The 56239-nt window shown below is 64.8% G+C and carries 51 protein-coding genes (1 of these 51 only partly in view); 22 read left to right on the plus strand and 29 right to left on the minus strand.

Annotation, left to right across the window (positions count from 1 at the left end; genetic code table 11):
* Window positions 1-547 precede the first annotated feature (547 nt).
* The 4 genes from JKL45_RS00740 to ugpB form a co-directional block, all read right to left on the minus strand.
* On the minus strand, window positions 548-1624 hold the full coding sequence (locus JKL45_RS00740; RefSeq protein ID WP_201859200.1) for a sn-glycerol-3-phosphate import ATP-binding protein UgpC: 1077 nt from the start codon (window positions 1622-1624) through the stop codon (window positions 548-550).
* Between the two features lie 119 nt (window positions 1625-1743).
* Window positions 1744-2589, minus strand: coding sequence for a sn-glycerol-3-phosphate ABC transporter permease UgpE (ugpE, locus tag JKL45_RS00745; RefSeq protein ID WP_201859201.1), 846 nt, complete (start codon window positions 2587-2589; stop codon window positions 1744-1746).
* Window positions 2589-3470 carry a sn-glycerol-3-phosphate ABC transporter permease UgpA gene (gene ugpA, locus JKL45_RS00750; protein ID WP_190846289.1) on the minus strand — a complete coding sequence of 294 codons (882 nt, stop codon included), beginning with the start codon at window positions 3468-3470 and terminating at the stop codon, window positions 2589-2591. Before ugpA ends, ugpE begins: the two co-directional genes overlap by 1 nt.
* Window positions 3471-3599: 129 nt before the next feature.
* Complete coding sequence (ugpB, locus tag JKL45_RS00755; RefSeq protein ID WP_376770993.1) at window positions 3600-4907, minus strand: sn-glycerol-3-phosphate ABC transporter substrate-binding protein UgpB; 1308 nt, start codon at window positions 4905-4907, stop codon at window positions 3600-3602.
* Window positions 4908-5114: 207 nt separating this feature from the next.
* Between ugpB and JKL45_RS00760 the strand changes: the two genes are divergently transcribed.
* Entirely contained in the window at window positions 5115-5837 is a 723-nt protein-coding gene (locus JKL45_RS00760) for a hypothetical protein (RefSeq protein ID WP_201859202.1), read from the plus strand.
* Here the strand turns inward: JKL45_RS00760 and JKL45_RS00765 are convergent.
* Both JKL45_RS00765 and JKL45_RS00770 read right to left on the minus strand, forming a co-directional pair.
* The gene (locus JKL45_RS00765) at window positions 5834-7042 is read right to left on the minus strand and encodes an NAD(P)/FAD-dependent oxidoreductase (RefSeq protein WP_201859203.1); all 1209 of its coding nucleotides are present in this window, start codon (window positions 7040-7042) and stop codon (window positions 5834-5836) included. The genes JKL45_RS00760 and JKL45_RS00765 overlap by 4 nt on opposite strands.
* The gene (locus JKL45_RS00770; RefSeq protein WP_201859204.1) at window positions 7039-7467 is read right to left on the minus strand and encodes an Lrp/AsnC family transcriptional regulator; all 429 of its coding nucleotides are present in this window, start codon (window positions 7465-7467) and stop codon (window positions 7039-7041) included. Before JKL45_RS00770 ends, JKL45_RS00765 begins: the two co-directional genes overlap by 4 nt.
* 114 nt (window positions 7468-7581) lie before the next feature.
* On the opposite strand from JKL45_RS00770, the gene JKL45_RS00775 reads away from it, so the two are divergent.
* The 4 genes from JKL45_RS00775 (at window position 7582) to JKL45_RS00790 (ending at window position 12799) form a co-directional block, all read left to right on the plus strand.
* Window positions 7582-8715 (plus strand): saccharopine dehydrogenase family protein, encoded by a 1134-nt coding sequence (locus JKL45_RS00775; protein ID WP_201859205.1) that lies wholly within the window; start codon window positions 7582-7584, stop codon window positions 8713-8715.
* 207 nt (window positions 8716-8922) lie between these two features.
* Entirely contained in the window at window positions 8923-10473 is a 1551-nt protein-coding gene (gene amaB / locus JKL45_RS00780; protein WP_201859206.1) for an L-piperidine-6-carboxylate dehydrogenase, read from the plus strand.
* A 79-nt stretch (window positions 10474-10552) separates the two neighbouring features.
* On the plus strand, window positions 10553-12232 hold the full coding sequence (locus JKL45_RS00785; RefSeq protein ID WP_201859207.1) for a thiamine pyrophosphate-binding protein: 1680 nt from the start codon (window positions 10553-10555) through the stop codon (window positions 12230-12232).
* Window positions 12233-12541: 309 nt separating this feature from the next.
* Entirely contained in the window at window positions 12542-12799 is a 258-nt protein-coding gene (locus JKL45_RS00790; RefSeq protein WP_201859208.1) for a YjhX family toxin, read from the plus strand.
* 33 nt (window positions 12800-12832) lie between these two features.
* On the opposite strand, the gene tal is transcribed toward JKL45_RS00790, so the two are convergent.
* Both tal and JKL45_RS00800 read right to left on the minus strand, forming a co-directional pair.
* Window positions 12833-13804, minus strand: a complete 972-nt coding sequence (gene tal, locus JKL45_RS00795) for a transaldolase (RefSeq protein WP_201859209.1) — start codon at window positions 13802-13804, stop codon at window positions 12833-12835.
* Window positions 13805-13872: 68 nt separating this feature from the next.
* Window positions 13873-14763, minus strand: coding sequence for a LysR family transcriptional regulator (locus JKL45_RS00800; protein WP_201859210.1), 891 nt, complete (start codon window positions 14761-14763; stop codon window positions 13873-13875).
* Window positions 14764-14879: 116 nt separating this feature from the next.
* Between JKL45_RS00800 and JKL45_RS00805 the strand changes: the two genes are divergently transcribed.
* A complete protein-coding gene (locus tag JKL45_RS00805; protein WP_201859211.1) occupies window positions 14880-16376 on the plus strand; it encodes a CoA-acylating methylmalonate-semialdehyde dehydrogenase in 1497 nt (498 codons plus the stop codon).
* A gap of 96 nt (window positions 16377-16472) precedes the next feature.
* Here the strand turns inward: JKL45_RS00805 and JKL45_RS00810 are convergent, their stop codons facing one another.
* Window positions 16473-17276, minus strand: coding sequence for a nucleotidyltransferase domain-containing protein (locus tag JKL45_RS00810; RefSeq protein ID WP_201859212.1), 804 nt, complete (start codon window positions 17274-17276; stop codon window positions 16473-16475).
* Window positions 17277-17451: 175 nt separating this feature from the next.
* On the opposite strand from JKL45_RS00810, the gene JKL45_RS00815 reads away from it, so the two are divergent.
* The 4 genes from JKL45_RS00815 to mmsB are packed head-to-tail and all read left to right on the plus strand — an operon-like array spanning window position 17452 to window position 20283.
* A complete protein-coding gene (locus JKL45_RS00815) occupies window positions 17452-18603 on the plus strand; it encodes an isobutyryl-CoA dehydrogenase (RefSeq protein WP_201859213.1) in 1152 nt (383 codons plus the stop codon).
* On the plus strand, window positions 18600-18971 hold the full coding sequence (locus JKL45_RS00820) for a DUF5367 family protein (RefSeq protein ID WP_201859214.1): 372 nt from the start codon (window positions 18600-18602) through the stop codon (window positions 18969-18971). Before JKL45_RS00815 ends, JKL45_RS00820 begins: the two co-directional genes overlap by 4 nt.
* The gene (locus JKL45_RS00825; RefSeq protein WP_201859215.1) at window positions 18968-19402 is read left to right on the plus strand and encodes a DUF4267 domain-containing protein; all 435 of its coding nucleotides are present in this window, start codon (window positions 18968-18970) and stop codon (window positions 19400-19402) included. The genes JKL45_RS00820 and JKL45_RS00825 overlap by 4 nt, the downstream gene beginning before the upstream one ends.
* Window positions 19399-20283 (plus strand): 3-hydroxyisobutyrate dehydrogenase, encoded by an 885-nt coding sequence (mmsB, locus tag JKL45_RS00830; RefSeq protein WP_201859216.1) that lies wholly within the window; start codon window positions 19399-19401, stop codon window positions 20281-20283. Before JKL45_RS00825 ends, mmsB begins: the two co-directional genes overlap by 4 nt.
* 123 nt (window positions 20284-20406) lie before the next feature.
* Here mmsB and JKL45_RS00835 read toward each other — a convergent pair whose 3' ends face one another.
* Window positions 20407-21537, minus strand: a complete 1131-nt coding sequence (locus JKL45_RS00835; protein ID WP_201859217.1) for a slr1591 family oxidoreductase — start codon at window positions 21535-21537, stop codon at window positions 20407-20409.
* Between the two features lie 125 nt (window positions 21538-21662).
* Between JKL45_RS00835 and JKL45_RS00840 the strand changes: the two genes are divergently transcribed.
* Both JKL45_RS00840 and JKL45_RS00845 read left to right on the plus strand, forming a co-directional pair.
* Entirely contained in the window at window positions 21663-22874 is a 1212-nt protein-coding gene (locus JKL45_RS00840; RefSeq protein WP_201859218.1) for a peptide ABC transporter permease, read from the plus strand.
* Between the two features lie 90 nt (window positions 22875-22964).
* Window positions 22965-24134 carry a M20 aminoacylase family protein gene (locus JKL45_RS00845; RefSeq protein WP_201859219.1) on the plus strand — a complete coding sequence of 390 codons (1170 nt, stop codon included), beginning with the start codon at window positions 22965-22967 and terminating at the stop codon, window positions 24132-24134.
* 74 nt (window positions 24135-24208) lie between these two features.
* Here the strand turns inward: JKL45_RS00845 and JKL45_RS00850 are convergent, their stop codons facing one another.
* From JKL45_RS00850 to ribA, 3 genes are all read right to left on the minus strand, one after another.
* A complete protein-coding gene (locus JKL45_RS00850; protein WP_201859220.1) occupies window positions 24209-25891 on the minus strand; it encodes an L-lactate permease in 1683 nt (560 codons plus the stop codon).
* Between the two features lie 189 nt (window positions 25892-26080).
* Entirely contained in the window at window positions 26081-26800 is a 720-nt protein-coding gene (locus JKL45_RS00855) for a DUF4198 domain-containing protein (RefSeq protein WP_201859221.1), read from the minus strand.
* Between the two features lie 204 nt (window positions 26801-27004).
* Window positions 27005-28117 (minus strand): GTP cyclohydrolase II RibA, encoded by a 1113-nt coding sequence (gene ribA, locus JKL45_RS00860; protein WP_201859394.1) that lies wholly within the window; start codon window positions 28115-28117, stop codon window positions 27005-27007.
* Window positions 28118-28366: 249 nt separating this feature from the next.
* Here ribA and JKL45_RS00865 point away from each other — a divergent pair, with 249 nt between their 5' ends.
* Window positions 28367-29320, plus strand: coding sequence for a hypothetical protein (locus JKL45_RS00865; protein WP_201859222.1), 954 nt, complete (start codon window positions 28367-28369; stop codon window positions 29318-29320).
* On the opposite strand, the gene JKL45_RS00870 is transcribed toward JKL45_RS00865, so the two are convergent.
* Window positions 29283-30242: a DMT family transporter gene (locus JKL45_RS00870; RefSeq protein WP_246498203.1), complete on the minus strand. Its 960-nt coding sequence runs from the start codon at window positions 30240-30242 to the stop codon at window positions 29283-29285. The two genes, JKL45_RS00865 and JKL45_RS00870, sit on opposite strands and share 38 nt — an antisense overlap.
* A gap of 70 nt (window positions 30243-30312) precedes the next feature.
* Entirely contained in the window at window positions 30313-31056 is a 744-nt protein-coding gene (locus JKL45_RS00875) for a hypothetical protein (RefSeq protein ID WP_201859223.1), read from the minus strand.
* Window positions 31057-31271: 215 nt separating this feature from the next.
* On the opposite strand from JKL45_RS00875, the gene JKL45_RS00880 reads away from it, so the two are divergent.
* Complete coding sequence (locus JKL45_RS00880) at window positions 31272-31541, plus strand: hypothetical protein (RefSeq protein WP_201859224.1); 270 nt, start codon at window positions 31272-31274, stop codon at window positions 31539-31541.
* Between the two features lie 94 nt (window positions 31542-31635).
* On the opposite strand, the gene JKL45_RS00885 is transcribed toward JKL45_RS00880, so the two are convergent.
* Together JKL45_RS00885 and JKL45_RS00890 are read right to left on the minus strand one after the other, a co-directional pair.
* Window positions 31636-33414, minus strand: a complete 1779-nt coding sequence (locus JKL45_RS00885) for an SLC13 family permease (RefSeq protein WP_201859225.1) — start codon at window positions 33412-33414, stop codon at window positions 31636-31638.
* 75 nt (window positions 33415-33489) lie between these two features.
* Window positions 33490-33954 carry a CAP domain-containing protein gene (locus JKL45_RS00890; RefSeq protein WP_201859226.1) on the minus strand — a complete coding sequence of 155 codons (465 nt, stop codon included), beginning with the start codon at window positions 33952-33954 and terminating at the stop codon, window positions 33490-33492.
* Window positions 33955-34105: 151 nt separating this feature from the next.
* Here JKL45_RS00890 and JKL45_RS00895 point away from each other — a divergent pair, with 151 nt between their 5' ends.
* Both JKL45_RS00895 and recQ read left to right on the plus strand, forming a co-directional pair.
* Window positions 34106-35377: a BaiN/RdsA family NAD(P)/FAD-dependent oxidoreductase gene (locus JKL45_RS00895; RefSeq protein ID WP_201859227.1), complete on the plus strand. Its 1272-nt coding sequence runs from the start codon at window positions 34106-34108 to the stop codon at window positions 35375-35377.
* On the plus strand, window positions 35374-37176 hold the full coding sequence (gene recQ, locus JKL45_RS00900) for a DNA helicase RecQ (RefSeq protein WP_201859228.1): 1803 nt from the start codon (window positions 35374-35376) through the stop codon (window positions 37174-37176). Before JKL45_RS00895 ends, recQ begins: the two co-directional genes overlap by 4 nt.
* A 258-nt stretch (window positions 37177-37434) precedes the next feature.
* Here the strand turns inward: recQ and JKL45_RS00905 are convergent, their stop codons facing one another.
* The 4 genes from JKL45_RS00905 to JKL45_RS00920 form a co-directional block, all read right to left on the minus strand.
* Complete coding sequence (locus JKL45_RS00905) at window positions 37435-38547, minus strand: Gfo/Idh/MocA family protein (RefSeq protein ID WP_201859229.1); 1113 nt, start codon at window positions 38545-38547, stop codon at window positions 37435-37437.
* A gap of 173 nt (window positions 38548-38720) precedes the next feature.
* Window positions 38721-39506, minus strand: coding sequence for an ATP-binding cassette domain-containing protein (locus JKL45_RS00910; protein WP_201859230.1), 786 nt, complete (start codon window positions 39504-39506; stop codon window positions 38721-38723).
* Window positions 39506-40648: an ABC transporter permease gene (locus JKL45_RS00915; protein WP_246498204.1), complete on the minus strand. Its 1143-nt coding sequence runs from the start codon at window positions 40646-40648 to the stop codon at window positions 39506-39508. The genes JKL45_RS00910 and JKL45_RS00915 overlap by 1 nt, the downstream gene beginning before the upstream one ends.
* A 72-nt stretch (window positions 40649-40720) precedes the next feature.
* The gene (locus JKL45_RS00920) at window positions 40721-41662 is read right to left on the minus strand and encodes a sugar ABC transporter substrate-binding protein (RefSeq protein ID WP_201859231.1); all 942 of its coding nucleotides are present in this window, start codon (window positions 41660-41662) and stop codon (window positions 40721-40723) included.
* 284 nt (window positions 41663-41946) lie between these two features.
* Here JKL45_RS00920 and JKL45_RS00925 point away from each other — a divergent pair, with 284 nt between their 5' ends.
* Window positions 41947-42789 carry a MurR/RpiR family transcriptional regulator gene (locus tag JKL45_RS00925; protein WP_201859232.1) on the plus strand — a complete coding sequence of 281 codons (843 nt, stop codon included), beginning with the start codon at window positions 41947-41949 and terminating at the stop codon, window positions 42787-42789.
* A gap of 206 nt (window positions 42790-42995) precedes the next feature.
* Here JKL45_RS00925 and iolG read toward each other — a convergent pair whose 3' ends face one another.
* Window positions 42996-43985: an inositol 2-dehydrogenase gene (gene iolG / locus JKL45_RS00930; RefSeq protein WP_201859233.1), complete on the minus strand. Its 990-nt coding sequence runs from the start codon at window positions 43983-43985 to the stop codon at window positions 42996-42998.
* Between the two features lie 148 nt (window positions 43986-44133).
* Between iolG and JKL45_RS00935 the strand changes: the two genes are divergently transcribed.
* The 5 genes from JKL45_RS00935 (at window position 44134) to JKL45_RS00955 (ending at window position 49966) form a co-directional block, all read left to right on the plus strand.
* Window positions 44134-46047, plus strand: coding sequence for a bifunctional 5-dehydro-2-deoxygluconokinase/5-dehydro-2-deoxyphosphogluconate aldolase (locus tag JKL45_RS00935; protein ID WP_201859234.1), 1914 nt, complete (start codon window positions 44134-44136; stop codon window positions 46045-46047).
* Between the two features lie 83 nt (window positions 46048-46130).
* A complete protein-coding gene (iolD, locus tag JKL45_RS00940) occupies window positions 46131-47978 on the plus strand; it encodes a 3D-(3,5/4)-trihydroxycyclohexane-1,2-dione acylhydrolase (decyclizing) (protein ID WP_201859235.1) in 1848 nt (615 codons plus the stop codon).
* 20 nt (window positions 47979-47998) lie between these two features.
* Complete coding sequence (gene iolE / locus JKL45_RS00945) at window positions 47999-48883, plus strand: myo-inosose-2 dehydratase (RefSeq protein WP_201859236.1); 885 nt, start codon at window positions 47999-48001, stop codon at window positions 48881-48883.
* A gap of 12 nt (window positions 48884-48895) precedes the next feature.
* Window positions 48896-49699, plus strand: coding sequence for a 5-deoxy-glucuronate isomerase (iolB, locus tag JKL45_RS00950; RefSeq protein WP_201859237.1), 804 nt, complete (start codon window positions 48896-48898; stop codon window positions 49697-49699).
* Between the two features lie 69 nt (window positions 49700-49768).
* Window positions 49769-49966: a hypothetical protein gene (locus JKL45_RS00955; protein WP_201859238.1), complete on the plus strand. Its 198-nt coding sequence runs from the start codon at window positions 49769-49771 to the stop codon at window positions 49964-49966.
* A gap of 4 nt (window positions 49967-49970) precedes the next feature.
* Here JKL45_RS00955 and JKL45_RS00960 read toward each other — a convergent pair whose 3' ends face one another.
* The 7 genes from JKL45_RS00960 to JKL45_RS00990 all read right to left on the minus strand — a co-directional run.
* Window positions 49971-51002: a phosphotransferase gene (locus JKL45_RS00960; protein ID WP_201859239.1), complete on the minus strand. Its 1032-nt coding sequence runs from the start codon at window positions 51000-51002 to the stop codon at window positions 49971-49973.
* Between the two features lie 6 nt (window positions 51003-51008).
* A complete protein-coding gene (locus tag JKL45_RS00965) occupies window positions 51009-51485 on the minus strand; it encodes a MaoC family dehydratase (RefSeq protein ID WP_201859240.1) in 477 nt (158 codons plus the stop codon).
* On the minus strand, window positions 51482-52312 hold the full coding sequence (locus tag JKL45_RS00970) for an SDR family oxidoreductase (RefSeq protein ID WP_201859241.1): 831 nt from the start codon (window positions 52310-52312) through the stop codon (window positions 51482-51484). The genes JKL45_RS00965 and JKL45_RS00970 overlap by 4 nt, the downstream gene beginning before the upstream one ends.
* Before the next feature lie 7 nt (window positions 52313-52319).
* Window positions 52320-53963, minus strand: a complete 1644-nt coding sequence (locus JKL45_RS00975) for a long-chain-fatty-acid--CoA ligase (RefSeq protein WP_246498205.1) — start codon at window positions 53961-53963, stop codon at window positions 52320-52322.
* A gap of 37 nt (window positions 53964-54000) precedes the next feature.
* On the minus strand, window positions 54001-54480 hold the full coding sequence (locus JKL45_RS00980; protein WP_201859242.1) for a PaaI family thioesterase: 480 nt from the start codon (window positions 54478-54480) through the stop codon (window positions 54001-54003).
* 68 nt (window positions 54481-54548) lie between these two features.
* Window positions 54549-55715, minus strand: a complete 1167-nt coding sequence (locus JKL45_RS00985; protein WP_201859243.1) for an ABC transporter substrate-binding protein — start codon at window positions 55713-55715, stop codon at window positions 54549-54551.
* 116 nt (window positions 55716-55831) lie between these two features.
* Window positions 55832-56239, minus strand: partial view of an ABC transporter ATP-binding protein gene (locus JKL45_RS00990; RefSeq protein ID WP_201859244.1) — the 3' portion only. It continues 300 nt past the right edge of the window; 408 of the gene's 708 nt are visible here — the last part of the coding sequence; its start codon lies beyond the right edge, outside the window — the gene reads right to left on this strand; it ends in the stop codon at window positions 55832-55834.

A 56239-nucleotide genomic window follows, 5' to 3' on the forward strand; every position in this document is an offset into this window, starting at 1 on the left:
CAGCTTTGTGCTGCGAGCCTGTGCGGTGATCGAGGGTGGCGCGACAGGCAGCCCGGCTCGATGATGGGTGGTGAAAGGAAGAGCCGAGGTGCCTCTTCGCGCACGGCTTCTTTAGGCGGTCAGGCGAGGCCGGCCCGGTGACCGTTCCAGGCGGGGTCCGTCTGCTCGACGGGGGCCTTGAACCGATTCCGACCACCGGCATGAAGCCTGGGCCTCCTGTCGCACAGGTCTGCGAAACCTCTGCACAGGACCGTGCCTGCCTCCACACTGCGACGCCTCGCGAGCGCGCCCCTCGATAGAGGCAGGTCTACATCACGATATAGCCGAGGTTAGGAGAATTGTCAAGAACAAAGTGAGAACATACGCCTCTCTCGCCGTCATGGCCAGGATCGTCCCGGCCATCCACGTCTTCAACCGTCGCAAAGACGTGGATCCCCGGAACGAGTCCGGGGATGACGTGGAGGGTGGCAGACCTGAGGGAGCACAACAAAAAAGGCCTCGGGCATGCCCGAGGCCTTGGTCGATGTTTCGAACCGGGCAATCGCGATCAGGCGCGACCCAGACGCTTCGTGGTCTGCGGGTCGAAGAGGTGGACGTTTCCGGGATCGACGGCCAGCGTGAGCTTGCGCGTGTCCGCGGCAAGCTGGCCGGTGGAGGCCTGGACGATGAACTCCGCGCCGGCAACCTTGCCGTGGAAGAGCTGGGTGGCGCCGAGCTCCTCGACGAAGTCCACATCCATGGACAGCGAGCTCGTTCCCGTGCTGCCCGCCTGCACGTCCTCGGGGCGCAGACCCACCTCGATGGCGGAGCCCGGAGTAAGTCCGTCGCGCATGTCGGTGACGGCGATCGACTGACCGCCCACGGAGACGCGGCCGGGGCCTTCCACGGTGCCGGGCAGGATGTTCATGGGCGGGGAGCCGATGAAGGTGGCGACGAACCGCGTCTCGGGACGGCGGTACACCTCGGCCGGCGTGCCGACCTGCTCGATCTGGCCGCCCGACATCACCACCAGCTTGTCGGAGAGCGTCATCGCCTCGACCTGATCGTGCGTCACGTAGATCGACGTGACGCCGAGCGCGCGCTGCAGGCGCTTGATCTCCACGCGCATCTGCACGCGCAGCTTGGCGTCGAGGTTGGAGAGCGGCTCGTCGAAGAGGAACACCTGGGGCTTGCGCACGATGGCGCGGCCCATGGCGACGCGCTGACGCTGGCCGCCGGAGAGCTGGCGCGGCTTGCGGGCGAGGAACGGCTCGATGGCGAGGATGCGGGCCGCTTCCTTCACGCGCTTGTCGATCTCGTCCTTGGGCGTCTTCCGGTTCTTCAGACCATAGGCCATGTTGTCGTAGACGCTCATGTGCGGGTAGAGCGCGTAGTTCTGGAACACCATGGCGATGTCGCGGTCGGCGGGCTCGACCTGGTTCACCACCCGGTCGCCGATCTTCACCTCGCCGCCGGAGATCGTCTCAAGGCCGGCGATCATGCGCAGCAGCGTGGACTTGCCGCAGCCCGACGGGCCGACGAGCACGCAGAAGGAGCCGTCCTCGATGCCGAGCGACACACCCTTCACGGCTTCCACATTGCCCGCGTAGATCTTCCTGACCGTATCCAGCGTCACCCCTGCCATCGTACTCTTCCTTTTAACCGTGGCCCGCTCCGCTCAAGGCGTCGGGCGAAATTCGTTCAAGCTTTTTGAGAAGGAGCCCTCACGGTCGTTGAACCGCGAGGGCCGGGCGCATCCGCGCGTCACTTCTCCGTTTCGACGAGACCCTTCACGAAGAGCCTCTGCATGAAGATCACCACCAGCACCGGCGGCAGCATGGCCAGCACGGCGGTGGTCATCGCGACATTCCACTCGGTCAAGGCATCCGTGGTGGTGATCATCATCTTGATGCCGATGACGATGGTCTGCATCGAGCTCTTGGTGGTGATCAGCAACGGCCAGAGATACTGGTTCCAGCCGTAGATGAACTGGATCACGAACAGCGCCGCGATCGTCGTCATGGAGAGCGGAAGCAGCGTGTCCTTGAAGAAGCGGAACGCGCCCGCGCCGTCGATCTTCGACGCCTCAAGCAGCTCGTCCGGGATCGTCATGAAGAACTGCCGGAACAGCAGCGTACCTGTGGCAGACGCGATGAGCGGCATGACGAGACCCGTATAGGTATCGAGCAGCCCCAGATCCGCGACGATCTTGTAGGTCGGGTAGATGCGCACCTCGACCGGGAGCATCAGCGTGATGAAGATGATCCAGAACGCGGTCTTGCGGAACGGGAACTTGAAATACACCACCGCGAAGGCCGAGAGGATCGAGATCAGGATCTTTCCGATCGCGATCCCGAGCGCCATGATCATCGAGTTGAGCATCATGCCGCCGACGGGCTGGCGAGCATGCATGCCACCGTAGAGCAGCGTTCGGGTGTAGTTCTCACCCGCCTGGTCACCGGGCACCAGCGGCATGTTGCCGTTGATGATGGTGGCCGTGTCGAAGGTGGACGCCATGACGGCCAGATAGACGGGAAAGGCCACGATGACGACGCCAAGCGCGAGCGTCAGGTAGGCCATGAATTGGGCGAAGGGACGATTCTCGACCATCAGTACTGCACCTTGCGCTCGACATAACGGAACTGGATGGCCGTGAGCGCGATCACGATGATCATCAGGATCACCGACTGAGCGGCCGAGCCGCCGAGATCGCCGCCGAGACGGCCGTCCGCATAAACCTTGTAGACAAGGGTCGTGGTCTGCCCGGCAGGGCCGCCGCCCGTCACGGCATCGATGATGCCGAAGGTGTCGAAGAACACATAGACGATGTTGACCACGAGCAGGAAGAACGTGGTGGGCGACAGAAGCGGGAAGATCACGGTCCAGAAGCGGCGCAGGGGGCCGGCGCCATCGATGGCGGCCGCCTCGATCACGCTCTTCGGGATCGCCTGCAGGCCCGCCAGGAAGAACAGGAAGTTGTAGCTGATCTGCTTCCAGGTGGCCGAGAGAACCAGGAGCGTCATGGCATGATTGGCATTCAGCATCGGGTTCCAGTCGATGCCGATCGCCTTGATCGGCTTCGAGAGTGTGCCGAGCGTCGGATGGAACATGAAGAGCCACAGCACGCCCGCGATGGCGGGAGCCACCGCATAGGGCCAAATCAGAAAAGTCTTGAAGGCTTGCCCGCCGCGAATGTTCTTGTCGGCCTGGGTGGCCAGCAGCAGCGCGCAGGCAAGCGAGAAGAAGGCGACGAGCGACGAGAAGATCGCGGTCGTGACCATCGCCCGGTAATACTCGGGCTGTTCGAACAACGAGACGTAATTCTCGAAGCCGACGAATTCGGATGCGAGGCCGAAGGCGTCTTCCCGCAGGAATGACTGCCAGATGGCCTGGGAGGCCGGCCAGTAGAAGAAGATGACGGTGATCGCCATCTGCGGAAGAATCAGCAGGAGCGGTAGCGTCCAACCTGAAATGTGAGCTCGTTTTTCCATCGCGTTTGCGGCTGTCCGAGGATGGGGCAGATGACGGCGGCAACCGGTCTGCGAGGGTGATCTATAAGATCATCCCGGGAAGCGTCTTCAAGCTTCCCGGGATGAGTTCGTGGCGAGTATCAGGTCAGCTTAGCGAACGGTACGCTCGAACTGACGCAGGATCTGGTTGGAGCGGGTCACGGCCGTGTCGAGAGCGTCCTTGGCGGGCTTCTGACCGGCAAGAGCAGCCTCGATCTCCTCGGAGATCACGTCGCGGATCTGAACCATGTTGCCGAAGCGCAGACCGCGGGAGTTCTCGGTCGGCTCCTTGTTGGTCAGCTCGATCAGCGCCATCTGGAGAGCGGGGTTCTTCTCGTAGAAGCCCGAAGCCTTGGTCTTCTCGTAGGCCGCCTTGGTGATCGGGAGATAGCCCGATTCCTGGTGCAGCTTCGCCTGACGGTCCGTGTCGGACAGGAAGGTGAAGAACTTGGCCACGCCCTTGTACTCGTCGGCCTTCTTGCCGCCCATGACCCACAGGGAAGCGCCACCGATGATGGAGTTCTGCGGAGCGCCCTGGATGTCCGGGTAGTACGGCATCGGGGCATTGGCCCAATCGAACTTCGCGTTGGCCTTCACGTTGCCGTAGAAGCCCGAGGAGGTCAGGAAGATCGCGCATTCGCCGGAGGTGAAGCGGCCCTCAGACTTCGAGTCGCGGCCCGAATAGTCGTAGGTCTTGTCCTTCTGCAGGTCCACGAGGTTCTGCAGGTGCTTCACGTGCGCCGGGGAGTTGAACTTCATCTCCGTGTCGAAGCCGTCGAGGCCGTTGGCCTTGGTGGCCATCGGGATGTTGTGCCAGGCCGAGAACTGCTCGACATTGGCCCAGGACGCCCAGGCGTTCGAGAAGCCGCAGGTGTCGTGACCGGCAGCCTTCAGCTTCTTGCCGGCTTCGAATACCTGAGGCCAGGTCTTCGGGATCTCGGCGACGCCAGCCTTCTTCAGCTCATCCTTGTTGATCCACATGACCATCGAGGAGGAGTTGAACGGCATGGAGAGCATCTCACCCTTGGCCGTGGAATAGTAGCCGGTGATGGCCGGGAGGTAGGCATTCGGGTCGAACTTCTCGCCCGCTTCCTTCATCATCTCCTGGACCGGCTTGATCGCGCCGCGGGCGCCCATCATGGTCGCCGTTCCGACTTCGAAAACCTGCAGGATGTGGGGAGCGTTGCCCGCGCGGAACGCGGCAATGCCGGCGTTCAGGGTGTCGGCGTACTGGCCCTTGTAGCTGACGACGACCTTGTAGTCCTTCTGGGAAGCGTTGAACTCTTCAGCCAGCTTGTTCACGACGTCGTTGTTGGCGCCCGTCATGGCGTGCCACCACTGGATCTCCGTCTGGGCGAAGGCGGAGGTGCTCGTCGCAAGGCCGAGGGCCAGGGCGCCGAGGAGCGACTTCTTCATCATTCTAATCTCTCCCGTATCATCCCGTCTGGGACGTTCTTGTCGTTCACCATCCTGGCGTTAAGCCCGGATGACGGTTCTGTGACGAAACCATGACAATCATAGCCGGCTTCAAAATGGAAGCCCTTTCATACAAAAGGCTTAATGGCCGATCTTGGGAACAGGCCGAAGCACCTCTTCGTTGAGGGAGTAACTCAACGGAAGAACCCCATGTCCCAGATGATCACAGCTCTGTTCAGGGATCCTGCCCAGGCCCGCCAGGCTCTCCAGTCCCTGCTCGAGATGGGAATCGCCCAGCACAGAATCGTCGCCGTCGGCAACGAGGATGCCCGCGAGATCTCCTCGATCTCGGGCTTCCGGACGCTCTCCGCCCGGGACGATTCCGTGGAGGCTCTGCACGACCTGAACCTGCCGGACGCCGACAAGCGGCTCTTCGAGCAGGGCCTGCACCGGGGCCATACCCTGATCGCCGCCCGGGTCGACCGGGATAATGCCGAGGAGGCGGTGCGGGTGCTGGAGATGTTCGACCCTGTCGATCTCGACGGCAGCAGCCGGGAATGGCTCTCCTCGCATGGCTCCGATCAGGCCGGGGCCGATGTGGGTGCGCCGCTCGGCGCCGGGATCACCGGGGGTGCCAGCGGCGGCATGACCACCACAAGCACCCTGCCCGGCATGGGCCTGATGGCGGAAGGCGCGGACGATCTCGGCACCACGGATCTGAGGACGGACGAGTTCACTCAAAACAACCAGGGTTCCAGCTCGACAATCGGCACCGGGGCCCGCCGCAGCGACGAACGGGCCGACCGGGAAGGTGTGAACGAGCTTGCCGTCGACACCCATCCCTCCGCCGACCAGCCCGGCCTGATGCAGCGCCACATGAACCGCGGCGGCCGGATCTGGGCTTACAGCACCTCTGACGAGACAGGGCTCTAGATCACATTCCGCTCCAGCAGAGGCCGGTTGGCTAGCACGCGCTCATAGCCGAGCTCCGACAGGTCGAGGGTGCGGAAGCCGCGATGGACGATCAACTCGGCAAGCCCGCGGCCGACGGCCGGGGCCTGCTGCAGGCCATGGCCCGAGAAGCCGTTGCAGAGATAGAAGTTCTTGAGCTCGCCCGCCTGGCCGATGATGGCGTTGTGGTCGAGCAGGCACATGTCGTAAGGGCCTGACCAGGCGCGGCCCGGCCTGATCGCCTCGAAGGCCGGCACGCGGTGGGCGAGCGACGGCCAGATGAACTCCTCGAAGAAGGAATGGTCGATCTCTTGGGATCCCGGATCCTCGTCGGACCAATCCTGATCCATGTCGGCCTCCGGCGAGGCGCCGCAGATGAAGTGCCCCTCGCCTTCCGGGCGCACATAGGCACCGGACGTGTCGATGAGCAACGGGCAGTTCTCCACCGGCTCCTTGCAGGCGAAGGTGAACACGAAGCGGCGCTTGGCCTGCACTGGAATGTCGAGGCCCACCATGGCGGCAATCGCCCGCCCGCCGGATCCGGCGCAGTTCACCAGCGTGCCGCAGGCGATCCGCGTTCCGTCCTTCAGACGCACCGCCGTGACGGCGCCACCGTCCCGTTCGATCTCGGCCACCTCACCCTTCACGTATTCCGCGCCGAGCGAGCGCGCCTTCTTGCGGAAGGCCTGGAGCAGGCCCCAGCCGTCGAACCAGCCCTCGCCCGTGCGCCCCCAGGTGCCGGCCGCGAGATCCTCGACATTGAGCCAGGGGAAGCGGCTTTTCAGCTCATCGGGCTGCAGGAAAAGGATGTCGGCGCCTTCTGCTGCCTGCAGCGCCTGGTTCTCGCGCAGAACCTGCTCGCCCGCGTCCGACGCGCAATAGAGATAGCCGCCCTCCCGCAGGCCGATCTCCGGCCGGTCGCCATCGACCGCCAGGTGATCGCCGATGCTGCGCAGGAACTGGATGCCGTGAAGCGAAATGCGGATGTTCACCGCGCTGGAATATTGCTGCCGGATTGAGGCCGCTGAGAGCGCCGAGGCCGAGAGCTGATAGGTCGGGTCCTTCTCGACGACGATGACGCGCCCCTTGAAGCCGGAATCCGCGAGCAGGTGATAGGCCGCGGACGAGCCCATGACGGCGCCGCCGACGATCACGACATCGGCTGAGAGGGAGGTGGCTGGGGTCATCGTTCGAACTTCGTTGAGAGGATGATGGAGGACTGGGTGCGCTCCACGCCTTCGACCGCACCGATCCTGTCGATGGCGGCGTCGAGGGAGGGAACATCCTGAGCCTCTACCACCGCCAGGAGATCGAAAACACCCGCGACCGAATGAAGCGCGCGCAATTCAGGCATGCGCTGAAGCGCGGTGACCACGCCTCCCGAGGCCTTGGGCGCCACCACGATGGTCACATGCGCCCGCACCATGCGGCTGGTGACCTCCTCGGCCAGCCGCAGGGTATAGCCGACGATCACGCCGCGACGCTCCAGGCTCTCGACCCGCGCCTGCACGGTCGTGCGCGAGAGATTGAGGCGCCGCGCCGCCTCCGCGTGGCCGATGCGGGCATTCTCCCGCAGGAGGGCAATCAAGGCGCGATCCGTGGCGTCCAGCATCACTATGACCATTTATAACGGCGTTTCGCCGAAAGCTACTCGGCTTTCCGTCAGCCTGTCTATGGCGCTTTGCAGCGATCTGCCTTCTTTTCAACCGATCACAGGGAGGTTTGAATGCACTCGATTCTCGTCATCGGCGCCGGCAAGATCGGCTCCACCATTGTCGACATGCTGCATGACAGCGGCGATTACCGCGTCACCGTCGCGGATGCCTCGTCTGAGGCCCTGGAAGCTGTCGCCAAGGATGGTGTCGAGACGATCCAGCTCGACTTCAGCGACGCGGTCGCCCTGCAGAACGCCCTCAAGGGCCATTATGCCGTGCTCAGCGCAGCGCCCTACCACCTGACGAGCCACGTGGCCAAGGCAGCGCGCTTGGCCGACGTGAACTATTTCGACCTCACCGAGGACGTGGCCACCACCCGCATGGTGAAGGAGTTGGCCGAGGGCGCCTCGACCGCCTTCATTCCGCAATGCGGCCTCGCTCCCGGCTTCATCTCGATCGTGGCCCACGACATCGCCAGCCGCTTCGACAAGCTCGACACGGTGCGCCTGCGCGTCGGCGCGCTGCCGCAATATCCGTCGAACGCCCTGTCCTACAACCTCACCTGGAGCACGGACGGCGTCATCAACGAGTATATCGAGCGCTGCGAGGCCGTGGTCGACGGCCGCCTGCGCGAGGTTCCGGCCATGGAGGAGCTCGAGGAGTTCTCCCTCGACGGCACGCGCTACGAGGCCTTCAACACCTCCGGCGGCCTCGGCACCCTGTGCGAGACGCTCGAAGGCAAGGTGCGCAACCTGAACTACAAGACCATCCGCTATCCGGGCCATTGCGGCTTGATGCGGGTGCTGCTCAACGACCTTGGCTTACGCAACCGCCGCGAGGTTCTCAAGGACATCCTGGAGAACGCCGTGCCGGCCACCATGCAGGACATGGTCATCGTGTTCGTGACCGTGACCGGCGAGCGCGGCGGCCGCTACGTGCAGGAAACATACGCCCGCAGCATCTACGGCCAGAAGGTCGCCGACACCCAGCGCACCGCCATTCAGGTGACGACGGCTGCCGGCATCTGCGCCATGCTCGACCTGCTGGTCGAGGGCAAGCTGCCGAAACAGGGTTTCGTCCGTCAGGAGGAGATCGACCTCGACAGCTTTCTGGCCAACCGCTTCGGCCGCGTCTATGCGGGCGAGCGCCTGGACGAGAGCCACGAGCCGGCGGTGAAGAACATCCGCCTCGACGCCGTGGCATGATGATCAGGACTGGCTCCCGCCGCCTTTCAGGCGTGAGCCGTCGAGCTTATTGACCAAACCGCATGACCCTATTCGGGAAAAGCAGTTCCCTGCTTGTCCCGAAATGCTTTAAGACGGTGGCCTGACAGCCGCCGTCGTTTCGTTCCAAGGACAAGCGCCGGCCAGGGCTTCATGACAAGCCCTAAGCCCGCATCGAGGGAGATGACCATGACCGCGAGCCTGAAACCCGTATCCTCCGCGCCTGCCTCCGTGGCGGACGAGGCCCGCGCCATTCTCGCGCGCCTCGGCGTGCCGGACAGCGCCTTTGCCGATGGCGGCCGCCCGGCCCGCTCCCCGATCACCGGCGAAGTGATCGCCCATGTGCGCGAGACCACGCCGGATGAGGCGAAGGCCGCCATCGGCCGGGCCGACGCCGCCTTCAAGGCCTGGCGCAAGATCCCGGCGCCCCGGCGTGGCGAGTTCATCCGCCTCCTCGGTGAAGAACTGCGCGCGTCGAAGGACGACCTCGGCCGACTCGTGACCCTGGAAGCCGGCAAGATCGTCTCCGAGGGCCTCGGCGAGGTGCAGGAGATGATCGACATCTGCGATTTCGCCGTCGGCCTCTCGCGCCAGCTCTACGGGCTGACCATCGCGACCGAGCGCGCCGATCACCGCATGATGGAGACCTGGCATCCGCTCGGCGTCTGCGGCGTGATCTCCGCCTTCAACTTCCCCGTGGCCGTGTGGTCCTGGAACGCCGCGCTCGCGCTGGTGTGCGGCGACAGCGTGGTGTGGAAGCCGTCCGAGAAGACCCTGCTCACGGCGCTCGCCACGCATGCCATCGTGGAGCGCGCGGCCAAGCGCTTCGGCGGCGTGCCGGAGGGCCTGTGCGAGGTGCTGCTCGGCGGCCGTGAGGTCGGCGAGATCCTCGTGGAAGATCACCGCGTGCCGATTCTCTCCGCCACCGGTTCCACCGCCATGGGCCGTCAGGTCGGACCGAAGCTCGCCGAGCGCTTCGCTCGCGCGATCCTCGAGCTCGGCGGCAACAACGCCGCGATCGTCGCTCCCTCCGCCGATCTCGATCTCGCTCTGCGCGGTATCGCATTTGCCGCCATGGGCACGGCCGGCCAGCGCTGCACCACCTTGCGCCGCCTCTTCGTGCATGACAGCGTCTATGACAGCCTCGTGCCGCGTCTCGCCAAGGTCTATGGCAGCGTGAAGATCGGCGATCCGCGTGCCGAAGGTACGCTTGTCGGCCCGCTGATCGACCAGGCTGCTTTCGACGGCATGGAGCGCGCGCTCGATGAAGCCCGCGCGGCCGGCGGCAAGGTGCATGGCGGCGGACGCTACACGGATGTGGCGGGCGATGGCATCTATGCCCGTCCCGCGCTTGTCGAGATGCCTGGCCAGACCGGCCCGGTGACCCGCGAGACCTTTGCGCCGATCCTTTACGTGATGCGCTATTCGAGCTTCGACGAGGTGATTGCGCTCCACAACGCAGTCGGCGCCGGCCTCTCCTCCTCGATCTTCACGCTCAACATGCGCGAGGCCGAGGCCTTCATCTCGGCCACGGGCTCCGATTGCGGCATCGCCAACGTCAACATCGGCCCCTCGGGCGCCGAGATCGGCGGAGCCTTCGGCGGCGAGAAGGAGACGGGCGGCGGCCGTGAATCCGGCTCGGATTCCTGGAAGGCCTACATGCGCCGCGCCACCAACACGGTCAATTACGGCAACACGCTTCCCCTCGCCCAGGGCGTGAAGTTCGACGTGGACGCCTGATCCATCTGAAACGACATGCGGAGGGCAGAGATGCCCTCCGTTTTTCTATGTAGACCCACTCTTACATCGCGAGCCCACAATGACAGCGCCCTCCCGCACCGGCGGCCAGATTCTTGTCGATCAACTGACCCTGCACGGAGTCGATCACATCTTCTGCGTCCCGGGCGAGAGTTATCTGGCCGCGTTGGATGCGCTGCACGACGCGAACATCGCCATCACGGTCTGCCGCCAGGAAGGCGGCGCGGCCATGATGGCGGAGGCCTACGGCAAGCTCACGGGCCGCCCCGGCATCTGCTTCGTCACCCGCGGCCCCGGCGCGACCAATGCCTCGCCGGGCATTCACATCGCCAAGCAGGATTCGACGCCGATGATCCTGTTCGTCGGCCAGATCGAGCGCGGCATGCGTGAGCGCGAAGCGTTCCAGGAGCTCGACTACCGCGCCGCCTTCGGCCCGCTCGCCAAATGGGCCACGGAAGTGGACGATCCGGCGCGCTTCCCCGAAATCGTCTCGCGCGCCTTCCACGTGGCGACCTCGGGCCGTCCCGGCCCCGTCGTGATCGCGCTACCGGAAGACGTGCTCACCGAGATGGCAGCGGTCGCCGACGCGCCGCGCTATCAGGTGATCGAGACCCATCCCGGTCCCGCTCAGATGGCCGAGATGCAGAAGCTTCTCCACGGCGCGAAGAAGCCGGTCGCGCTGCTCGGCGGCAGCCGCTGGTCGGAGGAGGCCGTGCAGGGCTTCGTGCGCTTTGCCGAGCGCTTCGAGCTGCCGGTCGCCTGCACGTTCCGCCGCCAGATGCTGTTTCCCGCCGATCACGCGTCCTATATCGGCGATCTCGGCCTCGGGGTGAATCCGAAGCTGCTCGCGCGCATCAAGGACGCCGATCTCGTCCTGCTCGTGGGCGGGCGCCTCTCCGAAATTCCGAGCCAGGCGTACACGCTCCTCGAGATTCCGGCGCCGAAGCAGACCCTGGTGCACATCCATCCCGATTCGAGCGAGCTCGGACGGGTTTATGCGCCGCATCTCGCCATCAACGCATCGCCTAATGCCTTTACGACAGCGCTGGAGGGCGTGCACCCGCCGGCCTCGCTGCCCTGGAGCGAGGGCACGAAGGCGGCGCATGAAAGCTATCTGGCCTGGAGCGACCCAAGCGAAATCAAGCATCCCGGTGCCCTGCAGATGGGCCAGGTGATGCGGCATCTGCGCGAGGTGATGCCCACCGATACGATCTACTGCAACGGGGCCGGCAACTTCGCCACCTGGGTGCACCGCTTCTGGCCGTTCCGCCAATATGGCACGCAGCTCGCCCCCACCTCCGGCTCCATGGGCTATGGCGTGCCCGCGGCGGTCAGTGCCAAGCGCCTGCGGCCCGACAGCCCCGTGGTGGTGTTCGCCGGCGACGGCGACTTCCTCATGAACGGGCAGGAATTCGCCACTGCCGTGCAATATGACCTGCCGATCCTGGTGATCCTGCTCGACAACGGCATGTACGGCACGATCCGCATGCACCAGGAGCGCGAGTATCCCGGCCGCGTCTCGGCCACCATGCTGCAGAACCCCGACTTCGCCGCCTACGCCCGTGCCTTCGGCGGCTACGGCGAGCGCGTCGAGATGACGGAGGATTTCGCCCCCGCCCTCCAGCGCGCGCTCACCTCCAGCAAGCCCGCGATCCTGCACTGCATCCTCGACCCGGAGGCGATCACGCCGTCGATGTCGCTCTCGGCGATCCGCGAGAAGGCGCTGGCGGAGAAGAAGTAAGACCGCGCTACCACGCACGTCATCCCGGACGGCGAAGCCGATCCGGGATTGCGGGCAGGATATGGCGCCATTATCGTCCAACGATCCCGGATCTTCGCTGCGCTTCGTCCGGGATGACTCAGCTTGAGCGATTGACGATCCTATACGGCGGCGCTTATAACGCCGCCGTTTCCTTTTGGAGCTTTTATGCGCGGAGAGACCGAGACCCGGTAAGGCCCGCCGACAAACAGGCGGGCAGCGGCTGACCCTTCAGCCGAACGCGCACGTGCGCGCACTCTCCGACACCACATAAAGCTTCAGGTTATTCCCGTGAACGTTTCACGCAATGGGCAGCGCGTGCTCCACGTGCTCGCGCAAGGCGGCGTCATCCGTCACTACAAGGATGATAACGGCCGTATTCTCGAAATCGAATGTCTCACCCGCGAAGGGTGGCTCCTGTCACTCTGCACGCTCGATCTGTTCAAGGCGTTGCGCCAGAAAGGGCTGATCGCATCAATGAGCGGCGGCCCCTACCGCATCACGCGGCAGGGATTGCAGGCGGTGAGAAGCCGGCCCGACAACCGTTGAGCCGGCTTTGATAAGCCAAAGCAGGAGGCGGTGTCAGGCCGCCTCCTTCTCCTCCAGCCGCTGCGCCACGAGCGTGCGTAGGCTGCGCAGATCCTTCACGAAGGAACGGATGCCCTCGGAGAGCTTTTCGGACGCCATGGCGTCCTCGTTCATGGCAAAGCGGAAGCTCTTTTCGTCCGTGCGCGGCAGCGGGGCGATTTTTTCGACGTTGTCGGCCGAGAGCTTGCGCGGCAGCTCGCCCTGCAAGCTGGCCAGCTCGTCGAGGAGCGCGGGCGAGATGGTCAGACGATCGCAGCCCGCGAGCGCTTCGATTTCGCCGATGTTGCGGAAGGAGGCGCCCATCACCACGGTCTTGATCCCTTGCGCCTTGTACGAGGCATAGATCTTGCGCACGGAGAGCACGCCCGGATCGGTCTCGCCCGTATAGGGGCCGCCGCCCGCCTTCACGTGCCAGTCGAGGATGCGGCCGACGAAAGGCGAGATCAGGAACACGCCGGCTTCCGCGCAGGCCTGGGCCTGCATCTGGCTGAAGAGAAGCGTGAGGTTGCAGTCGATGCCTTCCTTCTGGAGCACTTCCGCCGCGCGGATGCCCTCCCAGGTGGCGGCGATCTTGATGAGAATCCGCTCGCGCCCGATGCCGCGCTCCTCGTAAGCCTTGATGATCGCCCGCGCCTTGGCGAGGGTCGCGTCCGTGTCGAAGGAGAGATCCGCATCGACCTCGGTGGACACCCGGCCCGGCACGATGCCGGCGAGCTCTGCCCCGAAAGCCACGGCGAGACGGTCGCAGATCGCCGCAATCACGCCCTCGCGGGAGTTCCCTTGGGCGCGGCCCCAGGCCAAGGCCTCGTCGACGATGTGGCCATAGGCCGGGGTCTCGACCGCCTTCAGGAGCAGGGTCGGGTTGGTGGTGCAGTCCTGAGGCTTCAGGCGGCGCACCGCATCGAGGTCGCCCGTATCGGCGACGACGACCGTCATGGCGCGCAATTGGTCGAGCTTGGAGGACATCGGGATCTCCGTGGGTTTCGTTTGGATTTGACTTAGTCCCTCAAGGCGCTCGCGTGAAGAGCAAAGCATCACACGAACAGCCCCCGGTTGGCCCTCACGCGGCTGAGGATGAAGGAATAGACCTCCTCCACGCGCCGGAGGTTCCGGACATCCGCATGGGTGACGAGCCAGTAGGTGCGAAGATATGACACCTCCGGCAGCACTACCTCGAGCTCCGGGAATTGCCGCACCGCGTAATCGTGCAGGATGCCGATGCCGATTCCGGCCCGCACGGCCTCGGCCTGCGCCACCACGCTGGCGCATTCGAAGCGGCGGGAGGTGTGCTTCTCGATCCCTGAGAAATAGTCGAGCACCGGGCTGTAGAGCAGGTCCGCCACGTAGGTCACCAGGGTCTTGCCCGAAAGGTCGGCGAGATCCGCAATCGGCCCGTGTCGCTTCAGATATTCCTTCGAGGCATAGAGCCGGAGCCGGTAATCCGTGAGCTTGCGCGATACGAGACGCCCTTCTGTGGGCTGCTCCAGGGTGACGGCGATGTCGGCCTCGCGCTTGGAGAGCGAGAAGGTGCGGGGCAACGCCACGAGCTGCAGGGTGAGGCCTGGGTGCCGCTCGGCCAGCGCCCCGAGTTCGGGCGCGAGAAAATAGGTGCCGATTCCATCCGGCGCGCCGATGCGCACGGTGCCGGAGAGGGCAAGATCCGCGCCTCCCAGTTCGCTCGCGACGGACAGGGCCTGCGTCTCCATGGCTTCCGCATGCCCGAGCAACCGCTCGCCGGGCTCGGTGAGGGTGTAGCCTTGGGGGCTGCGCTCGAACAGCTTGGCCTTCAGCGACGCTTCGAGCGCCGAGATGCGGCGCGACACGGTGGTGTGGTCCGCCTCCAGCTGCCGGGCGGCGGCCGTCAGCCGCCCGGCGCGGGCGACGGCCAGGAAGAAGCGGAGATCGTCCCAATCGAATGCGCTCATGGCTCCACTTCATATTGGTGTTTCTGCACAACCGTGCCTCAGTTTCACCCATAGTCGTGCGAATTCAACAATGATAGAAGAAGGGCACGAAAAATATCCATCAGGAGAGAGACGCCATGCGCGAGGTCGGACATTTCGTCGGCGGCAAGCAGGTTGCCGGTAAATCGGGACGCACCACCGAATTCTTCCAGCCCATGACCGGCGAGGTTTTGGGCCGGGTCGCGCTGGCGTCCAAGGACGAGCTGCGCCAGGCGGTGGAGAACGCCAAGGCCGCTCAGCCGGCCTGGGCCGCCACCAACCCGCAGCGCCGCGCCCGCGTGATGATGAAGTTCCTGGAGCTCATCGCCAAGGAGATGGATCCGCTGGCCGAGATGCTCGCCCGCGAGCACGGCAAGACCATCGTGGACGCCAAGGGCGACATCCAGCGCGGCGTCGAGGTGGCGGAGTTCTGCACCGGCATTCCGCATCTCCTGAAGGGCGAGTTCACGGAAGGCGCCGGCCCCGGCATCGACATGTATTCGATCCGCCAGCCGCTCGGCGTGGTGGCCGGCATCACCCCGTTCAACTTCCCGGCCATGATCCCGCTGTGGAAGCTCTCGCCGGCGATTGCCTGCGGCAACGCTTTCATCCTGAAGCCCTCCGAGCGCGATCCGGGCGTGCCGATGCGCCTCGCCGAGCTCATGATGGAAGCGGGCCTGCCGGCCGGCATTCTCAACGTAGTGAATGGCGATAAGGAAGTGGTGGACGCGATCCTCGACGATCCGGACATCAAGGCCGTGGGCTTCGTCGGCTCCTCGCCGATCGCGCAATACGTCTATTCCCGCGCCACCGCCAACGGCAAGCGCGCCCAGTGCTTCGGCGGCGCGAAGAACCACATGATCATCATGCCCGACGCCGATCTCGACCAGGCGGCGGACGCGCTCATCGGCGCCGGCTACGGCTCGGCGGGCGAGCGCTGCATGGCGATCTCGGTCGCCGTGCCGGTGGGCCGCGCCACCGCCGACGCGCTCATGGACAAGCTGATCCCGCGCGTCGAGAGCCTGAAGGTCGGCTCCTCCACCGATCCGTCGGCCGATTTCGGCCCGATGATCACCCGGGCGCACATGGAGAAGGTGCGCTCCTACGTGGATATCGGCGTGCAGGAAGGCGCCAAGCTCGTGGTCGACGGCCGCGACTTCAAGATGCAGGGCTACGAGAACGGCTTCTACATGGGCGGCTGCCTCTTCGATGAGGTGACCACCGACATGCGCATCTACAAGGAAGAGATCTTCGGGCCCGTGCTCTCCGTGGTGCGCGCCAAGGATTACGAGGATGCCCTGCGCCTGCCCTCCGATCATGAATACGGCAACGGCGTCGCGATCTACACCCGCGACGGCGACGCCGCCCGCGATTTCGCCTCGCGCGTCAACGTGGGCATGGTGGGCATCAACGTGCCGATCCCGGTGCCGCTCGCCTACTACACCTTCGGCGGCTGGAAAGCCTCCGGCTTCGGCGACCTGAACCAGCACGGCCCCGACGCGGTGCGCTTCTACACCAAGACGAAGACCGTCACGTCCCGCTGGCCTTCCGGCATCAAGGAAGGCGCGGAATTCTCCATTCCGACGATGAAGTAAAGCGGCCCGAAAGCTTTCTCGTAAAAATCCATTGCCGCCGCTCTCAGCCTGAGAGCGGCGGCTTTCATTTGGGCCTTCGTCCGGACGATCCGAGCGTTACCAGCTCATGTCGAACTCATCACCAAACTGTCGCTGCAGGTTGCGGAGGGTCGCGTCCTCGAAGGACTGCGGCCAGGGAATGTCGAGCTTTGCCGCCATCGCCCGTGCCCTCGGCATGAACGCGCGGGCTGTTGCGACATGGGCTTTGATGATTGACCTGCGTTCAGGCTCCGGAAACGGGAGGCTCAGGAGAACCTTCATCTGATCAGCAGAAAGCAGGCGGCTCAGGTGGAGGGCGCCGCCCGGATCGGGAATCCCCGTCTCCTCCACCAGGAGGCTCGACAAATGATCCCGGAGCAGGCCAGCTCCGACCGTTCCCAGGAAATACTCGCCGCGCCCCATCCCGACGCTGAGCAGGCCCAGGACGCGGATGAACTCGTTTATGAGATAAGTGATCCGGCCTATATTAGGGCCCTTGCCGGCGAGGTGCGGCGGTAATGTCTCGTACAAACCGTCCCGGTCGATCAGAACTCGGACAGTGTCTCTCGACCTGTGACTGAGATTGTTGTCTGCAGGAATGGCGAGGTCGCAGCGCACCCAGTCCGCCGTGACGACATTGATCAAGGTGCCGCCAAGTGGCCTCTGATTCCAGAAGACGACAGGGGCGATGCCTTCCAGGGCGTGTCGCCAGATCGACGGGAACTCTGCCTTCTTGCCCTCCTCGACCACGGCCAGGAAGTCGATGTCGCTGTATGCGTCTGCGGTGCCCTTTCCGAAGCTGCCGACAAGAAACAATGCCCGCAACTCCTCGTAGGCTAGGAGAGCGGAGGAAACAGCCTGAATGATTTGATCCTGCAACATCGGCTCCTATCTCCCCTTCTCAACAGGCCAAATGGAACTGAGTTTCAGATGGGGCGGGATCCGGCATGGACAATGTCGCCTGTGAGCGCTTATCCATGGCATCCTCTTTGCGTGGGGACGCTCTAGATCGAAAGTCACGGTTGCCCAAAACCCCTCTGGTATGACGATTGAGGCCATGACCCAGTTTTCCCTCACAGACGATCAAATCGCCGTTCGCGACATGGCGCTGGCCTTCGCGGCGGACAACCTCGCGCCCCATGCCCTCGAATGGGACGAGAAGAAGCATTTTCCCGTGGACGTGATGCGCGAGGCGGCAGCCCTCGGCATGGCGGCGATCTACACCCGCGACGATGTCGGCGGATCGGGCATGACGCGGCTCGACGCGGCGCTGATCTTCGAGGCGCTCGCCACCGGCTGCCCGGCGGTGTCGGCCTATCTGTCGATCCACAACATGGCCGCCTGGATGATCGACCGTTATGGCAACGAGGAGCAGCGGAGCCGCTACATCCCGCGCCTCGCCACCATGGAGCTGATCGCAAGCTATTGCCTCACCGAGCCGGGCTCGGGCTCGGACGCGGCGGCGCTCAAGACCAGAGCCGTGCGCGACGGCGACCACTACATCGTCAACGGCGTCAAGCAGTTCATCTCGGGCGCCGGCACCTCGGACATCTACGTGACTATGGTGCGCACCGGCGAGGAAGGCGCTTCCGGCATCTCGACCCTGGTGATCGAGAAGGACATGCCCGGCGTGTCCTTCGGCGCGCAGGAGAAGAAGATGGGCTGGAACGCGCAGCCCACCGCCGCCGTGATCTTCGAGGACGTGCGCGTGCCCGTGGCCAACCGCCTGTCGGATGAAGGCCAGGGCTTCAAGATCGCCATGTCGGGCCTTGACGGCGGGCGCATCAATATCGGTGCCTGCTCGCTCGGCGGCGCGCAATCCGCCCTCGACAAGGCGCTCGCCTATACGGGCGACCGCAAGGCTTTCGGCAAGCGCATCGCGGATTTCCAGGCGCTGCAGTTCAAGCTCGCCGACATGGCAACCGAACTCGAAGCGGCGCGCACCTTCCTGTGGCGCGCGGCCTCGGCGCTCGACGCCAAGGCACTCGACGCCACCAAGCTCTGCGCCATGGCCAAGCGCATGGCCACCGATGTGGGCTTCCAGGTGGCGAACGATGCCCTGCAGCTCCATGGCGGCTACGGCTATCTGGCCGATTACGGCGTGGAGAAGATCGTGCGTGACCTGCGCGTGCACCAGATCCTGGAGGGCACCAACGAGATCATGCGCCTGATCGTGGCGCGCGACCTGGTGGGACGCGGCAATCGATGATGCTGAGATCGCTCGGCCTTGGCTTCGGCCTCACGGCTGCGATCTTCGCGCTGTTTCATTATGCAGGCTCATGGTTCTTTCTCGATGGGCGGCGGCCGTTCCAGCTCAACTTCATGGCGGGAGCCGCACTGGGCCTCGGGCTTGGTTTGATGATTGACCGCATCCTGCGCGTGTCGCGTAAGGCGGCAATCCACGGCATGGCGCTCGTCGCCGTTCCGGGCATGCTGATCATGGCCGCGGTGGGTTCGCATTTCGCCGTATTCTTCCCGCAGCTCGATCCCGCCCTGGATAAGGTCTTCGGGTCGCTGATGCTGTGGTTCTACGGCTTTGCACTCGCGGGAGCGCTCTGGAGAGCACGAGGCCTATGATGCAATCGACCGGATCGCGAGGGTTGCCGAAAAGCGAGCCGAGCACCTGGCTCGTTTGGGCTCTCGGCCTCGTCTTCATCGGCCTGGGGTTTCTCTTTCTCGGCGCACCGGGCATCGGCACCCTTCTGTTCGGGCTGCCGGCGCCCGAATGGACCCATATCGGCTATCTCTTCGCCATCGGCCTGCGCGATCTCGCCTTCGGGCTTTACCTGCTGATCCTGTCCTTCACGGCGAACCGGCGCATCCTGGCGTGGATCTTCGCGGCCACTGTAGTGATCCCTGTCGGGGATGTGCTGATCGTCTTCATCAGCCGGGGCCTCAGCGCACCGGCCCATCTGCTGCTCCATGGAGCGAGCGCCGCCGTCATGGCGGGAGCCTCGCTCTGGCTTTTCAAGCAATCATCACACGACAACACGGGAGGATTCTCATGACCAGCATTGCGTTCATCGGTCTCGGCAACATGGGCGGCCCCATGGCGGCCAATCTCGTCAAGGCCGGGCACACGGTCACCGGCTTCGATCTGTCGCCTGCCTCCTGCGATCAGGCGAAGAATGACGGCGTGACCGTCGCCTCCTCCACGCTCGACGCCGTGCGCGATGCCGAGATCGTGGTCACCATGCTGCCCGCCGGCAAGCACGTGCTCTCGGTCTGGACCGACATTCTGCCGGCCGTGAAGGACGGCACGCTGCTGATCGACTGCTCCACCATCGACGTGGAGAGCGCGCGCAAGGCGCATGAAATGGCGCAGGAGCGCAACCTGACGAGCCTCGATGCGCCGGTCTCCGGCGGCGTCGGCGGCGCGAAGGGTGCAACGCTCACCTTCATGGCGGGCGGCGCGAAGGAGGCTTTCGATCGCGCAGAGCCGATCCTGTCCCAGATGGGCAAGAAGGTCGTGCATTGCGGCGAGGCCGGCGCCGGTCAGGCGGCGAAGATCTGCAACAACATGATCCTCGGCATTTCGATGATCGGCGTGTCGGAAGCCTTCGTGCTGGCGGAGAAGCTCGGGCTGTCGCATCAGGCGCTCTTCGATGTCGCCTCCACCTCGTCGGGCCAGTGCTGGTCGCTCACCACCTATTGCCCGGTGCCGGGCCCGGTGCCGACCTCGCCGGCCAACAACGATTACAAGCCGGGCTTTGCCGCGGCCCTAATGCTGAAGGATCTGAAGCTCGCCCAGGAAGCGGCGGCGGCCTCCGGCGCCGCGACGCCGTTGGGCGCAGAAGCCGCGCAGCTCTACGCGCAGTTCGCCGATGCCGGCCATGACGGCGACGACTTTTCCGGCATCGTCAACTTCATCCGCGAGCAGAAAAAGTAATTGGCATCATCGCATGTCATGGCCGGGCCTGTCCCGGCCATCCCGATTGGAAGAGTCCTGCGCTTTTCATGATCGGGATTACCGGCACAAGGCCGGTAATGACGAAGGGAGGCGCAGACCTGCTCACGCGAACCGGCGCATGAAGCGGCGGTCGATAAAATCTTTCAGCCGCCATGCGAGGCGGCCCTCGAAGGCGAGAAAGCGGCCACGTCCGCCGATGGCGCGGCCATCGCCTGTTGCGATCACCAGCAGGTGATCGCGCTGCGGGGTATAGCGTTCCAGAGCTTCGCCCCGAACAGCCCGTCTTAAGTTTTGGGCCAGCACCGGCCCCTGCCGCACGGCGAAGACTCCGGCCTTGGGACGCGGATGCGCGATCATCGTGGCGCAGTCGCCAGCCGCGAAAACCGCCGCGTCGTTCAGGATCTGGAGCGTGGGAGCGATGGCAAGAAACCCGCCTTCGTCCTTGGCCCAATCCGTCGCGGCAAGCACCGGCGGCGGGGCGGCATGGGTCGAGACCAGCACCGCATCGGCCGGGACGCTGCTTCCGCTCGCGAGAATCACGCCATCCTGATCGATGCGAACGGCCGCATCCTCCGCATGGACCGCGATCCTGCGATGCTTGAGCGCCCGCGCAATGCGTTTGCGCATCCCTGCATTGATTTCTGGAGCCTCGGAAGCAGCGATGAGCGAGACCTCGATAGGACCGCTCAGCCGCGCCGCGAAGAAAGCCTGGATCGCGAAGGCGAGGCAGATCCCGGCAGCCCCGCCCCCGACGATGGCGAAGCGGCGAGGGCCGTTGGGTGTGAGAGCTTTCTCTACGAGTCCATCCCACTGCTTCAGCAGGCTGCCGATGGGCTTGACCGCGAGTGCATGCTCCTCCGCTCCGGCAATCCCGGACAGATCCGGCGTGATGCCGATATCGACCGAGAGAATGTCGTAGGCGAGTCCCTCACCGCCCTTCAGCCGCACGCGCCGCGCAGCCCTGTCGAACCCGATAGCCTCATCCAGGATCAGCCTGGCGCCGGCGGCACGGGCGAGGCGCTCCAGGTCGATGTGAATCTCGTCCCTCGTGTAGACGCCTGCCAGGTGCCCCGGCAGCATGCCCGAATAGGGCGTCAGGCTCTCTTTGCTGACCAGGGTCATGGTCAGACCCGGCTCAGGGTTCCGAGCGAAGGCTTCCAGCACCAGAACATGAGCGTGCCCTCCGCCGACCAGGACGAGGTGCTTGCCGGCGCTCTCGATGCTCGATGCCATGGACGTCGTGCTCTCCCGAGGGGACACAAAGGAACAGGGATGTGTTGCACGACACCTACAGCTTTTGGTGGCTTCGTCCATTAGGCTCCCGATCCCGAACGCTCCCAAGGTCGATAGCTCACCGCATGGTCCGCCCCGTTTTCCAGACGGCCAACCCTTCCGCCGATGCCGCCGCCATGCTGCGGCGCCTCGGCTTCGCGACCCTGTTCTTCGCCGTTCCCCTGGCAGCCCTGTTCACGCGGCGCGCCCTCGTGGTGATGGCGCCGCTTGCGGTGATTCTCCTCGTTCTGGCCTCGGTCCTTGATGGCAGCGCGAGGCATGCCCGGGAGAAGATGCTGGCGCTCGCGACCTCCAAGGGCGGGATCGCCGGGCTGGTCCTGCTGTTCTGGGCCGGGCTATCCCTTGCCTGGACCCCGTTTCCGTCCGAGGCGTCGGAGCGGCTGTTCAACATTGCCGGCATGATCCTCATGGGGCTCGGCGGCTATCTGGCCGTGCCAGAGCGCATGCGCGCGGCCAATCTCTATCTCCTGCCCGTCGGCGTGGGATTGGCCGCGGTGATCGGCATTCTCCTGGCGATTCAGGGCGGCAGCCGATTCGACCCCGAGGGCCTGAGCCTCGAGCGCGGCATGCTCATGCTGGCCCTGCTGGTCTGGCCGGCGCTTGCCTGGCTCCATTCCCGCGGCAGGAACCTGGAAGCCGTCGCGCTGGCGCTTGCGGTCGCGGTCGCGGCCCTGCTCACCCGGGAAGGGCTGCCCCTCTACGGGCTTGCGGCCGGAGCCATCGTGTTCGTTCTCACGGCCGCGAGCCCCACGCTCGGCCCGCGCCTGACCGGGATGGTGATGGCGGGGCTCCTGCTGTTCGCGCCGCTCCTGCCCTTCCTCCTCAAGCCCCTTGCGGCGGGCCTCTTCGGCGCAAAGGCTCCCGTGACGGCGAGCCTCGAGGTCTGGCGCCAGATCGTGCTCAGCGAGCCGCTGCGTCTGCTGACAGGACATGGGCTGGAAACGGCGCTCCGCGGCCGCTCCTTCGGGCTGGTTCCCCGGAACGCTCCCTCCACCCTGCTGTTCGAGATCTGGTACGAGCTCGGCCTTGTGGGGGCCGTGGCCGGGAGCCTGCTGCTCTACCGGGCCGTCGTCGGGATCCGGAGCCACCGCGCCACCGTGGCACCCGGCATCATGGCGGCCTTTGCCTGTGCCTATGCGCTCGGCTGCCTCGGCATCGGCACCACGCAGGTCTGGTGGTTCACCGCCCTCGTGGTCCTCGTGCTGATCTTCGTGGCCATCGAACGGGGGCAGTTCCGCACCACCCGCCCCAAGGCCGTCCTGCGCAAGAAGTTCTGAAGCCGATCATCCTGAATTTTGTAACGGTTGACGGAGGCCCCCTGCCTCTGCTTGGCTGAGGGTTCCTGCTTCCCTGCTCGAGGATCCTTCATGCCGATCATCAACCGCGTCGCCGATCTCGCCGATGAAATCACCGTCTGGCGTCGCGACTTCCACGAAAATCCGGAACTCCTGTTCGACGTTCACCGCACCGCCGGGATCGTCGCCGAGAAGCTGAAGAGCTTCGGCTGCGACGAAGTCGTGACCGGCCTCGGGCGGACGGGCGTCGTGGGCGTCATCAAGGGACGCACGAACAATTCGGGCCGCGTGATCGGCCTTCGCGCCGACATGGATGCGCTTCCCATCGAGGAGGCCACGAACGCTCCTCACTCGTCCAAGGTGCCGGGCAAGATGCATGCCTGCGGCCACGACGGACACACCGCCATGCTGCTGGGCGCGGCGAAGTACCTCGCCGAGACGCGCAATTTCGACGGCACGGCCGTGGTGATCTTCCAGCCGGCGGAAGAAGGCGGCGGCGGCGGCAACGAGATGGTGAAGGACGGCCTCATGGAGCGCTTCGGCGTGCAGGAGGTCTACGGCATGCACAACATGCCGGGCATTCCCGTGGGCCAGTTCGCCATCCGGCCCGGCGCCATGATGGCGGCGGCCGACCGCTTCACCATCACCATCGAAGGCAAGGGCGGCCACGCGGCGCGCCCGCATGACTGCATCGACCCGGTGGTGATCTCCGCCCACGTGATCACGGCCCTGCAGACGATCGCCTCCCGCAATGCCGATCCGCTCGAATCGGTCGTGGTGTCCGTCTGCACCGTGAAGGCCGGCGAGGCCTTCAACGTGATCCCGCAGACCGCCATGCTGCTCGGCACCGTGCGCACCCTCTCGCCGGAGGTGCGCGACCTCGCCGAGACCCGCATCCGCGCCATCGTCGAGAACGTGTGCGCGGCCTTCGGGGCGAAGGCCGAGGTCGAATACGACCGAGGCTATCCGGTCACCATGAACGATCCCGACAAGACCGAGTTCATGGCCAGCGTCGCCCGTGCGGTCGGCGGCGAGAACGCGGTCGACACCACCGTGCCGCCGCTGATGGGCGCGGAGGACTTCTCCTACATGCTGGAGCAGCGCCCGGGCGCCTACATCTTCCTCGGCAACGGCAACACGGCGGGCGTCCATCACCCGGCCTACGACTTCAACGACGAGGCAAGCCCCTACGGCGTCTCGCTCTGGGCGAAGATCATCGAATCCGGCATGCCGGCGCGATAATCCGCCCTGCTAAAAATGGCAAACCGCCGCCGGAGATGATCCGGCGGCGGTTTTGTTTCATCTCGCGTCTTTCCTCAGTGCAGGACCATTTCCGTGAACGGATGGACATAGGCCTGCAGCATCACGAGGCCGCCGACGAGGCAGGCGAGCACGATGGAGTGCCAGAACACGAAGCGCAGGATGCTTCCCTCATGGCCGAACCAGTTCGTCGCCGTGGACGCCACGACGATGGATTGCGCATCGATCATCTTGCCCATCACGCCGCCGGACGAGTTCGCCGCCGCCATAAGGATGGGTGACAACCCGAGTTGCTCGGACGTGATCTTCTGCAAGCCGCCGAACAGCACATTCGACGCCGTATCCGACCCCGTCAACGCCACGCCGAGCCAGCCCAGCAAAGTGCCGAAGAACGGATACAGGAAACCTGTTCCGGCGAAGGCGAGGCCGAGCGTTGCATCAACGCCTGAGAAGCGCGTCAGCGTGCCGATGGCCAGCATGGCCGCAATGGTGATGAGCGAGTAGCGCAGCACCCAGATTGTCTCGAACCAGGCCGTGATGAGCCTCAAGGGAGAGAAGCCCATGACGAAGCCAGCGATGATGGCCGCGATCAGCACGCCCGTGCCCGTGTAGGACATGTAGGTGAAGGCGAAGACGGCTGGCTCCGCCGTGGGATTGGCCACGATGGGCGCCACCTTCTGCACCATGTTGTGCAGGCCCGGAATCGGATAGCTCCAGGTGAAGGTCGGATTGACGAGCGCCTTGAACCAGCCGGTGCCCCAGATCGCGACGATCACGGAGAGGATGATCCACGGCACCCAGGCCCGGAATACCTCTCTGCGGTCCGCCCGAGGGGCCATGGTGGGCGTGGCGGCGCCTAGGGGGGCGGGCTGCGTCAGGGTTCCCACCGAATCGTCCCGGGAGCGCAGGGCCGGCGAGGTCCAGATTTCCTTCGGATGCCAGATCCGCATGAAGCCGACGAGGCACGCCATGCAGATCAGCGATGCCCCGATGTCGACGATCCAGGGATTGACGTAGTTCGAGATCAGGAACTGCGGAAGCGCGAATGAGACGCCGCACACCAGGATCGCAGGCCAGATCTGCATCATGCCGCGCAACCCCGCAAACACCGCGATCAGCCAGAACGGCACGATGAGCGAGAAGAACGGCAGCTGACGTCCGATCATGGCGCCGAGAACGTAAGGGTCGAAGCCAGTGACGGAAGCCAGGCCCTGAATCGGCGCTCCGAGGGCCCCGAAGGCGACCGGAGCCGTGTTGGCGATCAGCGAGAGACCGGAGGCCGCCAGCGGCGAGAAGCCGAGCCCGATGAGGATGGCGCCCGTCACGGCAACCGGCGTACCGAAGCCGCCTGCGCCTTCGAAGAAGGCCCCGAAGGCAAAGGCGACAAGCAGCAATTGAAGGCGTCGGTCCGTCGTGAGATCGCCGACCGATTGCTGAAGCGTGGCGAAATACCCCCTCTCCACGGTCAGCCGATAGAGGAAGATGACGTTCAGGATGATCCAGCCGATCGGGAACATGCCGGTTGCCACGCCGAACAGGGCGGCGCGGGTGGCAAGCCCGGCCGGCATGGTGAACAGAAAGACCGAGACCGCAATCGCCGCCAGAAGTGCAGTCACGGCGGCGATATGCGCCTTCACCTTGCCGGAGGCGATCATCCCCAGGAGCAGAACCACCGGAATGGCCGCCGCTATGGTCGACCACGTTGCATTGCCAAATGGATTATAAACTTGGCTCCACATGAGCTTTTCCCCCAAACCTGCCAGCGCGAACTGGCATCGATGGCGTGCGGTCAGGCCGGGGCGGTCTTTCCGCTGTAAGGAGAGCTAAGGCCAAGACTCTTCTTGGCAATACCGGGCGAGCAGACATGGAAAAGGCTGATCTCACATGAGATCAGCCACTGATTGACCCCCTCACTATGTGAGGCGCGATCAATCCTCTCCGTGCGGCAGAGTGAAGGACAGGGTCGCGAAATAGCTTACCTGATCGATCTCGGCATTGCCGGCCGTCTTCTTGATATGGGACACGCCGATCACGTTGAGTCCGTCGTTGCGCACGAACAGCGTCACCTTCCCATCCTGATCCGTCTTGTTGCTCTGGGCATGCCCGTCGTTCACGTAATCGACGTAGAGCGGAACGCCCGCGAGCGGCTTGCCATCGGCAAAGACCTGAATGGGAAGATCGTCGCCCATCTTCAATGTCATCGGATCGGCCAGTGCCACGATCTCGAGGCCCTGGCCGGTTGGTTTCAGTGAAGCACCGCTTTTCAGGATCGTTGTGTTGATCTTGATCGAGTGGCTCGCCGACTGCGCTCCCGGCACCTGGCTTTTCGGCCGGTTGACCGACTTGTCGTCGGGACCTTTCGTCCAGATGCCGTTGTCGAGAATCACGGTCAGGGCGACCGCATCCTGTGCGGGTTCGACCAGGGCGTTCTTGGCCTGATGCAGAACCTTGCTGTCCCGCTTCTCGCCCGAGGCGAGATATGAGACGGCGCTTTTCACCTTCTCCGGCTTGTAGGCATCGTCTCCGGCGCCGTGACCATACACGATGGCGAGATCGCCATGGCGTTGGGCCGTCCAGATGCCATGGGCGTGGGCGGCACTCGTCAGGGCTCCGGCGACGGCCAGGGCAAGCGATAATTGACGCAGCATGCGTTGATGTCTCCTCATAGTCGTAAGCTACGTATAGTATACTATACGCAGAACTTTTGAGCCGCAAGGCTGAGGGGGTTGAGCTTGAAAAAGACAATGAATGCAGAAACTTGCTCCGGCATCGCTGGACGATGGGCGCACAAAATCCACAGGAACCTTCAAGCCCTGCGAATCATCAAACAGCTTGTCCGCTGAACGGGTGGCTCAATCCTTGCTCGAACAGGCGAGCATGCCCTCGAGATCGATGTAGTGCCCTGCTCGATCCCGCTTGGCGGCGAGATAGCTCACGTTCTCCGCCGTGGGGCGGCCGAGCACTCGGTGATCGGAGATCACCTCAAGGCCGGCCTGGGTGAGGGCCGCGATCTTCTCGGGGTTGTTGGTCATCAGCCGGACCTTGCCGACGCCGAGCTCCTTCAGCATGACGGCCGCGAAATCGAACCGGCGCTGATCCGCCTCGAAGCCCAGCACTTCATCGGCGTCGTAGGTGTCGTAGCCCTGCGATTGCAGCTTGTAGGCCCTGATCTTGTTGGCAATCCCGTTCCCGCGCCCCTCCTGATCGAGATAGAGCAGGATGCCGCCTTCATTCTCGGCCATGAAGCGCACGGTGTTGCGCAGCTGGTCGCCGCAATCGCATTTGAGGCTGCCGAAGAGATCGCCCGTCAGACACGCCGAATGCAGACGCACGGACACGGGCTTCGCGAAGTCCGGCTTGCCCACGACGATCGCCACCTGATCGCGCAGGCCCTCGCCGCCGCGGAACACCACGAATTCGCTGGTGGGCGCACCTTCCAGAGGCACGGGTGCGCGGCTGACGATGGGGAGATCCGCCGCCTTGGCGCGCCGGTAGCCTCGGATGGCCTCGCCCGGAACGCGGATCATGGAGGGATCGATCTCGATGCCATCGGCCAGCGGCACCACGATTACGGCCGGCAGGACCAGAGACAGACGGGCGAGTTCCAGCGCCTCCTCGTCGAGGGTATCGGCCGCACGGACCGGGGCGTCGATTCGGCCGTCGATTTTAAGGGCCAGGCTTTCCACACGGGTGCGGTCGACCACGGGCAGCGCCACGCGCCCGGGAGCCTCCCGCTCGAGGCCGAGGCGGCGAAGCCTTGCGGCCGGAAGAACCAGATGGGCATGGGAGCCTGAAACGATCCCGATCTCGGCCGCCCTGGCCTCGTCCAGATCCTCGACGCCGATCACGAGCGCGCTGCCCTTAACGCCGTCGATCACGACGGGACGGGCGCTGCGGAACTCCATGATCGCCCGCTCGACCAAGGTCGTGGCGGGATTGTCGGACAGGCTCAAGGTCAGGCGCATCATCGAAAACTCGGGCAAACAGCCTCACATCTGGCGGAAAATCGGGTATTTCGGGGCCACAAGCCCCTCAAGCCACGCTTTAAGGCTCGGGCGCACCCTAGCACAGGCGCGGCCCGATCTCTAATGCCAGAGATGTGACATCTGCCATGCCGGATCAACAGGCCCCGGTGCAAACGTGACCTGGCTCGACGGCATAGTGGGTCCGCGCTATCTACCAGCCCCGCTTCCGCAGAACACCGGACAACCTCCATGCTCCTTCCCCGGCTCCTTGCCTTCGGCTTCCTCGCTCTTGCCACCACGGCCAGCGCCGCAACGCTCGACGGCTTGGCGGTCGAGGTGACGAACACCAGCGAGCCGGTGCTCTGCGCCGAGAAGGACAATGTAGCGATCAATTTCGCTTCGCCTGACGTGCGGCATTTCCAGATCGAGGCGGTGCATCCGGCCTATATGGGCGCCCTCAAGCAGGATCGCTGGGAGCCGGACTGGACGGCCTGCGAGGACATTTCCGAGGCGACCTCCACCAAGCCGCACCCGACCATGTCGACCCTTTACGAGGACGGCAATGTGCGGATCATGGGCCTGTCCTTCACCGAGTTCTGGCGCCCCAGCGACACCACGGTGACCATCGGCGCACGAGTCGAGCGCAACATCCACCTCCTTCAACTCCTGAAGAAGCGCGGCGACAAGGCCGTGGAGGTGCTGGTGATCTACCCGGGCGACGGCTACTGGCGCATCAAGCCGCTTCCCCCGGAGCACCTGGACTGGACCTCCTACGGTTCGTCCTTCCTGGTGGGTCCGGTGGAGTTCGATCAGCGGCCCGTGGTGAACCTGAAGGACGTTGCCTTCGACCCGGCAGTCATGACCTTCACGCTGACGCTCGCCAAGGGCGGCCGGGCAAGCGTCGTCATGAAGGCGCTCAACGAGGAGCGGATGACCCTCGACGTCTCCTTCGATCAGGCGGTCTCCGGCCTGCCCTTCGCAGGGCTCCGGTCCATGTACGTGACCGAGTTCAACGCGGATGTGGCCCGCGTCGCCGTGCGGGAGGAAGGCGCCCGCTCCTGGCGCGAGGAAATGATCATGAACTTCCAGGGCGGCAAGGCCACCGATGCCTGGATGGGCCGCCTCGTGCCGTCGCGCCACAACACCAGCGCGCCGGACATGATGTTCAACCGTTTCCGCGCGTCGCCAGCCGCTTCCCGCTGAACCGTGCGGAAACGGCTGCCATCGCGCGGCCGTCGATGAGGATGAGCCCGGCCCCGATCAGCGCCATGCCGGCGAAGTGCCGCACAGCCAGCGTCTCGCCGAGAATGAGCACGCCGAGCAGAATGGCGCTCACCGGGATGAGGAAGGTGACGAGCCCCACATTCGTGGCGCCGGCCCGCGCGAGCAGGCGGAAGAAGATCAGGTAGGCAAAGGCCGTGGAGACGAGGCCAAGCGCCACGAGAGAGAGGATGGCCTCGGTGCTGGGCATGGCCAATGTCCAAGGCCGGTCGACGATCAGCGCCACAGGCAGAAGAAGCACGCTCGAGACCGTCACCTGCCCGGCAGCGGTCGCCAGCGGCGGAATGCCCATGGTCTTGAAGCGCCGCCCGAACACGCCGGAAAAGCCGTAGGACAGGGCCGCGCCGAGGATGGCGAGCTGCGCCAGGATGCTTGTGTCCCACGAGGTGAGAGCGGCGGCGCCGATCATCACGGCAACACCGAGAAAGCCCACGATGACGCCGGCGAACTTCTGGCCGGTGAGGTGTTCGTCCGCCGTCAGGTAATGCGCCACGATCACGGTGAAGAGCGGCGTGGTGGCGTTGAGGATCGACGCGAGCCCGCTGGCGATGTGGCTCTGTCCCCAGACGATGAGGGTGAAGGGGATGACGTTGTTGAGAATCGACATGCCCAGGAACGCCCCCCAGGCCTGACGGGTGCGCGGCAGATGAACGCTCACAATGCGCAGCACGATCAGCAGGGCGGCGGCTCCCATCACCACCCGGGACGCCACGATGGTCAGCGGCGGCAATTCCTTCACGGCGATGCCGACGAAGAGAAACGATCCGCCCCAGACGACCGACAGAGCGATCAGAAGCGCCCAATCGGACGCCGTCATGGTTTTATGGATGGGTGCCTGTGTCATGTCCGTGCCCTGCGCTGCTGGATGACACGGATGGCACAGGTCCAACGTTTGAGCGACCCGTTTCCTGCGATCAGGAGAGCTCGTACCATTCGCCATTGCTGCGGCAGGCCAGCATCTCGCCAGTTCGCCGGCTGCCCTTCAACTCCCGCTTCACGATGTGGCAATCCATGCCACCGAACATCTTCTGATCCACGGCCTTGAGCATGACCCTGCCGGAAGCGCCCGTCTGGGGGTTCTGCCAGGCGGCGCTGCTCCCGCCGGCCTGGTCGAGAATCGACAGGATCGCCTGAGCCTCGGCTGGGCGGTCCGCATCTGGGACAAATTGCTCGGCGGCTCGCTGCGCCTGGGCCTGCGCGATGGCGGCGCTCGCCTGCCCCCTCGCGCCTGCCATCGTGCCTGCGATGATGCCGGCGTTGACGGCCTGCTTGGCCAACACGGGCGCCGCGCCGACCAAGCCGACGCCGCCGGTCAAAGCACCGTCGAGGGCAGCTTTTCCAACCGTCTGAGCCATGCTCGACGCCTGATCGGCCATCAGCTTGCCTGTCACCTGGTCGAAGCCCGCTAGATGATTCGGCCCTGCCGTGTTGCCGGCCGCGATATCCCTCAAGCGTGGAGCGAACGCGCTGAAATCCATGGTGGCCGGGTCCGCCTCCGGCTGGGCGCTCTGGGCCATGCTGACCGCCGCACCCGACAGCCCCGTCGGGTCCAAGGCCGTCGCGGCTCCGACGGCGACCGATCCTGCCGTCGATTGGTTGCAGGCGGCCAGGGCGAGGGCCATCACTACAAGGCCTGTCCAGGCTGGGATCTTCATCATGATTCTCTCCGCACGTTTACGCTACGTAGTAACGTATGCAGAGAGCCAGGAAAAGCACGCAGGCTGGCGGCACCGTCGCACTTGTCCACCGGTAAGATCAGGCGGCCATAAAGGTTTGGTTTACGACGATCCGAACGCGTCCGGCATCTTTACCTCGCGTTTATGGCTTAGGGGCGAGCGTCTGGCTCACGATCTCTTCCTTAGTTGCGTCAGTCATGAACCCGCAGATCTCACACGATCCTTCCTACGGTGCCGGCGCCCACCATCAGCCGATGCGCACGATGGTACGGTCGAGCTTCTGCGTGATGCCTCACGATCCGCGGCCGGTGCGGAACGCGAGCTTCATCTTCGGGCGCTCAGATTCGCGCTATCGCCCCCTCCTCAACCAGGAGGAGCGGGACCGGCTGCACATCTGGGCGATGATCGTCGCGCTTTCGACCTCGGCGGCGGGCACCACCCTGCTGCTCACCGCCCTCCTGCATTGAGCGAGAGCATTTTTCGGCGAAGTGGATCCGGTTCGCCGTTAGAAAATGTGGCCCATTCGAGAGGAGAGATGAGTCCACGCAAGTGGAAACAGCTCTAGTTCAGGGGCCAGAACAGCATGATCAGCGGAGTGCCGATTACCACCACGATGATCGAGAGCGGCAGGCCGAGCCGCCAGTAATCGCCGAACCGGTAGCCGCCCGGCCCCATCACCAGGGTGTTGCACTGGTGGCCGATGGGGGTGAGGAAGTCGCAGGCCGCGCCGATTGCCACTGCCATCAGGAACGCATCCGGCTTGAAGCCGAGCTGGCTTGCGAAGCTCGCCGCGATGGGGGCCATCACCAGCACGGTTGCGGCATTGTTGAGGAATGGCGTCACGGCCATGGCCGCCACCATGATGAGCACAAGCGCGCCTGTCGGCGGCAGCATGTTGGCGGCGGATGAGAGCCACCCGGCGATCAGGTCCGTTCCCCCCGTGGTGCGGATCGATTCGCTGACCGGGATCAGCGCACCGAGCATCACGATGATCGGCCACTCGATGGTCTCGTAGGCCTCGCGCAGGGTGAGCGAGCCGAACAGCACCAGCAGGATGCCGGCCCCGAAGAACGCGATGGCAACGGGGAGGATGTTGAAGGCGACCAGCACCATCGTGCCCACCAGGATTAGGGCAGGCAGCAGGCTCCGGCGCGCGCTCCCCAGGCGGATCTCGCGCTCCGCGAGCGGCAGGCAGCCGATGTCGCGTAAGGTGTCCGGCAGCCGCTTCAGATTGCCCTGGAGCACGATCACGTCGCCGGCCCGCAAGGTGATGGTGCGCAGGCGCTCCTTGAAGCGCTCGCCGCTGCGGCTCACGGCGATCAGGTTGACGCCGAAGCGCTCATAGAGGCCGATGCGCTCGGCCGACAGGCCGGTCAGCACGGAGTTGGGCCCGACGATCGCCTCGATGGCGCCGATCTCGTCCGTGGCCTCGTCGGTTTCCGGCTGCCGGTGGTCGCGACTGAGCTTCAATCCGGCCCGGGCGACGGCGCTTTCGAGGGCGTCCGATTCGCCCTCCAGCATGAGCACGTCGTTCTCGCGGATGGTCGCATCCGGAAGCGGGCTCGAGCTGCGGGTCTCGTTGCGGATGATGGACGCGACCTTGACCTCGCCGTTGGCGAGCTTGTGCAGGTCCGCCACCGTCTGGCCGACCACATCGGACTCCGCCGTCACGCGGGCCTCGGTCACGTAATCCTTGATGTCGAGGGCAGCATCGAGCGAAGCAGCCCCTTTGCGGCCATGCGGCAGCAGGCGGTAGCCGAAGGCGAGGAAGAGCACGCCCGCGAGCGCGATGCCAATCCCCACCGGCGTGAAGTCGAACATGCCGAAGGGCTCGCCGAGCAGCTCTTCCCTGACCCGCGACACGATGATGTTGGGCGAGGTGCCCACCAGGGTGACGATGCCGCCCAGCAGCGAGCCGAACGCCATCGGCATGAGGAAGCTCGATGGCGGCGTGTTGGTGCGCCGGGCGATCTGGAACGCCACGGGGATCATCATGGCGAGCGCGCCGATGTTCTTCACGAAGGCGGACAGCACCGTCACTACGGTCACCAGCACGACAACCTGGATCTGCGTGGTGCGCAAATAAGGCCCGACGCGGTTGAGGCCTGCTTCGAGAATGCCCGATTTCGCCACAGCGGCGCTGACCAGGAGGGCGCTGGCCACGATGATGACGATGTCGTCGCTGAAGCCCTCGAAGGCCTTGTCGGCCGGCACGATGCCCACCAGCACGGCCACGAGAAGCGAGAGGACCGCCACGAGATCGTAGCGGAAGCGTCCCCAGACGAAGAGAGCCATCATCCCGGCGACGATGGCGAAGGAAAGCATTTGCTGATGGGTCATGGGGAGCGCGAAGCGAGAGGAACCGGAGTCCTAACGCTCTACGCTTCTATTGGTGCCAAGACTACTGCCCTGAGTTTATTGCCCGAGCACGAGCGCCCAGTAGCGGCCATAGCGGTTGTCGGCATCCGCGCGGGCGAGACCGATCTTGCGGGCCTGGGGCATCAGGAGGTTGCTGTTGTGGCCCGGTGAGGCCTTCCAGCGGCTGATGGCGCCATCGACAGAGTTCTGGCCAGCCGACAGGTTCTCGGCCGAATAGCCGGTGATCCCGTATTGATCCATGCGGCTCACGAAGCTGCCGTGGCTGAGCCGGCCCGCAGCGGCCACGACCCGCGCCTGATGCTCCGCCGCCTTGTTGAGGCGCGAATCCACCGTCACCGGGCTGAGGCCCTTCGACACGCGATAGGCCGAGATGAGGGCCGCCGCCTGGGCGGCATCGTTCGTCGAGCTCGCCAGGACGGTATCGGTCGGCGTCAGGGCGGAATCGCCCGCGCAGCCGGCCAGCCCCAGGGCGATCAAGCCGAGGATGAAAAGAGCACGCATCGCATTCCCCTTCGGGCGGCGTTCAGGCGCCGCTCCTCTTGAAAAAAGGCCGTATGGCGTTCATGTGCAGGGGCCATGAACCCGACGCCGCTCAATGCCATGTTGCAGCGTGAGGGTCCAGATTCCTTGTCCTCCCGCGTCAGCTGACCGCATGCTCCCGTCCCCCACAGCTCCCGAAGTCGCCATCGTCGGCGGCGGCCCCGCCGGCCTGATCGCCGCGGAGGTTCTGGCGCGCGCGGGTCTCAAGGTCACCGTGTACGACCAGATGCCATCCGTCGGCCGCAAGCTGCTCATGGCGGGCCGGGGCGGGTTGAACCTGACCCACTCGGAGGAATTCGAGCGATTCGTCGCCCGCTACGCGCAAGCACTGCCGCAACTCGAGCCCCTGATCCAGGCCTTCGCGCCGGCCGATCTGCGCGCCTGGAGCGAGGGCTTGGGGCAGGAGACCTTCGTGGGCTCGAGCGGACGGGTGTTCCCGAAGGCGTTCAAGGCCTCGCCGCTCCTGCGCGCATGGCTGCGGCGGCTGGATGGGCTCGGCGTGCGCTTTGCCCTGCGCCACCGCTGGCAGGGCTGGGACCATGAGGGCCGTCTGATCTTCACCGATGCGGCGGGCGAGCCGGTGCAGGCCAAGCCCGATACCACTATCCTGGCGCTCGGTGGCGCCAGCTGGCCCCGCCTCGGCTCTGACGGCAGCTGGGCGGACCTATTGGCCCAGCGCGGCATCGCCATTTCACCCCTGCGCCCGGCCAATATGGGCTTCATCTGCCCATGGTCCGAGATCATGCGCAGCCGCTTCGCTGGCGAGCCCCTGAAGCGAATCGCCCTCACCTGCGCGGGCGCCACCGTGAAGGGCGAGGCCATCGTCACGCAGGACGGCATCGAGGGCGGGGCGGTCTACGCCCTGTCGGCCCGCTTGCGTGACACCATCGAGCAGGATGGCAGCGCCCTGCTCCACATCGATCTCCGGCCCGACCTCGCGCATGAGGCCCTGCTGAGGAAGCTCGACACCCCGCGAAAGGGTCAATCCGCCTCCACCTTCCTGCGCAAGGCTGCGGGCCTCAGCCCGGTCGGCATCGCGCTGCTGCGGGAGGCGTCCCCAGCCCTGCCGACGGAGCCCGAGGCCCTCGCTCGGCTCATCAAGGCCGTGCCGTTGAGGCTGACCGGTACGAAATCCCTGGAGCGCGCCATTTCAACCGCCGGCGGCGTGCCGTTTGGCGAACTCGACACGCACCTGATGCTGCGCGGGATGCCAGGCGTGTTCGTGGCCGGCGAGATGCTGGACTGGGAGGCGCCCACCGGCGGCTACCTGCTCCAGGCCACCTTCGCCACCGGCATCGCGGCCGCCCGTGGCGTGCTGGCCTCTCTGAGGATTCCCGATGCCGCATTGACCTTGGAGCCTTCATCGGCCACACGGCAGACGTGATCGATCCGGTTAAAATCCTCCACGACGTGTTCGGCTTCCCCTCCTTCCGCGAAGGCCAGGAGGAGATCGTGCGCGCGGTTTTGGCCGGCGAGGACGTTCTGGCCGTCATGCCCACGGGTGCGGGCAAGTCGCTCTGCTTCCAGCTGCCCACATTGGCCCGGGAAGGTCTGACCCTCGTGGTCTCGCCGCTCATCGCCCTCATGCGCGACCAGGTGGCGGCGCTCCGCCATTTCGGCATCGAAGCGGGCAGCCTCAACTCCGCCAACGACCAGGACGAGAACCGCCGCGTGGTCGATGCGGTGCGCGACCGCCGCATGCGCATCCTCTATGCCTCGCCGGAGCGTCTTGCGAACACCAGCACGACCGAATGGCTCGCCCGCTCGGGCGTCAACCTGCTCGCCATCGACGAGGCGCATTGCGTCTCGCAATGGGGGCACGATTTCCGGCCCGAATACGCCATGCTCGGCGAGGTGCGCCACCGCCTCGGCAACGTGCAGACCATTGCTCTCACCGCGACCGCCGATGTGGCGACGCGCGGCGACATCATGCACCGGCTCTTCGAGGAGGAGCCGCGCCTCTTCATCCACGGCTTCGACCGGCCGAACCTGCGGCTCGCCATGCAGTCGAAGGAGAATTCCAAGCGCCAGCTCTTCGGCTTCCTCGACAAGCACCGTCACGAGAGCGGCATCGTCTATTGTTCCTCCCGCGACGCCACGGAGCGGCTCGCCGATTCGCTGAGCCAGGCGGGCTATCGCGCGCTGCCCTATCACGCGGGCATGCACCAGCAGGACCGGGCCAAGAACCAGGACATCTTCCTGCAGGAGGACGGCGTGGTGATGGTGGCGACCGTCGCGTTCGGCATGGGCATCGACAAGCCCGACGTGCGCTTCGTGGCGCATGCGGCCCTGCCGAAATCCATCGAGGCCTATTACCAGGAGATCGGCCGCGCGGGCCGCGACGGCGCGCCCGCCGACACGCTCACCCTCTACGGCCTCGACGACATGCGCCTGCGCCGCCTGCAGATCGAGGAGAGCGACGCGGCCGACGAGCAGAAGCGCGTCGAGCGCCAGCGCCTCAATGCGCTCGTGGCCCTGTGCGAAGCGCCGCGTTGCCGGCGCCAGACACTGCTCGCCTATTTCGGCGAAACCACCGAGCCCTGCGGCAATTGCGACTTGTGCATCGACGGCGTCATGTCCTTCGACGGCACCATCGAGGCGCAGAAAATTCTCTCGGCAATCGTGCGCACGGGCGAGCGCTTCGGCACCGAGCATCTCATCAGCATCCTGACCGGAGAGGCCACGGATTCGATCCGCCGCTTCGGCCACGACAAGCTCAAGACCTTCGGCGTCGGAGGCGACCGCTCGAAGCAGGAATGGCGATCCCTGCTGCGGCAGATCTACGCCGCCGGCCTGATCAGCCTTGAGCTTGCCGAATACGGCCGCTGGACCCTCACCGACAGAGGCGTTGCCGTGCTCAAGGGCCAGGAGAAGATCGAGCTGCGCTCCGACGTGCTGATGAAGCCGGCCGAGCGCCGCCGCCGGCGCGGCCGGATGGAAGCGGAATCCGTGGTACCGTCCGACGATCCGCTGCTTCTCGACCTCAAGGGCCTGCGCACGAAGCTCGCCAAGGAAGAGGGCGTGCCAGCCTACGTGATCTTCTCCGACCGCAGCCTCATCGACATGGCGGCCAAGCGCCCGGTGACCGTGCGCGCCTTCGGCGAGATCCACGGTGTGGGACAGGCGAAGCTCGACCGCTATGCGGATGCGTTTCTCGAGGTGCTGAAGGCGCACGCGGGTTAAGATCAGGCACATACCGTCATCCCGGACGGCGCAGGCGATCCGGGATCGTTGTCAGGATGTGGCGCGATTTCCCTCCCCCTTGTGGGGAGGGGTGGCTGCAAAGCAGCCGGGGTGGGGGTGTAAGCGCAGGACTGGACCAGCGCGGCGTTCACACCCCCACCTCCAACTCCTCCCCACAAGGGGGAGGAGGGCCAGTAGCGCTACACCCGTCTCACGATCCCGGGTTCTGCTGCGCAGCCCCGGGATGACGCTAGATGGTCACACCTCTACCCACCGCCCCTCATGAGCGCTGCGCGCCATCGCATCCACCGTGCGCTCGATACGGATGCCGTCGTCGAACGTGATCAGATGCGCGGCCTCGCCGTCGATGCGTCGGATCAGCTCGCGGCACTCGATGATCTTCAGGTCGTTGAAGCCAAGCCCGTGGCCCGGCGCCGGGATGAACTTGTCGTAGGGCGGATGCTGCGGCCCGGTGAGAATGGTGCGGAAGCCCCGGGTCTCCTTGGCTCCATCCACAGTGTAGAGCTGCACCTCGTTCATGCGCTCCTGGTCGTACACGATGGTGCCTTTGGAACCGAAGAGCTGCACGGCAATGCGTCCTTTGCGGCCCCAGGCGGAGCGGTTGAGCGCAATCACCCCGGATGCGCCGCTCGTTAGTTCGATCAGGGTTGTGGCGATATCGTAGGTCTCGACCGCACGACGCCCGCCGCTCTGCACCGGCCGGTCCGCATAGGGCTTCGCCATGTGGCCGCACACGCGCCGCACGCCGCCGAACAGCGTCCAAATCAAGCTCAGGGCGTGGACGCCGAAATCGTCGAGCGCACCATGGCCCGATGTGGCCTCGCTCTTCCAGTAGAAGAGCGCCTCCGGATCCGCCATGAAGTCCTCATCCATCTCAAGGCGCACATGATTGACCTCACCGATCCGACCCTCGTCGAGGAGTTTTTGGATCAGCCGGATGACCGGATTCTGGATATAGTTGTAGCCGAGCGCCGCTACCTTACCGGACGCGTGGGCCGCAGCCAGCATCCGCTCCGCATCCTCCAAACGCGTCGCCATGGGCTTCTCGCACCACACATGCTTGCCCGCCTCCAGCGCCGCAATCGCCATCTCAGGATGGAACGCGTTGGGCGTCGTGATCGACACCACGTCCACGGCGGGATCGTTCACGAGGGTGCGCCAGTCGCCGGTGGCGCGGGCAAAGCCGAGTTCGCGTGCTTTTGTCTCAGCCAAGTCCTGCGAGTGCTCAGCCAGCACCGCAAGGCGCGGCCGCGCCGCATCCCCGAACACCGCCGCAACCGCATTCCAGGCCAGTGCGTGGCACTTGCCCATGTAGCCCGTGCCGATGAGGCCGATGTTGAGTGGCATCATGCGTCATGCTCCTGAAACGAGAGACGGCTTGCTTTCATTTTGGGGCGAACTCCTCACGTCATGGCCGGCCTTGTGCGGGCCATCCCGATTGGAAGAGCGCGGCGCTTCACCTTATCGGGATCACCGGCACAAGGCCGGTGATGACGTGCAGGGGAATGGATGAGAAAATTGCATCACACCATCCCGCCAAGTTCCGCCGACACCGCCTGCAATTCCTTGCCGCCGGCCATCAGGTTCTGCAGCTCGTCGATCTGGATTTCGGACTTCGCGTAGGTTCCGAGCGTCTTGCCCCGGTTGAGCACGGTGAAGCGGTCGCCCACCGCATAGGCATGGCGCACGTTGTGGGTGATGAAGATCACGCCCAGACCTTTCTGGCGCACCTGATGGATGTATTTCAGCACCATGGAGGTCTGTGCCACGCCGAGCGCCGAGGTGGGCTCGTCGAGGATCAGCACCTTGGCACCGAAATAGACCGCGCGGGCAATCGCCACGCATTGGCGCTCGCCGCCCGAGAGCGTGCCGACCGCCTGGTGCGGATCGCGCACGTCGATGCCGATCTTGTGCATCTCCTCGCGGGTGACCTCGTCGCAATGATCGAAGTCCACCCGGCGGAACGGCCAGACGCCCTTCACCGGCTCGCGGCCCATGAAGAAGTTGCGCGTGACCGACATGAGCGGGATCATCGCGAGATCCTGATAGACCGTGGCAATCCCCGCGTCGAGCGCCTCGCGCGGGCTGGAGAAGCTCACAGGCTTGCCCTCGACCAGGAAGTCGCCCGAGGTGGGGCGATGAACGCCGGCGAGCGTCTTGATCAGCGTCGACTTGCCGGCGCCGTTGTCGCCGAGCAGGCACATGACCTCGCCGCGATGAACGTTGAGCGACACGCCCGAGAGCGCGATCACAGAACCGAAATGCTTGACGAGGTTGCGGATCTCGATGAGCGGAACTTGGCTTTCCATCAGCGCTCTCCCGTCACCTTGCGGCGGATGAAGTTGTTGAACAGCACCGCGAGCAGCAGCATGGCGCCCAGAAACACCTGGAACCAGTCGGAATCGAAGCGCGTGTAGGTGAGACCGATGGACACCATGCCGAAGATGATGGCGCCGAAAAATGCCCCGATGGCCGAGCCGTAGCCGCCGGTGAGCAGGCAGCCGCCGATCACCGCCGCGATGATGGCCTCGAACTCCTTCTGGAAGCCGCGCCGCGCATCCGTCGAGCCCGCATCGAGCACGGTGAGAATGGCCACCAGCGCGGCCGCCGCCGCCGTGAACATGAACAGGCCGGTCTTGACCCGGTCCACCGGCACGCCGGAATTGCGCGCCGCATTCGGGTCGCCGCCCGCCGCAAAAATCCAGTTGCCGACGCGCGTGCGCAGGAGGATCCAGGTTGCCAAAAGGGCAAAGCCCACGAACCAGACAATGGAGACCGGAACGCCCGTGACCGTGGGGGTGCCATTCGGGAATTTGCCGATGAGGTCGTTGGCGGCCAACCAGGCGAAGACACCTTCGAGCGCGTTGCCCGAGAACAACTCTCGCACGAGTCCCTCACCGGCCTGATCGCCGATGCCGCGCATCTGGGTCGAGCCGCCGGTGGCCCATTTGAGACCCACCAGCGAGAGCCCGCGCAGGATGAACAGGAAGGCCAGCGTGACGATGAAGGAAGGCAGCCGCGTGCGGATGACGAGCTGGCCGTTCAGGCCGCCGAGCACGGCGGCGATGACCAGAGTGGCGACAATCGCCAGCAGCAGCGGCCATCCGCTTAAGGTAATGAAGGCGCCGAAGATGAGGCCGGTGAAGGCCACCATGGAGCCGATGGACAAGTCGAACTCCCCGCCGATCATCAAGAGCGCCGCCGCGATGGCGAGAATCCCGAGCTGCGCTGCGGGCGAGAGGATGTTCATGATGCCGGCGAGCGTGAACATGGACGCATCGGCCGTGGAGGCAAAGAAGATCGCAACCAGGATGAGACCGGCCAGCGCCCCGAGTTCGGGGCGCCGCATGATCTTGGTCACAAGGGAGACCTCCCGCAGCCGCTCGTCCTGGATCTTCTTGACGGCGGGAGCCGGAGACAGGTCTGCGGTCGGCTGAGTGGTGTTCACCATGAGCGCCTCCCCAATGAATGCATGAAAAATGAAAAGCCCGCGGTTGTGTGGACCGCGGGCTTTGTGTGTTGGTTAGCGGATGCCCTTGGCCGACAGATCGACCACCTGAGCGGCCTTTTCCTTGGTGATCAGGTTCGGGCCCGAGGCCACGTCGCCGCCCGGCATCAGGCCGTACTTGGCGTAGTTCGCCAGGAACACCACCGGCAGATAGCCCTGCAAGTACTGCTGCTGGTCGATGGCGAAGACCGCCTCACCGGCAGCAACCGACTTCAGGAAGCCCGCCGACATGTCGAAGGTGGCGACGCGAATGGCGCCGGTCTTGCCGGCTTCCTTGACGGCCGCAACCGACGGCTCACCGGCCGTGCCGGCGCCAAGCGCCAGGATCGTGTCGACGGAGGCGTCAGCCGCAACCGCCGCCTTCACCTTGGCGCGGATGTCAGCCGGATCGTTCGACACCGGCAACACGGTGACCTTGCCGCCGAACCCTTCCGTGAAGCCCTTGCAGCGCAGGTCGAGCGAGACGTTGCCGACCTCCTGGTTCACGCACAGGCCGACCTTGCCGCCCATCTCCTTCAGCTTGGCACCGGCGATGCGTCCGGCCACGACCTCGTCCTGCCCCACATGGAGCAGAGCGCCGAGCTTCTTCGACACGTCGGAGCCCGAGTTCATGGAGATCACCGGGATACCGGCAGCCACCGCCTTCTGGATCGACGGCCCGAGCGCCGAAGCGTCGGGGATCGACACGATCAGGCCGGCGGGCTTCTGGTTCACGGCGGCATCGATGAGCTGGCTCATGGCGACCATGTCGAAGGTCTCGGGCGCCCGGTAATCAACCTGGACCTTCATGTCCTGGCCGCCCGCCGCCACGCCGTTCTTGACCACGGACCAGAACGGATCGTTGGCCTGTCCGTGGCTGACGACGATGATGCGAGAATTTTGCTGCGCGGCAGCCGGCGCGACCGCCGCGAGGGTCAGAGCGGCGGCTGCGGCAAGACCGGTAACGAGTGATTTCATGTGCTTCCTCCCAACTGGTATCTCATGCGCTCGATTGGCCAGAGATTTGGCTCGGCTGAGCGGTGCGGCTTCCAGGGCCGCTGGTATGAGTTGTCAGGGAAACACCAGAGATTCGAGAGCGAATCGTCCGTTTCCTGGCGTTCCCTCTTCCAGTTCGGTCATTCACTTCAAGCGGAATGCCAGAACCTTTTTGTTTATATATTGGAATTTTTATTCCATTTTTGTAGGATTGGTGTCAAGGCCGATCTGGAGCGGCAGGTCGGGGCAAGGGAACAGGCAAGAGCATGGACGATGCAGAGGCGACCACGGAGGCTCCGGACAGTTTCGACGGGCTTCGGACCCTTCTGCTCAACCGCCACGATGGCATGCCCAAACGGCTCAAGCAGCTTGCAGCCTTCGCCCTGGAACATCCCGAGGATATGGCCTTTGGGACGGTGGCGGGCATTGCCGAGCATGCAGGCGTTCAGCCGTCCACCCTGGTGCGCTTTGCCAAGAGCCTGGGCTATGACGGCTTCTCCCACCTGCAGCAGATTTTTCGCGATCGCCTGCGGGAGCGCTTTCCGGATTATCGCGAGCGCCTGAAAGGCTTGCGGGACGCAGAAGGGCATCACGTCCATGCGGCCTCCCTACTCGATGGTTTCGCTCATGCGGCCGCCGTCTCCCTGGACCGAATGCGCGGCTCCGTGCGCCCGGAGGAGCTGTCCCGCGCCATCGAGACGCTCGCCAAGGCCGACACGATCTATCTGCTCGGCGCGCGCCGGGTGTTTCCGGTCATCGCCTATTGCGCCTATGCGTTCGGGAAGCTCGGGGTGCGGGCCATTCTCATCGACCATGTGGGCCAGATCGGCCCCGAGCAGCTCGCCATCGCTACCAAGCGCGACGCGGCGCTCGCCATCAGCTTCACGCCCTATGCGCCCGTGACGGCCGACCTCGCGGCGGCCGCCGCCCAACGCAACATCCCGGTCGTGGCGATCACCGACTCGGCCTTCAGCCCGCTGGTGACGAGCGCCGATGTGTGGCTGGAGGTGGCGGAGGCCGATTTCGGCGCCTTCCGGTCGCTGTCCGCTTCGTTTGCGCTGGCGATGGCGTTGGCCGTGGGCACGGCCGAGAAGCGGGCAGAAGGGTAATTTAAGCGCCATCCCGGACGGCAAAGCCGATCCGGGATCGTTATCAGAACAGAGCACCGAAGCCTCAACGCTGTCATCCCCGCGCAGGCGGGGATCCATAAACACGACATCTCAGGTGAGGACGAACCGCGTCGCGCCTCGTTCTGCATCGTCAGCGGTTATGGATCCCGGGCTCCGCTGCGCGGCCCCGGGATGACACGTGTTCCTTACAGCCGCACCGGCTTCCCGCTCTGCGCCGACTCGGTTGCCGCATCGGCGAGGCGCTGGGCCATGAGGCCGTCATGGCCGGTCGGGTTGCACGGCTTGCCGTCGCGGATGGTGTTCAGGAACGTGGTGAGCTCGTCGCGATAGGCGTCCGCATAGCGCTCCAGGAAGAAGTCCTGCACCGGGTCGGCGGTGACGCCGGAGGCGTTCGCCACCTCCACCGTGGTGCGGTGGATGTTGCCGGCGCGGATCATGCCCTTCGAGCCATGGACCTCGATGCGCTGGTCGTAGCCGTAGGTGGCGCGGCGGGAATTGGAGATCTGGACGATGCGGCCCTTGGCGGTCTTGAGCATCACGGCGGCCGTGTCCACATCGCCAGCCTGACCGATGGCCGGATCGACCAGGGAAGAGCCCACCGCGTGCACCTCCACCGGCTCGTCGCCGAGTAGCAGGAAGCGAGCCATGTCGAGATCATGGATCATCATGTCCCGGAACAGGCCGCCCGAGGTCGCGATGTAGCTCACCGGCGGCGGGCCGGGATCGCGGGAGAGGATGGTCACGAGTTCCACCTCGCCCACCTCGCCATCGGCGAGACGGCGGCGAAGGGATGCGAAGTTCGGGTCGAAGCGGCGGTTGAAGCCGATCATCAGCGGCGTGCCGGCTTTCTCCACGGTGGCGAGGCAGGCCTCAATGCGGGCGCTCGAGAGATCGACGGGCTTCTCGCAGAACACCGCCTTGCCGGCACGCGCCCCGCGCTCGATCAGGTCGGCATGGGTCGTGGTCGGCGTGCAGACGAGGATGGCGTCCACATCGGTACGCTCGACGATCTCGTCCAGCGACGCAACCTCCGCGCCTGTCGCCGCCGCCAGTTCCTGCGCCGAAGGGGCGTGTGGGTCTGCGACCGCCACGAGGCGCGCGTCGGGATGGCTGGCGGCGTTGCGCCCATGAATGCGGCCGATGCGGCCGGCGCCCAGAACGGCGATCCTGATCATGTTTCCCCTCAGATCCTTTGCCGGCTACGGCAATATTTAGAATTGATATTCCAACATAACTTGCTAATAGAATAAACGTTCTACAGCCGCAAGGGCCGAACGAACGGCCTTCGCCCGGTGCCTTGAGCCCGAGAGCGGGAGGAATAGCATGAAGCCAGCCCTCGATGTCATCACCATCGGCCGCTCCTCGGTCGATCTTTATGGCCAGCAGGTGGGCGGGCGTCTTGAGGACATGGCTTCCTTCTCCAAGGCAGTCGGTGGGTGCCCGGCCAACATCGCCATCGGCACGGCGCGGCTCGGGCTGAAATCGGGCCTCGTCACCCGGGTCGGCGATGAAGCCATGGGGCGCTTCATCCGCGAGCAGATGGAACGCGAGGGCGTCTCGACGCATGGGATCACCACCGACAAGCAGCGTCTGACCGCGCTCGTGATCCTCGGTGTGCGCGACGAAGATTCCTTCCCGCTTATCTTCTACCGCGACAACTGCGCCGACATGGCCCTCACCGAAGACGACATCGACGAAGGCTTCATCGCCTCCGCTGCGGCGATTGTCGTGACAGGCACGCATTTTGCTCAGGAGACAACCGCCGCCGCGCAGAAGAAGGCGATCTGCATCGCCAAGGCGAACGGCCGCAAGGTGGTGTTCGACGTGGATTACCGTCCCAACCTCTGGGGCCTTCTCGGCCACGGAGCGGGCGAGTCGCGCTATGTGCGCTCCGATGCGGTGACGGAGCACCTGAAGCCGATCCTGACAGATTGCGACCTCATCGTCGGCACGGAAGAGGAACTGCACATCGCAGGTGGCTCCGAGGATACACTTGCGGCCATCCGTGCCATCCGGGCAATTTCGGCGGCCACTATCGTGTGCCAACGTGGCCCCATGGGCTGCGTGGTGTTTCCCGATGCCATTCCGGATTCACTCGATGACGGCGTGAAGGGACCCGGCTTCCCGGTCGAGGTCTACAACGTGCTGGGTGCCGGCGATGCCTTCATGTCCGGCTTCCTGCGCGGATGGCTGCGCAATGAGCAGCTTGAGACCTGTTGCGCCTACGCGAACGCGAGCGGGGCATTTGCAGTCTCGCGCCTGCTCTGCTCGCCCGAGATCCCGACCTTCCCCGAGCTGCAGCACTTCCTGAAGACCGGCAGCCGGCACAAGGCCCTGCGTTTCGACGAGGACATCAACCACATTCACTGGGCGACGACACGCCGGCCTCAAAGCCCTGCCCTCATGGCGCTCGCCATCGACCATCGCATGCAGCTGGAGGCGATGGCGAACGAAATCGGCGCGCCTGTGGAGCGCATCCCCGACTTCAAGGTTCTCGCCGTCGAGGCGGCCGCGCGGGTGGCGGATGGTCGTCCCGGCTTCGGCATGCTGATCGACGGCACCTATGGCCGCGAGGCTCTGTTCCGCGCCGCTGATCATCCGTTCTGGATCGGGCGCCCGGTGGAGTTGCCGGGTTCACGTCCGCTCGATTTCGAGAGTGGCGGCTCGCTCGGTGCGAAGCTTGTGGAATGGCCCGTGGGGCACACCATCAAGTGCCTGTGCTTCTACCACCCCGACGATCCGCCGGAGCTGAAGGAGCGTCAGGAGCGCGACCTGCTGCGCCTCCATGATGCCGCACGCCGCATCGGACGCGAACTGCTGGTGGAGATCATCGCCGGCAAGCATGGACCTCTCAAGACGGATACCGTCGCGGGCATCCTGCAGCGCCTCTACGATCTCGGCATCAAGCCCGACTGGTGGAAGCTCGAGCCGCAGCGGGATGAGGCCGCCTGGCACGCGATCGGCAAGGTCATCACGACGAACGATCCCCTCTGCCGCGGCATCGTGCTGCTCGGCCTCGAAGCGCCCGAGAACGAGCTGGAAGCGGCCTTCGCGGCTGCCGCCAAGGAGCCTCAGGTGAAGGGTTTCGCCGTTGGCCGCACGATCTTCAACGACGCTGCGCGGCGCTGGCTGAAGGGCGAGATCACGGACGAGGCGGCGGTCAGCGACATGGCTGCACGCTTCCAGCGCCTCGTCGATGCGTGGCAGCGGGCATCCGGCCGGGCGCAGGCCGCGTGAGGTCGACGGAGCTGTTATTCTGAAGACGAGCTTGAGAAGGCTGCGCCCTCGTCCAAGGTCGGCGCCATTCGAGAGGAAAATCCATGAGCACGATCCGCCTGACCATGGCGCAAGCCATTGCCCGCTTCCTGACGGCGCAGAAGACGGAGATCGACGGACAGGTGATGTCGCTCTTCGGCGGCGTCTGGGCGATCTTCGGCCACGGCAATGTGGCCGGCATGGGCGAGGCGCTGCACGGAGTTCGTGAGACGCTTCCCACCTTCCGTGCCCACAACGAACAGGGCATGGCCCATGCTGCCATCGCCTTCGCCAAGGCGTCGCGCCGCCGGCGCATGATGGCCTGCACTACCTCCATCGGTCCCGGCGCCACCAATATGGTGACGGCCGCAGCTGTGGCGCATGTGAACCGTCTGCCGGTGCTGCTCCTGCCCGGCGATGTCTTCGCCAACCGCAGGCCCGATCCGGTGCTGCAGCAGATCGAGAATTTCTCCGACGGCACGATCTCGGCCAATGACTGCTTCAAGCCTGTCTCGCGCTACTTCGACCGCATTTCGCGCCCTGAGCAGATCATCCCCGCCCTCCAGCGCGCCATGGCCGTGCTCACGGACCCGGCCGATTGCGGCCCGGTGACGCTGGCACTTTGCCAGGACACGCAGGCGGAAGCTTACGACTATCCGGAAAGCTTCTTTGCGGAGAAGATCTGGACCCAGCGCCGCATCCGCCCCGACGAGACGGAACTGGCTCAGGCCGCCGATCTCATCCGTAGCTCCAAGAAGCCCTTCATCGTCGCCGGCGGTGGCGTGCTCTATTCCGGCGCGGAACAGGCGCTCGCCGATTTTGCCGAGAAGCACGGACTCTCGGTCGGTGAGACACAGGCCGGCAAGTCGAGCTTAGCCCATGACCATCACGCCAATCTCGGCGCAGTCGGCGTCACAGGCACGGGGGCTGCCAATGCGCTGGCCGAAGATGCCGACGTAGTGATCGCGGTGGGAACACGCCTGCAGGATTTCACAACCGGCTCCTGGGCCCTGTTCAAGAACCCGAACCGGCGCATCGTCGGCCTTAACGTGCAGGCTTTCGATGCCACCAAGCACAACGCGATGCCGCTTGTATCGGATGCGCGTGTGGGCCTCGAAGAGCTGAGTCGGGCGCTCGGCAGCTGGAAGGCGCCGGAGGCCCTGGCCAGCAAAGCCCGCGAGGAGAAGTCCCGCTGGTTCGCCACTGCCGCCCGCTTCACTGACCCGACCAATGCGGAGCTGCCGTCAGACGCGCAGGTAATCGGCGCCGTGCAGCGCAATTCGCAGCCCACCGACGTAGTAGTCTGTGCGGCTGGCGGCCTGCCGGGCGAGCTGCACAAGCATTGGAAGGCGAATGCCGCGTTGGGCTACCACATGGAATACGGCTATTCCTGCATGGGCTACGAGATCGCCGGCGGGCTCGGCGTGAAGATGGCCGATCCCTCCCGCGAGGTGATCGTCATGGTGGGCGACGGCTCCTATCTCATGATGAACTCGGAACTCGCCACCTCGGTCATGCTGGGCCAGAAGCTCACTGTGGTTCTGCTCGACAATCGCGGCTATGGCTGCATCAACCGCCTCCAGCGCGCGACCGGCGGTGAGAGCTTCAACAATCTCCTGCAGCACACGAACCATGTGACGCTTCCTGACATCGACTTCGCCGCTCATGCCGCGAGCCTGGGTGCGCAGGCTGTCAAGGTGAAGGGCATTGGCGAGCTAGAGGACGCGCTGAAGAAGGCGCGCAACGCCGAGCGCAGCACCGTGATCGTCATCGACACCGATCCTCTCGCCTCCACCGATGAAGGCGGCCATTGGTGGGATGTGGCGGTGCCGGAGGTTTCCGTGCGCGAGCAAGTGAAAGCCGCCCGCAAGGATTATGAAACAGCCCTCGCCGCTCAGCGTGTGGGCGACTGACACAACAGAAGGATGAGAACATGACGATCCGCATCGGGGCGAACCCCATCGGCTGGTCCAACGACGACATGCTGGAACTCGGCGGCGAGACGCCGCTGGAGGTGTGCCTCGCCGAGGCCAAGGAAGCAGGCTTCGAGGGCATGGAGCTCGGCAACAAGTTTCCGCGCCAGCCTGAAGCCCTGAAGAAGGCACTCGCGCCCTTTAAGATGGCCTGCGTGTCCGGCTGGTATTCCGCCGAGCTTCTCACGCGCGATGCCGATGCGGAGATGAAGGCGCTGCGCCCGCATCTCGACTTGCTGAAGGCCATGGGCTCGAACGTGCTTGTCTTCGCCGAAACGTCGAACGCCATTCATGGCGACCGCTCGAAGCCCCTCTCGCAGCGTCCTGTGATGAAGGACGGCGACTGGGCCGAGTTCGGCCGCCGTATCACTGAAGTTGCCGAGCGCACCCTGCAGGAAGGTGTGCGCGTGGTCTATCATCACCACATGGGCACCATTGTGGAATCGGAAGCCGACATCGACGCCTTCATGAACTCGACAGGTGAGGCCGTTCATCTCCTCCTCGACACGGGCCACGCCACCTGGGGCGGCGCCGATCCCGCGGCCCTTGCCCGCAGCTACCGCAGCCGCATCAGCCACGTGCACACCAAGGACGTGCGCAAAGCCGTGATGGAGAAGTCCAAGGCGGAAGGCTGGAGCTTCCTCGATTCGGTCATCGAGGGCGTCTACACCGTGCCGGGTGACGGCATGGTGGATTTCGTCTCGGTGTTCAAGGAACTGCCGGGCTATAGCGGCTGGGTGGTGATCGAGGCGGAGCAGGACCCGAAGAAGGCTCATCCGCTGACCTATGCCAAGATGGGTTATGCCAATCTGACCCGCTACCTCAAAGAAGCCGGTCTGCGATAAGGAAGACATGCGATGTCCAAGCTTCTCGTCAAACCGTCGGCGCCCGATAGCAACGGGCGTATCCACGCGATCACGCCGGAATCCGCCGGCTGGACCTATGTGGGGTTCGAGGTCTATCGGCTGAAAAGCGGGCAGAGCCTCCGCCAAGCGACGGGAGACCGGGAAGCCTGCATCGTTCTGCTCTCAGGCAAGGCGCGTGTTGCGGCCGCCGGACAGGATTTTGGCACGATCGGAGGGCGCAACTCGCCCTTCGAGCCGGATCCGTGGTCGCTCTATGCGCCGGCCCACTCCGAGTGGTCGCTGCAGGCGGAGACGGATTGCGAGATTGCCGTCTGCACTGCGCCCGCCGAGGGCAAACTGCCGGCCCGCGTGATCGGTCCCGATCAGGTCGGCCAGGAGACGCGCGGCAAGGGCACCAACACGCGCCATGTGCGCAACATCCTGCCGGAGACTGAAGCAGCGGAGAGCCTGCTCGTGGTCGAGGTCATCACGCCCTCCGGTCATTGGTCGAGCTATCCGCCCCACAAGCACGACCGGGATATGCTGCCGCAGGAGTCTTTGCTGGAGGAGACCTACTACCACAGGCTCAATCCACCGTCGGGCTTTGCCCTGCAGCGGGTCTATACGGACGACCGTTCCCTCGACGAGACCCTGGCGGCCGCGAACGGCGACGTGGTGCTGGTGCCCGAGGGATACCATCCGGTTGGTGCGCCGCATGGCTATGAACTCTATTATCTCAATGTCATGGCGGGTCCGAAGCGGGTCTGGAAGTTCCACAACGACCCGGACCACGAGTGGATGCTGAGGCAGGCCTGAGGTCTTCCGTCGCTTGATCTGCCCGAGGCTTTCGGGCATGAGGCGAACATCGTTTCCCTGGGAGGCTTCATGACCTGGTCCGATCTCGCCTCGCGCGCCTTCAAGACTGTGATCGCGCTCGTGAGCGCCATCGTGATGGACTATGCGTTCCTGAATGGCCGCATGACGCGCCAGGCCGTAGCGGGGATCGAGCGCATGGCCGCCGAGGCGCCGGCCCTCGTCGACCGGCTGGTGACGAGCGCGCTCAACATCAAATGGGACCGCTGAAAGCTCAGCGCGCTCCGACGACCTCCAGGGCCATTCCGGCCATCATCGGCACGGCCTCGCCCATGCGGCGGGCGCGCTCGGGATTGGAGGCATTGCCATCCAGGGAACGCTTGTAGACTCCCTGCAGAATCGCCGCGAGGCGAAAGAAGCTGAAAGCCAGATAAAAGGGCCAGTGGCCGATCACCTCGGTTCCGGTGCGCCGGCAATAGAGCTCCACATACTCGGCTTCCGTGGGAATGCCATGGGCCTTCCGGTCGATGCCGCCCAAGCCCCGGAAGGCACCCTCTGAAGGCAGGCGCCACTGCATGCATTGATAGGCGAGATCGGCCAGGGGATGGCCCAGAGTCGAGAGTTCCCAGTCCAGCACCGCGAGAATGCGTGTTCCGGAGGGCTCGAAAATCATGTTGTCGAGGCGATAATCGCCGTGGACAAGGCTGACCCGCGCATCATCCTCCGGCGTGTGGTGTTCCAGCCATGCGATGAGTTCGTCCATCTCACGGATCGGATGCGTCTCCGACGCGCGGTACTGGCCCGTCCAGCGGACAAGCTGGCGCTCGAAATAGCTTCCCGGCTTTCCGTAATCGGCAAGACCGACGGCCGCAGGATCGACCTTGTGCAGGGCGGCGAGCGCCGCATTCATGGAGTCATAGATCGCGCTGCGATCCGCAGGGGGAAGATCCGGCAGCCTGCCGTCCCAGAAGATACGCCCCTCGACATAGTCCATGACGTAGAACATGGAGCCGACGATCGAGTCGTCCTCACATAGGTGCATGACACGCGGCACCGGCACGTCGGTATGGGCAAGCGCCGCCATAATGAGATATTCGCGGTCGACCGCGTGGGCCGATTTCAGCAGCGTTCCAGGCGGCTTGCGGCGCAGCACGAAGCGGCCTTGGGTCGACGTGATCAAGAAGGTTGGATTCGACTGGCCGCCGGCGAATTTATCTGCGCCGACCAGTTGGCCGAAGCCCGGAACATGCGCGGCGAGATAGGGGCCGAGGCGTTCCGTGTCGAGATGGGCTGCTTGCGCTGTCATGAGCTGTCAACCGAGCATGGCGAGTGTGATCCACTCCGCCGCAAGCGCCGGCTTCTCCGCGCCGTCGATCTCGACAGTCACCTGATAGCGCAGCAAGGCTTGCGTGTCGGAACGCATGGAAACCTCGGACAAGGTAAAGCGTCCCCTCAACCGCGCCCCGACCGACACAGGAGAGAGAAAGCGGACGCGTTCCAGTCCGTAGTTGATCCCCATGGTCCGATCTCTGATCGTCGGCAGCGCCTCCTGTCCCATGGCGGACAAAAGCGACAGGGTGAGAAAGCCATGCGCAATCGTGCCGCCGAAGGGCGCCTCCGCAAGAGCGCGCTCGGGATCGACATGGATGAACTGGAGGTCTTCGGTCACGGCAGCGAAACGGTCGATCCTGTCCTGGTCGATCGTCTTCCAGGACGAGACCCCGAGTTCCTGGCCAACCCGACTCCTCAGGTCTTCGATTGAGACGGACAGTGGCGCATGCACGTTCATAGCGACGCCTCGCCGAAGATCTTGTGCCCGGTCTCCACCCCGATGCCGCCATCGAGCGGAATGATGGCGCCCGTCGTGTAGGCGCCGCCGCGACCGCAGAGGAACAGGAGCGCCCCTGCGATATCGTCCGGCCGACCGATGCGACCGAAGGGCACGCTGGCGGCGACTAGCGCACGTTTTTGTTCATCGCCTGTAGCGAAAGCCGTCATGCGGCTCTGGAAAGGTCCCGGGGCAAAGGCATTCACGGTGATGCGGCGCGGGGCGAACTCTTTTGCGAGGATCCTCGTGAGGTGATGCACAGCGGCCTTGGACGCCGCATAGGAATAGGCATTATCGCCGATGGGCGCGGCACCCATCACCGAGCCGAGATTGACGATGCGAGCCGGATCGTCGTCGCTGGCCGCAGCCTCCAGCAGGGGCAGGAGTTGCTGGGTCAGCGTGAAGAGCCCCGCCACGTTGACAGAGAACACATTGTCCCAGGCCTTGTGCGGGAAGTTCTCCAGCGGCTCGCCCCAGGTCTTGCCCGCGTTGTTGACGAGGATGTGAAGATGCGGAGTGCGAGCCTTCACGTCGGAAGCGAGCGCCATCACGCCGGCCTCCGTCCCCACATCGCCGGAGAAGCCATCCGCCGTGCCACCGGCGTTGAGCGCGTTCAGCTCCCGCGCCACCGTCTCGCACGCCTCGCCCTTGCGCGAGGCGATCAGCACCCGCGCACCGGCGCGCACGAGCGCCTCGGCGATCATGCGGCCAATCCCGGTGGCGCCTCCGGTCACAAGCGCCGTCTTGCCCGTGACCGAGAACAGTGAGCTGAGGTAATCCTGAGCCATCAGCCGCTCACGCGGCTGTCGGAAGGACATAGTCCTTCAGGATCTTGCGCAGCTCCAGCTTGGAGATCTTTCCTGTGGCGGTCAGCGGAATGGTCTCAACGAAAAGGACATCGTCCGGCACCTGCCAGCTCGCCACCTTGGTGGTGAGATAGGCCAAGATATCCTCCTTCGCAGGCTTCGCATCGGGTTTCGGCACGACCACGAGGAGCGGCCGCTCGCCCCAGCGCGGATGCGGCATGGCGAGCACGGCGCAGTTGGCTACACCCGGTGCGCCCAGGGCCGCGTTCTCCAGATCGATGGAGGAAATCCACTCTCCGCCCGACTTCACCAGATCCTTGGTGCGGTCCACGATCTGCAGGAACCCGTCGGGCGTGATCTTGGCCACGTCACCGGTCTTGAACCAACCTTCCGCATCAAGAGCCTGCGCGGTTGCACCCTCGTTGTTGTAGTAGCCCGAGGCGATCGAAGGCCCGCGCACGCAGAGCTCGCCGAACGCCGCGCCATCCTTCGGCAACTCCTTGCCATTCTCGTCGACGATCTTCATGTCGACCATGAACAGGCGCCGTCCCTGGCGAACCTTCAGGGCGATCTTCTCATCGAAGGGCAGTTCCTCCATCTCCGGGCTCAGCATGCCGAAGGTACCGATGGGGCTCATCTCGGTCATGCCCCAGCCGTGGCAGACGCTGATGCCGTAATCGCGCTCAAAGGCCTCGATCATCGGCTGCGGCGCCGCCGAGCCGCCGATGATCACATAGTCGAGACCCTCCGGCTTGCGCCCCCGTTGCTTCATCTCGTGCAGAAGCCCGAGCCATACGGTCGGCACGCCCCAGCTGCTGTCGACCTTCTCGGTCTCCATGAGGTTGAACAGGCTCGCTCCGTCGAGCTTCGCGCCGGGGAAGATGAGCGCGGTGCCGGAAAGAGGGGCCGAATAGGGCAATGCCCATGCGTTGACGTGAAAGAGCGGCACCACGGGAAGGATCTTCTTGCCCATGCCGAAATAGCGCGAGGCGCCGATCACGGACGTCATGGCATGAATGACCTGCGAGCGGTGCGAGTAGAGCACGCCCTTGGGCTCGCCCGTGGTGCCGGAGGTGTAGCTCAGCGCCGCAGCCGTGTTCTCGTCGAGATCAGGCCAAGTGATCGTGTCCGGCTGCCCGGTGAGCAGATCCTCGTAGCATTTGACACCGTCGAGTCCCTCCTGCACCGGCATGGTGTCGCGGCCGGTCATGGCCACGAAGGTGATGTTCTGGGGCAGCTTCGGCCGCAGAGCCGCGACGAGCGGCGCGAAGGTGATGTCGAAGAAGAGCGCCGTGTCCTGAGCGTGGTTGACGATGTAGACGAGCTGCTCGGGGAACAGGCGCGGGTTGATGGTGTGGCATACGGCGCCGATGCCGGAGATGGCATAGTACAGCTCGAAATGCCGGTAGCCGTTCCAGGCGAGCGTTGCAACGCGGTCGCCGGGCTTGACGCCAAGAGCCCGCAGCCCATGGGCGAGCTGGGCTATGCGCTTGTGAATGTCCTTGTAGGTGGTGCGGTGAATGCCGCCTTCCGTCGCGACCGAGACGATCTCGGTGGTGGCGTGCACCTCCGCGGCCAGATCGATGATCGCCGGGATCGACAGCTGCCGATCCATCATCATTCCGTTCAACATCGTTTCTTCCCTCCGGTTTTTGCTTGTTGTCAGGAATTTATCGGCCGCTTGAAACTTGTCCAGCCTGACGCAGGGGTGGCATCGAGGCCTGATCCAGAACGGCGATGGTGGCGAGCGCCACCGCCGTCTGCTTCTCGCGCCCGTCCTTTTCGGTGAACACGTCCGCCGCCACGATGATCATGCGGCTGCCGGGCTTCACCACCCGCGAGCGGCAGATCAGCCGGTCTCCATCGGCCGGCGAGAATAGGTTGAGCTTGTATTCGGCCGTGAGAACGCCCTGCCCCGGCTTGAGAACGGTCGCGGCGGCAATGGTTGTGCCGTTGTCGATCAGAAAAGCCGTGACGCCACCGTGGAACAGGCCGTGCTGCTGGAGCAGATCGTCACGACGGGCTACGGAGATCGTCGCAGTGCCGGGCGTCAGTTCATCGATCTGCGCGCCCACCAGATGCATAAAGCCCTGCAGAGCTACGCGCTCCCGGATACCGGCGGCGCGGCTATCGAATGGGATTGCATCCATGTGGAACGCCTGCCCCTTTGTGGAAGAAGCAGGGCCGGCTGTGAGGCCGGCCCTGTTCAGCTACGGTCTTACTGCCCGAGGCTTGCCGCCTCGACGGTCTCAACCTTGCCACCCTTGACCACGCCGACAACGATGTTGGCGTTGGTGCCGCCGCGATCATCGACACTGGTGATGCGAGCGGGGTTCTTCTCCGCCGGCAGCTTGCCATAGGCCTCGCTGAGCTTAGCGTGGATCGCCTTCGGGTCGGAGACGCTGCCGGAGAGCTTCATAGCCTCGGCCACGGCGTTCAGGGTCGAGTAGTGGTAGGAGGCTTCTGTGCCCGGGTTGCGGTCGTAGAGCTTCTTGAACTTCGCGATGAAGGCTTCCGTGCCTGGACGCTTGTCATAGATCAGCGGCAGAACGCCAACGGAGCCTTCCAGCATGTCCATGCCGCCGGTGACGGCTGCCATCTCGTCGAGCTTGGCCTGATCCATCACGACGAAGCCGCCCTTAAACCCGAGCTCGCGCGCCTGCTTGGCGACGAGAGCCGTCGGCTCGGAGGCGCCGCCGACGAACAGCACATCGGGGCTTGCCGCTAGCACCCGGCTCACGCCGCTGTAGAAGTCCGTGTCCTTGTTGTAGGACATCGGGTTCTCGGCCACGATCTGGCCTCCGGCCTTTGTCCACGCCGGCCCGAAGAGCTGCGCCCAGGCCTTCGCATAGTCATGATCGCCGCCGGCCATGGCGAGCTTCTTGCCGAAGGTCTTCATCTGCACGCTGATGAAGGGCTGCACGTAGCCCGCGAAGGACGGCGGAATGCGAAGGGTCAGCTTGTTGCCGCGCTCCGTCATGTTCGGCACGCTGGTATAGGCGCCGAGAATGAAGTTGTCCTGCTCGTTGAAGGCCTGGATCGCGAAGGCACCGCCGGAATGGGGCGTGAACACCATCGGCGTGTTGTTCTGCGCCTTGAGGCGCTTGGCGTTCACAGCCGCCTCGCTGGGCGAGTACTTGTCGTCGAGCGCCACGATGTTGAACTTGTACTTCTTGCCGCCAACATCGAAGCCGCCGGCATCGTTGATCTCCTTCGCGGCCATCTCGAGGCCGACCAAGGTGTTCTTGCCATAGAGCGCAGCGCCGCCGCTGAGCGGACCGGTATAGCCGATATTGACTGTCTCCTGAGCCGATGCGGCGGAGGCGAATCCAGCCGCGAGCGTCACTGCGCCGGCGGTGTGAACCAGGTGTTTCCAAAGAGCCATTTGTTTTCCTCTCCTCTTGTTCTTTCTTCATGGGGCGGGAGTTCGACCGTGATCGACTCCCGTCTCTTTAGTTGGCGAACCTTTTGAGCTCGCAGGCTTCCACAACCGGCGCCGGATCAGGCGCCGATATAGGCTTTCCGAACACGTTCATCATTGAGCAGGGTGTCCCGGTCGCCTTCCATGACGATCCGGCCGCTCTCGATGACGTACGCGCGATGGGCGATCTGCAGGGCCGCATAGGCGTTCTGCTCCGCGAGCAGCACCGTCGTGCCCTTGTCGTTGATTGCCTTGATGACGCCGAGCACCTGCTTGACCACCAGAGGCGCAAGGCCGAGCGACGGCTCGTCAAGGAGCAGGACCTGCGGCCGGCCCATGAGAGCGCGTCCGATGGCCACCATCTGCTGCTGGCCGCCACTTAAGGAACCGGCTATATCGTGCCGCTTCTCGTGAAGAATCGGGAACATCTCGAAGACCTGATCGAGGATCTTCTCGGATTCCTTCTTATCCTGGCGATGAACATAAGC

Source organism: Microvirga soli, assembly GCF_016734765.1.
GTDB classification, from domain to species: Bacteria; Pseudomonadota; Alphaproteobacteria; order Rhizobiales; family Beijerinckiaceae; genus Microvirga; species Microvirga soli.

Coding starts and splice junctions, on each gene's coding strand:
- amaB (WP_201859206.1), top strand. CDS start 8,923: ATGACCGCGAGCCTGAAACCCGTATCCTCCGCGCCTGCCTCCGTGGCG.
- JKL45_RS00885 (WP_201859225.1), bottom strand. CDS start 33,414: ATGACCCATCAGCAAATGCTTTCCTTCGCCATCGTCGCCGGGATGATG.
- JKL45_RS00965 (WP_201859240.1), bottom strand. CDS start 51,485: ATGAACGTGCATGCGCCACTGTCCGTCTCAATCGAAGACCTGAGGAGT.
- tal (WP_201859209.1), bottom strand. CDS start 13,804: ATGTCCTCCAAGCTCGACCAATTGCGCGCCATGACGGTCGTCGTCGCC.
- JKL45_RS00840 (WP_201859218.1), top strand. CDS start 21,663: ATGGTCCGCCCCGTTTTCCAGACGGCCAACCCTTCCGCCGATGCCGCC.
- JKL45_RS00970 (WP_201859241.1), bottom strand. CDS start 52,312: ATGGCTCAGGATTACCTCAGCTCACTGTTCTCGGTCACGGGCAAGACG.
- ribA (WP_201859394.1), bottom strand. CDS start 28,117: ATGCGCCTGACCTTGAGCCTGTCCGACAATCCCGCCACGACCTTGGTC.
- JKL45_RS00865 (WP_201859222.1), top strand. CDS start 28,367: ATGCTCCTTCCCCGGCTCCTTGCCTTCGGCTTCCTCGCTCTTGCCACC.
- JKL45_RS00955 (WP_201859238.1), top strand. CDS start 49,769: ATGACCTGGTCCGATCTCGCCTCGCGCGCCTTCAAGACTGTGATCGCG.
- ugpB (WP_376770993.1), bottom strand. CDS start 4,907: ATGATGAAGAAGTCGCTCCTCGGCGCCCTGGCCCTCGGCCTTGCGACG.
- JKL45_RS00805 (WP_201859211.1), top strand. CDS start 14,880: ATGCGCGAGGTCGGACATTTCGTCGGCGGCAAGCAGGTTGCCGGTAAA.
- JKL45_RS00820 (WP_201859214.1), top strand. CDS start 18,600: ATGATGCTGAGATCGCTCGGCCTTGGCTTCGGCCTCACGGCTGCGATC.
- JKL45_RS00825 (WP_201859215.1), top strand. CDS start 18,968: ATGATGCAATCGACCGGATCGCGAGGGTTGCCGAAAAGCGAGCCGAGC.
- JKL45_RS00810 (WP_201859212.1), bottom strand. CDS start 17,276: ATGTTGCAGGATCAAATCATTCAGGCTGTTTCCTCCGCTCTCCTAGCC.
- JKL45_RS00835 (WP_201859217.1), bottom strand. CDS start 21,537: ATGGCATCGAGCATCGAGAGCGCCGGCAAGCACCTCGTCCTGGTCGGC.
- JKL45_RS00845 (WP_201859219.1), top strand. CDS start 22,965: ATGCCGATCATCAACCGCGTCGCCGATCTCGCCGATGAAATCACCGTC.
- JKL45_RS00895 (WP_201859227.1), top strand. CDS start 34,106: ATGCTCCCGTCCCCCACAGCTCCCGAAGTCGCCATCGTCGGCGGCGGC.
- iolD (WP_201859235.1), top strand. CDS start 46,131: ATGAGCACGATCCGCCTGACCATGGCGCAAGCCATTGCCCGCTTCCTG.
- JKL45_RS00915 (WP_246498204.1), bottom strand. CDS start 40,648: ATGGTGAACACCACTCAGCCGACCGCAGACCTGTCTCCGGCTCCCGCC.
- JKL45_RS00890 (WP_201859226.1), bottom strand. CDS start 33,954: ATGCGTGCTCTTTTCATCCTCGGCTTGATCGCCCTGGGGCTGGCCGGC.
- JKL45_RS00775 (WP_201859205.1), top strand. CDS start 7,582: ATGCACTCGATTCTCGTCATCGGCGCCGGCAAGATCGGCTCCACCATT.
- JKL45_RS00800 (WP_201859210.1), bottom strand. CDS start 14,763: ATGAGCGCATTCGATTGGGACGATCTCCGCTTCTTCCTGGCCGTCGCC.
- JKL45_RS00815 (WP_201859213.1), top strand. CDS start 17,452: ATGACCCAGTTTTCCCTCACAGACGATCAAATCGCCGTTCGCGACATG.
- JKL45_RS00905 (WP_201859229.1), bottom strand. CDS start 38,547: ATGATGCCACTCAACATCGGCCTCATCGGCACGGGCTACATGGGCAAG.
- JKL45_RS00850 (WP_201859220.1), bottom strand. CDS start 25,891: ATGTGGAGCCAAGTTTATAATCCATTTGGCAATGCAACGTGGTCGACC.
- JKL45_RS00985 (WP_201859243.1), bottom strand. CDS start 55,715: ATGGCTCTTTGGAAACACCTGGTTCACACCGCCGGCGCAGTGACGCTC.
- JKL45_RS00870 (WP_246498203.1), bottom strand. CDS start 30,242: ATGACACAGGCACCCATCCATAAAACCATGACGGCGTCCGATTGGGCG.
- JKL45_RS00760 (WP_201859202.1), top strand. CDS start 5,115: ATGTCCCAGATGATCACAGCTCTGTTCAGGGATCCTGCCCAGGCCCGC.
- JKL45_RS00855 (WP_201859221.1), bottom strand. CDS start 26,800: ATGCTGCGTCAATTATCGCTTGCCCTGGCCGTCGCCGGAGCCCTGACG.
- JKL45_RS00785 (WP_201859207.1), top strand. CDS start 10,553: ATGACAGCGCCCTCCCGCACCGGCGGCCAGATTCTTGTCGATCAACTG.
- JKL45_RS00740 (WP_201859200.1), bottom strand. CDS start 1,624: ATGGCAGGGGTGACGCTGGATACGGTCAGGAAGATCTACGCGGGCAAT.
- iolE (WP_201859236.1), top strand. CDS start 47,999: ATGACGATCCGCATCGGGGCGAACCCCATCGGCTGGTCCAACGACGAC.
- iolG (WP_201859233.1), bottom strand. CDS start 43,985: ATGATCAGGATCGCCGTTCTGGGCGCCGGCCGCATCGGCCGCATTCAT.
- JKL45_RS00975 (WP_246498205.1), bottom strand. CDS start 53,963: ATGTTGAACGGAATGATGATGGATCGGCAGCTGTCGATCCCGGCGATC.
- JKL45_RS00880 (WP_201859224.1), top strand. CDS start 31,272: ATGAACCCGCAGATCTCACACGATCCTTCCTACGGTGCCGGCGCCCAC.
- JKL45_RS00935 (WP_201859234.1), top strand. CDS start 44,134: ATGAAGCCAGCCCTCGATGTCATCACCATCGGCCGCTCCTCGGTCGAT.
- JKL45_RS00960 (WP_201859239.1), bottom strand. CDS start 51,002: ATGACAGCGCAAGCAGCCCATCTCGACACGGAACGCCTCGGCCCCTAT.
- JKL45_RS00910 (WP_201859230.1), bottom strand. CDS start 39,506: ATGGAAAGCCAAGTTCCGCTCATCGAGATCCGCAACCTCGTCAAGCAT.
- JKL45_RS00925 (WP_201859232.1), top strand. CDS start 41,947: ATGGACGATGCAGAGGCGACCACGGAGGCTCCGGACAGTTTCGACGGG.
- JKL45_RS00875 (WP_201859223.1), bottom strand. CDS start 31,056: ATGATGAAGATCCCAGCCTGGACAGGCCTTGTAGTGATGGCCCTCGCC.
- JKL45_RS00920 (WP_201859231.1), bottom strand. CDS start 41,662: ATGAAATCACTCGTTACCGGTCTTGCCGCAGCCGCCGCTCTGACCCTC.
- JKL45_RS00765 (WP_201859203.1), bottom strand. CDS start 7,042: ATGACCCCAGCCACCTCCCTCTCAGCCGATGTCGTGATCGTCGGCGGC.
- mmsB (WP_201859216.1), top strand. CDS start 19,399: ATGACCAGCATTGCGTTCATCGGTCTCGGCAACATGGGCGGCCCCATG.
- ugpA (WP_190846289.1), bottom strand. CDS start 3,470: ATGGAAAAACGAGCTCACATTTCAGGTTGGACGCTACCGCTCCTGCTG.
- ugpE (WP_201859201.1), bottom strand. CDS start 2,589: ATGGTCGAGAATCGTCCCTTCGCCCAATTCATGGCCTACCTGACGCTC.
- JKL45_RS00770 (WP_201859204.1), bottom strand. CDS start 7,467: ATGCTGGACGCCACGGATCGCGCCTTGATTGCCCTCCTGCGGGAGAAT.
- iolB (WP_201859237.1), top strand. CDS start 48,896: ATGTCCAAGCTTCTCGTCAAACCGTCGGCGCCCGATAGCAACGGGCGT.
- JKL45_RS00980 (WP_201859242.1), bottom strand. CDS start 54,480: ATGGATGCAATCCCATTCGATAGCCGCGCCGCCGGTATCCGGGAGCGC.